Origin of the sequence: Moritella sp. JT01, from assembly GCF_001574435.1 — a bacterium.
GTDB lineage: Bacteria > Pseudomonadota > Gammaproteobacteria > Enterobacterales > Moritellaceae > Moritella.
In genome coordinates this window covers 1-57,282 of sequence record NZ_LOCN01000018.1, presented here as the reverse complement: position 1 = coordinate 57,282, position 57,282 = coordinate 1, and the positions used below count along the sequence as shown (strand labels likewise).

The window sequence follows — 57,282 nt, the reverse complement described above, 5'->3', positions numbered from 1 at the left end:
TAATAAATAATTCGTGCTATGCAGAGTACCTACACACTAGCTCGACTCAAGTATTTACCGTTAAAACGGACGGTTGCTGATTTTTTTGGTCCAATGATCTGTTATGCATTATGCAAGCAATCGGGATGGTTAAGAATCTCACCACCGATTGCTTCCGTCATCACGAAGTTAAAGCATTAGCTAAGATTGATTGATCATTGGATTAATCGGTTGCGTAATGATCTCTGATTTACCTGCTTGAATGGCTAAACTTGCCCATATAATACTAATGCCTGCAGTGATCATTAATGGCATTTCCCAGCTACCTGTCATTTCATGCAGTGAACCAAAAATAATTGGACCAGTTGCTGCAAATAGGTAACCAATGCATTGCGCCATCCCCGATAATGCAGCGGCTTGATGCGCATCATGGGTCCGTAGGCCTACAAATGACAAGCCTAGAATAAATCCACCTCCACAGCTAAAACCAAACATCATTACCCAGATAATAGCGTGTTGGGGCATCATGAGTAATCCAATAATCCCAATGAATGCTAAAACCGTCATTATTAAGCTAAGTAAACGTTTGTCTTTTAGTTTTGCCATTAACGGGATTAATACGATAGCGGGTGCAGCGGTTGAGAGCTGCAGGAGACCGTGGATATAACCTGCTTGATGCTCAGAGTAGCCACTATCAACCAAAATACTGGGTAGCCAAGCGATAAAGGCGTACATAATAAATGAGTTAAGTGCCAAGAATCCAGAGACTTGCCATGCGGCCGCAGATCGCCACAGGTAGCTATGACTGTCAATTTCTGGTGTATCAATAGCGGGTCTAGTATGGCTGCTCATTTGTGGTAACCAAATCAACATGGTTACCACCGGAAGTATAATTGTACCAGCTAATGCGAATGCCCAATTTGGAACGACGGTAACATTAAGTGTATCAGCCAGGTTAAGCATCGGGATTGTTGTACTAGAACTGATACTTGCGCCAACGCCCATCACCAATACGTAAATAGCGGTTAATGTGGGTACTTTATTGGGAAAGTCGCGTTTTAACAGGCTAGGTAAGAGTACATTGCCTATCGCGATGCCGATGCCGATAACACAAGTGCCTAAGTACAGGGTGAGCGTTGAGCCTGCAGAGCGAATGATAATACCGCTGGTGATGGCGAGTAGTGCTAGCATTAATGATGGTTCAAGTCCTATCTTGCGTGCTAACCCCGATGATATCGGTGAAAAAATAGCAAAGGCGAGCAATGGTAATGTGGTTAGCATACCTGCTTGTGTTGCGGATAAAGCAAGATCGGTAGAGATGAATTCTAAAATTGGTCCAATGCCCGTTATGGGTCCTCGTAGATTACTGGCAATAAGTAAAATACCGATAATAACCAGTGCGGGATGAACAATTTTTCGTGCATTATTATGTGACATATTTCTGTCCTCTTGAAGCTATGCCACTATATTATCTCTATTCAAGCATGCTGAATTTGTGTATATTGACATTTTATTGCTAAATTCGGACAAGGTATGACCTTATCTCCTAATTCTGTCAATTTTGATTCAGACAGGTACACTGAAACCGTCAATGCATTACGTACTTCGAGTTTTGGGCATATAGAAATGCCTTTTCATCAACACATGAAGTGCCAGCTGGTGATGCCACTAACCGGTTTTGTTCGTTGTAGGATCGCTGGTGCTATCTGGATGGTACCTGCCAATTGTGCGGTATGGATCCCAAGCCAAGTATTACACAGTAATCATATTTCGTTAAGTTCAGATGTTTGTATTTTATTTGTTGATCCTGATATTCCCGGCATACCCGATAAAAGTTGCACACTATCGATCTCTCCGTTATTACGCGAACTTATTATTAGCTTGGCAAGTAAGAAGCAGGACTATGCATCTGATGACGCGACCGTGAGACTCACGCAAGTATTGATTGATGAACTGATCTGTATGCCGAAAGAGCACTTTGATTTTCCTATCCCGGCAGAAACGAGACTCAATAAGATTGCTCATCTGTTATTGGCTAATCCTGGGGATCGTAAAACAGTCGGGGAGTGGGCGTCGTTATTTGCGATGAGTGAAAGAACATTTTCTCGATTGGTGAAGCAAGAGGTCGGGATGACATTTGGGCGTTGGCGTGGGCAACTTCACCTAGTAATGGCATTGCAAAAATTATCATCAAATGAATCGGTACAACGGATATCAGAAGATTTAGGCTATGAGTCGGTCAGTGCCTTTATTACCTTTTTTAAGAAGACGTTAGGCAGACCACCGAAACAATATATGAGACAGTCAGTTTAAATATAAAGGACTGGAAAGGGTAAACGACTACCGTAGTCACTGTTTAGCTTTAATGATTAAGGCTTATTTCAACAAGCCTTAATCTTGTTCAAGCATTTGTTATAGATAATTATTTTTTAAATACAAGATTAATATTTAATGGGATAATATCAGAAAGGGCAAGACCACCAACCGTAGCAGAAAGTCTGGTTAAGTTTTCTGTTGGGATACTAAAATCACTGGCTCTCACGATAACGGGGGCATACGAACTGACAGTGATGGCATTCTTAGTTTTAGTAATGATGACAGGAAAGTTAAATGTCTTTGTCTTACCGTAGAAAGACACAGCGGCAGGTACAATCGCTTTTCCGATATCTTGCTTAAAGGCGGCTAATTCAAATTGTCCGCTAATCGAAATGGTTGGATTTATTGCAGAGTTAAAAAATAGTGAATTAAGGCGATCATTACGGATTGAAACACCTGTATCTACATTTATTACTGGCACTTTAACTTCAAATTTACCGCGTTCATCCAAGCTGCCCGTTAGTCCACTGATGGTTGCTGGTTCAACCACAAATTGTTTTTTAATCGTGGCAAAACTTACCGATGATAAGTCACTCACTATATTAAATTTGTCTGCGGCAAATGACTGAAATGAAAGCAATATGAAGGTTAAGAAGATTTTAGTTTTCATGTTTATGTTCCTTAATTAACGTTATTAAAACCCTGAGCGTACAATGAAAGGTATAGTAAAGTCGTCGACCACACAATAATGGGTAGCTTGGTCTCTATTGTTGATGGTCTTTTAGCCATTTCATCCACGACCAAAACTGGAACAATATTTATTAGCTTCGACTTTTCGAGATTAGTATATCCTTAAAGTCTTACCATAGCGTCAGTCGATATTTTTGAGTAATATCACATGGTTATCTTTATATTGTGAACGCTGTCAATTATATTCATGAAAGCAATATAGTTTTGTTATGCTCTATTGATAATTTATTTTTATTCATTAAATGGGCATGGCTATCGAGCAAGTTTTTTAATTTTGGGGTAATGATATTCTTGCAATATGGCCGTTTTGGATCGCTGTAGTAATAGTTTTGAATGGATTCGTCAGACAGTTTGAATTGGTTAAATGTATAAGCGCGAGTGATCAAGGGCGTGTCAAATTCATCTTGGAGTAATGCGAGGTTGTGTTTTATTTCGGTCATTTGGTAGGGTTCCATTGCATATACCGCACTCCGGTATTTATCTCGCATCGAATGGATGTTGGTACTGCTGTGGGTATGTAAGTGAATGGAAATTAGATTTTTTAAGCTGATGACTTCGGGCATATAAGTAACAATAATCCCTTCTGAAAACCAGTCGTGTTCACCAACGGAAGACAGCCAACCTTGTTCTACTTTTGTCACTCCGTGCAAAGATAAAAAGATAGCCTCTGTACACCAATAACATGTGCCGCTGAGACCGATTGTTTTAATTGTATTATCCATCATCCTTCCTTGTTAAATCTTATCTATATGACAAACCCCACGGTTAACTGAATGCGAAGTAAGGTTTAAACCCATTTAATTATGGACCATTTGAATGTGACGGAATGAGGTTTTACTCAATTATTTTTTATAAATCTGATTGCTCTGCCTCGAAATGAGGTGACATGAAACGGATCATAGGCTTTGAGGACGTTGTCTGAAAAAGAAAATCTACGTTATGATAGTTAGTTGATGATCTTATATGGCGAGTGCTCTTTTGAATAACTACAAATTATTACCGGCGTTAATTGCGATATTACAAACGCGTAATTTAACCGAATCTGCACGACAGCTCAATGTCACTCAATCGGCAATGAGTAAAACCTTAATGCAAATTCGCGCGGCGTTTCATGACAAGATCGTGATCAGAGAGGGCAATCAGTTTGTATTGACGCGTAAGGGCGAAGCGTTAAAAGCGCAATTACCCGTATTGATGCAGACGTTAGATAATTTGTATTTACCGAGTAAGATGGATCCCAGCCAATGCCAACGTAAATTTACTTTAGCCTCGAGTGATTATGTCGCGCAAGCGATCTTACCGTCAATATGTTGTGAGCTTGCTGCCAATGCTGCTAGTGCCAGTGTTGAATATCAATTGTGGCATAAAGACAAGCTAACTGAGTTGGCTGACATGCCGCTGGATCTAGTGAGCACGATTACGGATCTTGTGCCTGAGAACTTACATGGAAAAAGTATCGGTGAAGATCAGCTGGTGGTTGTATGTCGCCGTCAGCACCCTTTGTGTTTGAGTGATGAATTATCGGTGACCGAGTATATTAATGCGAAGCATGTATTGATCAGTGGGGGTGGCGATAAAGACAGCTCCGTTGATTTAGCCTTATCGGCATTGGGTGAGCAGCGCCAGGTTTTTGCATCGGTACCCTTCTTTCAATCGGCGATTGAACTGTTATTAAAAACGGATACCTTATTGACGACGCCACTACACATTGCGGCTGATTTTGCACAAACATACGATCTTCGGGTCATGCGACTTCCTATTACGCTTAAACCGCAGCAATATTACTTGTTATGGCATGCGAAACACCATCAAGACCCAGAGCATACTTGGTTCAGAGAGTTATGTTTTCCCTTCCTAAACAAGCACCTTGAGCGTACTAAAATCCTAGGTATGAAATTAATACATGCCAATAAGTCGTAAATGCAATTTTAACTCATGCTTTGGCTGTATTAATATGAGGGTAGATAAGGGCAACTGATTAACCTTATATAACAATATAATAAACGAGGAGTTGGAATGGAATTAACTGCGTGGATGTCTTTAGCGCTGATTTGTGTGATGGGGGCGATGACGCCGGGTCCGAGTTTGGCGGTTGTGTTAAAGCATACTATCTCTGGTGGCCGTGTTAATGGTGTTGCAGCCAGTATTGCTCATGGTGTGGGTGTCGGTGTGTATGCCTCGTTAACAGTGGTCGGTTTGGCGATTGTGATCCAACAAACACCGTGGTTATTTAGTGTGATTAAATATGCGGGCGTTGCTATGTTACTGCGCTTGGCTTACAAGGCGTTAACCTCAAAACCTGCATTGGATGATGTGGACCAGCAAGAGGATACGGTAACCTTAAAAGAGAGTATCGTACAAGGTTTTATGATCGCGTTTCTGAATCCTAAATTAGCGATTTTCTTTTTAGCTTTGTTCGGTCAATTTGTCGAAGCGGATGCGAGTTGGTTACACAATCTGATCATGGTGGGGACTGTATTTAGTATTGATACCTTGTGGTATTGCATCATTGCGATTGTATTATCGCAGTCGTCATTGCTTGCTAAATTAAAAAATAATGTGCACAAGATTGATAAGGTCACTGGCGTGGTCTTACTGGCTGTCGCTGCACGAGTCGCAATCTAGGTTTTTATAGGCATATAGAAACAAAAAAGCACCACAACTTTTCCTGTCGATAACAGTTGCTGTGGTGCTTTTGCGCTATTGCGGGTATTAAAACAGTCAGTATAATTACGCTGTTAGGGTTACTTTACCAACCGATTTTCCTGATCCTAAGTGATCGTGTGCTTGTGCAACTTCCCAAATTGAATAGTTGCTGTCATCAATAATTGGCATGATCTTACCTGCATCTACCAGTGCTGAAATTTCAGTTAAGATGCGGCCATGTGACTCGTGGTTAATGCCGTGACATAATGGGATTAGCATTAACACACTGTGGAATGACAAGCTTTTTAGTGCCACTTGTAGTACGTTTTCAATGGGTAAAATTGTGGCTACGTGACCATTGAATTTCGCTGCTTCAAATGATTTCTGGATGTTTTCGCCTGCCACAGTATCAAAGATTTTATCAAAGCCAGTACCGCCGGTATGTGCTTGTACATAGTCAGCCACTGTTTCTGTCGTGAAATCCACTAAGTTGTCTGCACCCACTGTTTTTGCGAGCTCAGCGTTTGCAGGTGAGTGAGTCGATGTAACCGTTGCGCCAAGTACTTTAGCAAGTTGTACTGCGATGTGACCTACGCCACCCGTTGCACCATGAATCAGTACGTTATCGCCAGCTTGTACATTCATTTTGTTTACTAGCGCTTCATATGATGTGATAGCAACTAGTGGTAATGCAGCGGCTTGTTTCATCGTCAATGTTTTAGGTTTTTGCGCCATTAAACGCGCATCAACTAACATGAATTCTGCGAGTGCACCGTCAACACCATTAATGCCGCCAGCCATACCGTAAACTTCGTCACCAAGGTTGAAGTTTGATACGTCTTCACTGACTTCAACAACGATACCAGCAACATCACCGTGTAGTATTTCTGGTAAGTTTGCAGACCAAGGCAGTTCAATTGAACGTAACATAGTATCAAGCGGGTTTACGCTTGTTGCTTTTACTTCAACAACCATGTGGCCTGATTTTAATGTTGGTTTTGCTTTTTCTACTAATTGAAAAACGTCGCTTGAACCGATTTCTTTGATGATCATTGCTTTCATGGTTTGTGCCTCATTCGTTAAGATGGGGCTATTCTATGTTTTGTTTAATGAACCAACAATAACCCTTTAAGCAAACTACTTTTGCTTTTTAGGCAATAATAAAGAAATAGTTAGTCACGCCTGACAAGAGTCAATTTCGTTACTCGTGACATAGAGTGAACGGCGAGACACAAATTTAAGTGCAAAGACCAAGCTCACCATCAGGGTATAAATAATACTTGTCGCAGCAAGTACCGCCCACCATCCCCCGATTTGCCAGCAGTAAATAAGAATAAAGCCACCGACACTACCGCCTGAATAGTACATGACAAGGTATAGTGCGGTTGCGGTTGATTTACCTTGTGTCGCACTGCGGCCAATATGGCTGTAAGCGAGAGCATGAATAAAGAATGCGCCAGCGCTTAATACTAATAAACCGATAATGATTGTCAGCATCGTTTGTAGCGATAGGATGATGAGCCCGACCAGGCTAATGCCGATCCCGAGTAATAGCCCGCTGAATAAGGAGTGGTTATGCAACCAGCGGCCACTGAACTTTGCTGATAAGGTACCGCTGAGATAACACAAGAACATCAGTGATAATAAGCTAGCGGGTAAGGATATGGGCGCGGCAGATAATTTAAATCCCATCACTGAAAAAATATTAATGAATACCGAAAAATTGAGCCCTCCAATCAACATAGCAAAAATCAGATTCGGGTTTTTAATATGCCTGACTATTTGTACTACATGATGCTGTAACCTGCCTTGTCGGTCGATAAAGTGGTGTTGTTTTAATATTAGCGGAAATATAATAAGCAGTGCTATGCCACTGATTATCGACATCGCAAGCGTCGTCCACTGTAAGCCGATTGCATCGGTCATGACGCCGCCATATATACGACCAATAATACCGCCTAAAGTATTGGCACTGATGTAACCGCCCATTGCGATCAACATTGCTGGTGGCTCTAATTCTTCTGCCATATACGCCACTGCCACGGCAATAAATCCTGCCAGTGCAATGCCAAGCACAGCACGCAGTAATATTAAAGTGTGTAGATCTACGCTAATAAACATTAAAAAGTTAATACAGGGGATCAGTATTAAACTGCAACGCATGATCGGTCTGCGGCCAATTATTTCAGATAAGATTGCCCAAGGCAGCAGTGATAAGGCGATAGCTAAGGTGGTGCTGGAAAATAACCAGTTAACCTGTAATTCGGTGGCGTTGAATTTAACCATGAAATACGGCAGCAAAGGCTGAAAATAATATAAGTTACAAAACACCAGAAATGAGCCCAGTCCAAGCCCTAAGGTTACTTTTTTATAATCTTGAGAATGCAGTGCAATCATTGATCTGTCCTAGTAATAGCTAAGGTAATGGCATGTTCTGCTTTATTAGAGTCATGCAGTACTAACAATGCTTATAGACTAGCGATCTAATGCTAATATGAAAAATATATAAATATCATAGAAGGTATCTATTTTAGTTATGCTTAATTCTAAAATACTGCATTATTTTGCCACGATTGTTGCACAGGGCAGTTATACCAAGGCGGCCGAGCATCTTGGTATTGCCCAATCTGCGCTGAGTATTGCCATGCGTAAATTTGAAGATCAAATAGGTATGCCATTATTGATCCGCAGCAGCAAAGGCGTGGTCGTGACCAAAGAAGGGGAAGTACTGCTTGAACACAGTAAAGGTATTCTTGCCCGTATTAGCGATGCTGAAACTGCGTTAAGTGATTTGCGAGGTTTAGAGCAAGGAGAGGTGAGTATCGGTATTCCGGGGATGATGGGCTCGTATTTCTTTCCCGAGATATTAATGGCCTTTAAGTTTAAGTACCCCAATTTAAACTTGAGCATTATGGAGGGGGGCACGCAAACGATTAAAGAGAAATTACTTTCAGGTGAATTAGATTTAGGCGTGATCGTCGATGATCATGTGCCTGATAGTTTGCAAGTTCAGCGTTTTATTCGTCCACAAATGGTGGCTGCAGTCGGTAAAAATCATGCCTTGGCAGATGCTAAATCGGTGACCTATGCAGACTTTTTTACCCATGAGTTAGTGATGTTTAAGGCGGGCTATTTTCATCGTGAAGTGATTGATGGCCTGTGTAAAGACAATAATATGACCGCAAATTATTCTTTTGAAACAAACTTGATCACCATGATCCTTAATATTGTTAAAAATGAATTTGCCATTACTGCGTTATTGGAGTTAGTCACAGATCAAGAAGCGGACGTTAAAGGCATACCGTTTGATCCACCTATTTATTTGGATCTGGCACTTGCGTGGCGTAAAGATGGGTATTTGTCTTTGGCTAATCGACGCTTTGTTGAATTTACCCTTGCGCAGGTGAGTGAATAGAAAATTAACGATAGCTTTAAAAATATGAGCAATATTGTACTATAAAGTAATGCAATAATAGGATGAGTAATAAGATGTCTCAAGTCAGCAAGGAAAAAGCTGAATTTAAAATTGTAGATGCCTTTAACGGGTTGGAAATTGTCGATGCTGATTATCAAGAACAGACATTTTCTAAACACGTACATGAAGGTTATACGATAGGTGTTATAGATAAAGGTGCACAACGGTTTGACCGCACTGGCAGTACCCATATTGCGGATGAGAACTCGATTATTTTTGTGAATGCCGATGATGTCCATACGGGGGAGTCTGCGACACAAGACGGTTGGCGGTATCGGGCTATGTATCCTCATCCGTTACATTTTGAGAATATGACGAATGATCTTTATGATGGTCAGTTTCATGCGCCTTATTTTAGTCATGCTGTGGTTAAAGACCCACAGTTATCAGCGCAATTAAGATTACTCTTTACTCAGATCGATAGTAATGCCTCAAAGTTACTCATTGAAACAATTTTATACAGCATCATGATGAACATGACCCTTCGGCATTCATCGATGAGAAATACACCTAGTGATATATCGGGCAGTAAACAGAGATTATTGCTAGTGAGAGAATATCTTGATGCGTATCCTGAAGAGGATGTGTCACTTATAACGCTGGCTACTATGGCTGGGCTAAGTCAGTTTCATTTCATTAGCCAATTCAAAAAGTCGTTTCATATTGCCCCTCATGGTTATCAGATACAGATGCGATTAAAGAAGGCTAAAACATTGTTAATGCTTGGTGTTAAACCTGTGCAAGTGGCGGCTGATTGTGGTTTTCACGACCAGAGTCATTTCAATCGACATTTTAAAAAAGCGATAGGTACATCCCCGAGAAAATTTCAAAAACAAGCAGTTTTGTACAAGATGCCTTAGCACTTTAACTTTAAGCTACTTCTAAATATTGAAGGAGTTTACTTATGCTAAATGAAACTGGTCTTGCTTACCGCCCTATAACTGGTGATGTAAAAATAATTAATAGTGCGGTGATAGATATTATGCCGTTGGCTCTGGCGACAGTACCCTGGGGGATCTTATGCGGTTCGTTAGCAATTAACATAGGATTGACTGCTATCCAGGCTCAGTTAATGTCTTTATTGGTTTTTGCTGGCGCTGCACAACTGGCTAGTATTACTATTATGGGGGCTGGGGGAGCCATCTCATCTATTTTCTCATCTACTTTTGTGATCAGTTCTCGTCATCTTTTGTATTCAGCCGTGTTTAGAGAGCATGTTCGGCAGCGTTCTTTTTTATCACGAAGTTGTATTGCCTTTTTTCTCACGGATGAAATGTTTGCAGTGACTTGTGCTTATATCGAAAAACATAAGACCTTCTCTGCGATATATGCGATAAGCGCTGGTATTACGTTTTATATCGTTTGGAATGTCTCAACGTTTGCAGGCATTGTTGCGGGACAATACATTCCGAACCTAGAAAGTTTAGGGTTAGAGTTTGCGATAGCCGCGACCTTTATTGCCATCGTTATCCCGTCAATTAAAGATTTACCAATACTCATTGCTGCCATTGTGAGTGGTTTTAGTGCCTTAGTATTATCCATTTACATACCTGATTCAGCACTTTTTATTGCAACTATTTGTGGCATGTTAGCGGGCTATTTCACCTCAATTAAGGAGTAACATGATGGAGCATTTCTGGCTAGTATTAGGTGGGATGACATGTATTACATTTTCATGTCGGTATTTGTTTTTATCTCGCAGTGTTTCATTTGAATTAAGCCCAAGAATAAAGCGTGCACTAAGCTTTACAGCCCCCGCTGTATTAACCGCAATGTGGGTGCCGATTGTATTTCTAGGTCATCAAAGCAGTGAGATGGCATTTTTTAATAGTCCCTTTTTATATGCGGGTCTATTGACCGTGTTATTAAGTTTAAAGATAAAGAACACCTTAGCTGTGGTTTTTATTGGTATGTGTGTTTTTTTGGTACTCCGGTTTACTCTATAAACTAGGTACTTAGGTTTACTTTGTAAAAATGTCATTTGAAATATATGATATCGGCCTAGTTAGTCAGTTAAATCACATGATGTGGTAAGGAGTAATATGCAGATCACGACCTCACGTTTAACTATGCGGCAGATGACTACGCAAGATTGGCCGTTGTTTTTGCGTTTACATACAGAATCACGTGTGATTGAAAAATGTTTTGATCAACCAAGTGACGATGATATTCGCGTTAAGTTTGAATCGCGTTTACCTCGATGGTCTGTCACTTCTGGTGCTTGGCTGTGTTTGGTGATCACGGATGTTGACACAAATACAGCGGTTGGAATCACGGGATTTGATTATGATGGCCGATCTGCAGAAGTAGGTTACCTGTTATTACCAGAATACTTTGGTCTGGGCTATGCCACTGAGTCATTACTGGGTGTTATCGCTTGGGCAATGCGCGTGCACCTTATTTCTGTATTTCAAGGTATTGTCACAGAAGGTAATAGTGCTTCAGAAAAGGTATTGGCGAAGTGCGGTTTTAAGCTTAATGAAGTAATAGCACAAGCATATAGCATAGGTGGTGTTTTATATGCAGATCGGATTTATAAACTCAATACAAGTTCACAAGCTTAATGTTGTGAACTTGTATCTAGCTGTTGGTTATGTTCTTAGGCAGCTTGATCGTTTTTTATTATTGGATTCACCAGCCAAGGCGCTAAATTTGCCGTCATCTCTATTTCAGCGTCATCTAGCCATTGGTATCGCTTAGTGTACATTTTACGTTTGGTTTTTTTCAATGTCAGTGGATCTTTTCGTGGGGTAAACACTGACAATCCAAACATGTATGGGTCGATTTTTGTCGCTTCAAACTCGTCCCACAAACCATCGTAATCAAAGGTTACTGAGTTTCGTTTAGAGCCTATATAGCGTATTGCTTGATAGATATGACCTTTATTGGAAATCGCTTTTACTTCACTGACCCCTAAAATACGGGACAGCATTAACGCCATTTCAACCAATAATGATTTAGTGCGTAAACCATGTACTGATTTGGTTAGCTCTTTAATCAGCGCATGGCGATTTTCTACTGCATCACGAGGACCTTGCAACATACCAATATGCATTGTTTTAGTATGTGTGCCAGAGATATTACAGGCTAAAGCATAGACACTTTGGTCCTGTTCGTTAACTAAACGAATGCCAATACCACCTTCTCGTCTTGTGCCTCGGTGTAGCTGAATTCGATATGTTTGTTCGCTTAAGCTTTTGAACTCTAAGATGGTAATACCTTCATCAGAAACAACCGCACTCGCGTGTTTCCCAAAAGTCTCATCAATAAACTGGTAATGTTGTGTTAAGTACTTAACACGTTCCGTACTTGACCAGTTAACACAAAGATAAGGTTTTAGCGGCTTTTCTATGACCTCGGGGGTGTTCTTTAATATGAGTTTTAAATTTTCACGGGAAAAAAGAGTCACCATCGCATTGACAGCTTTGCTGTTTGTTACGGCCCAAAAATAGAATCGCCCTTTTTTTTGTATTTTTCTCATACCTTTAGCATTAGGGTAAATAAGATCGGCGAAGTCAAAGATGTTAGTTGTAGACATCAGTTTGTTATTCCTAGTTGGGCTATTATTTAGATTTTAAAGTGAGGTTTATTACATTGTTCAATATTTGTATCTTACGATATTAACACCTTTAATGTCGAATTTATATGGAATCTAGCGCCACATTAATTTCATTTAACCTTACCGTTATGCAGGGTTATTATACTAAAAATAGTGCTTTTAACTAATTATCTTTTGTATGTGTTTGTAAGGTTAGGGGGGAACTGCCGCTTAATGTATCCGAAAAACAGATGGAAACTGACTTTTAGTTATGTTTTTTCGCTATAGAATAGCCGTCATAATAAATATTTATAAAAGTATGATTACGATAATGATTGTGACATACAGATTGATGATGTGGAGGACTAAAGATGAGAACAAGATTAGACCGTATTAGACACGCGATTTTATTTGAGATAATTGGCCTAGTGGCGATTATGGGTATATTAAGCCAGTTAGGTTTTGAGCTTGGTCATGTCGGTGCTATGGGCGTATTGTTTTCGGTTGTGGCGACGGGTTGGAACTATGTATACAACATTGGTTTTGATAAATACATGTTGAAAAAAATGGGAACCGTGACGAAAACAACCCTGATCCGTATTGTGCATAGCATCGGTTTTGAAGGCGGCTTACTGTTTTTAACTATCCCGTTTATGGCGTGGTTTTTAGACTTAAGCTTATGGGATGCGTTTGTGCTTGATATCGGCATGGTTGTTTTCTATTTGTTTTACGCTTATATCTATAACTTGGCATACGATAAGCTATTTCCAGTGCCTGAGATGGCAGCCCAATAGATCTCTTCAAAAGACGGTGACTGAATAGAGTCACCGTGTTTTTCTTCACTTGCCTTTAGCTATTAATATTAGTCTAATTCGCTTTTCTCTTGATATAATAGTCAGCTCTTCTTTTTTATTGTTGAACTCCGCATGACACAACCAACCACAATGACCTTTTTCGAACGTTTTGAAACCGATATTCTTTCTGGAAAAAAGACCATTACTATTCGTGATGAAACAGAAAAATTTTATGTCCCAGGTTCGACGGTGACCGTTTCTACGTTAGAAGGTGGACGTGAATTTTGCCAACTATCCATCCTCTCCGTAGATCCCATTTTATTTACTGAGTTGGCTGATTACCATGCTGAGCAAGAAAACATGACATTAGCAGTGCTTAAAGGTGTGATCCAAGATATTTATCCCGGGATTGAGCAGCTATATGTCGTGTCTTATAAGCTCGTTGGTGCGGATTAATCGATAATTTGTAGCACGATCTTACCACGCGCGCGTTGTGACTCACTTAACGCATGTGCTTGCTTAACATCTTCTAATGGAAATATCTTATCTATGTGTACGCTCATTTGGCCATTATCAATGAGTGTCGCAATGCTTTGAAGATCGGCCGCGTTAGGTGTCACCCACCAACGCTGTGCATTGACGTTTTTTTCTGCCGCCTGGGCGATATTGACGTCATCCAATAAAGACACTAACTCACCATCGTTTTTAATGACTTGTAATGAACGTTGTAAAATATCATCACCACCGACGGCGGCAAGTACGCTATCTACTTCATCAATCACATCTTCAAAGCGTTGAGTACGGTAATCAATGAATTCGTCGACGCCTAAATTTTTTACAAAATCTGCTTTCGATGCAGACGCGGTGCCGATGACATAAGCACCAAGTGATTTGGCAATTTGAACTGCAAAGCTGCCGACACCTCCTGATGCGTTATGAATAAGAACCCTGTCGCCAGCCTTTAATTTACAGCCATATACAAGAGACTGCCAAGCTGTTGTTGCTGCCAGTGGTACTGCGGCAGCTGTTAGGGTATCTATCGATTTTGGTTTTGTTGCAACAAGGTTACTATCAACGGCAATATACTCTGCGTAAGCACCTTGTTTTGCAATTGGGGCATAAGTAAAAACGGCATCACCGATGCTGAAATTGTTAACATCTTTGCCCATTTCCGCTATTTCACCAGCCGCATCTCACCCCAATATTAAAGGTAATTGGTGCTCACCACTGCTTTGTAAAAATCCTTCTCGTACCATCCAATCGACAGGATTAACCGCCGCGCCATGTACTTTAATTAGCACTTGGTTATCTGCAATTTCAGGTTTGGTTAATTCACCTAAAGTAAGTTGGTCTGCATTTCCGTATTGTTCGATATAAATAGCTTTCATGATGCCTTCCTTGTCTTGTTTCGTTGATGTAGTTAATTTGCCAAAAATAATTAATATCGTCTAATTGATTGTTTGGATGATACATATTGATGTTGTCAATATGTTAAATTACACTGGTTGTATTCCTTACTTAATCAATACAGAGATATGGCCAACCTAGATTTAAATTTGATGGTTATTTTTGATGCCATCATGCAAGAGCAATCCATTACGCTTGCAGCACAACGGTTATCAATGACACAGCCATCTGTGTCGAATGCAGTTTCTCGAATGCGCCATGTTTGGCAGGACCCATTATTTGTTAAAAAAGGGCGAGGGATAAGACCGACACCTTTTGCGGAATCGATGTGGCGAGAGATTGAAGCGCCGTTACATTCAATTAGAAGTGCTTCTCAGCAGCAGGCATTTGATATTCGTGGTATTAAACGCACTTTTCGTATTGCGCTTACAGATTGGATGGTTGATATATTTTGGCTGCCATTACGGCAATTGATTGAGGAGCAAGCGCCTGACATTAATATTCACGCAGTACCCTATGCTGTAAACGGAGAACGGCTATTGCTGGATGCCGATGTTGATATGGTGCTCGATTATTACGAAGGCAGTAATGAGCGAGTGAAAACGCAATGGTTGTTTGATAATCATTTTGTCTGTGCGATGCGGGCAGAACATCCGTTGGTAAATCAAACATTAGACTTAACAACATTTGCGCAAGCGGAGCATTTATTGATGTCATTGTCAGGTGATGCGTCAGGAGGTGTTGATACGATATTGAGCAAGCAAGGTCTGGAGCGGCGTATCGCGATGACTGTGAATCACTGCTATAACTTGCCGAAGCTACTTGAAAATACCAATTTGATCACGACTATTCCGCTGCCTGTGATCTTAGACAGCGTTAAGTCTGGCCAGTTAGTTGTACGTAAGTTACCTTTTGATTTAGAACCCGGTCCGATATCCATGTCTTGGCACCTACGTAATGATCGTGATCCAGCGTTACAGTGGTTAAGGAAAAAGGTGTTAGAAGTGTTGCAGGTACACTTAAATCCAAGATTGGAGTCGCTATTATAAATGAGTGGGTGTTTATTGTTTAAAACCGTGTATTTAGCGTAGTAAGCTAGATGTAATTAATATAACTTGCCCTCTCTGCACATGCTAAAGGGCAAGCAGACTAATTATGTTTACTCAGTTACAAGCGCACGACTAAACTCTATTTCGGCTTTAAAACCAATTGCACCTTCACCACGATAAGTCATTTCACCAACTAATTGTTTTCCTTCATTGTCTGATGTGAATTTTAATTGAATTACGAGTTGATTATTTCTGCCTCCGATGATCATATCGCCACCACGATGCCAAGGGGCTGAAGTGCCACCCCATTGATTGTATACTTCAAATGTATTGCCAATTATGTGTGTAGCTTTAAAACCAATAGCACCTTCACCTTCGTACACCATCGTACCTTCGAATGTTTTTCCATTATCGGGAGAGGTGATATCCATAGAGACAACATTTTGATTATCACGACCGCTTAATACCCAAGTGCCACCTTCGTGCCAAGGCGCTGAAGTACCACCCCATTGGTTTTTAACCGTATACGCAGAGGTTAAATTGCCTTTAAAGCCAATAGGACCTTCCCCGTTATAAACCATAATACCAACAAGGTTTTCGGTATTGTTATTCGTTTCTACGTTAAGCTTGATGCATTTTTGGTTATCTCGGCCGCCAATGGTCCAGATGCCATCTTCATGCCAGTCACCCGAAGCGCCACCCCATCGTACTTGAGCGCGATAAGCATTACCGTATTCAGCAGTGGCTCTAAAATCAATAGGTCCTTCGTTCTTGTAATTGATAACACCGGTAAACGTTTCACCGTTATCATTCGATTCGATGTCTATGTTAACTACAAGCTGATTGTCACGACCACCTAGAACCCATGTTGAACCTTGCTGCCAAGGTGCTGAAGTACCACCCCATTGGTTTTGTACTTGATATGCCGACATATTAAATTCCTTTTAATGATTAGTTTTCACGTTGATTTAAATATAAATTGAGTATTTCATTAATCATTTAACAACCCCTTTAGAGGTATTTTAAGCGTATGTCTCAACGAATATTTTCACAATGAAGAACAGAATAATAAAGCTAGGATCATTCAATTATATCGAGTAGTACCAGAATCATTGTCGCGTAATGTTACCTCGTACGGATTGTGAGTTTTTACACTAATTTGATTATTACTGCTGAACAAGGATAATAGCGCTCTTTATCTGATAAAGAATTTAGTTTAATGCGCCTTGATAAATTTGTTTGTAAAAGTACTGAGTTAAGCCGAACCGAAGCAACCGCTATGATAAGTGGTGGTTGTGTCGCGGTTAATAACGCAGTCGTTTGTGATGTGGCAACGCAGGTGCATGAAAACAATCATATCTGTTTAAATGGCAAGACGCTGACAGCAAGAGCGTCTCGTTATATCCTCATGCATAAACCTGCTGATACTATTTGCTCTAATATCGATGAAGCTTACCCGTCATTATTTAATTATATCGATGTCGCTAATGCATCCGAATTACATGTTGCAGGGCGCTTAGATGCAGATACGACTGGGCTCGTATTGGTAACAGATGATGGGCGTTGGTCATTTAATATTATTACCCCAACCAAGCATTGCCAAAAGATCTATCGTGTTGGCTTATCTCGCTCAATTAGCGATGATGTTGCCGCTAAATTTGCCCATGGCGTACTATTACAAGGTGAGCAGCAATTAACACGTCCGGCAATCTTAGAGGTTGTATCACCGAAAGAAGTATTACTGACAATTACCGAAGGTAAATTTCATCAAGTGAAGCGTATGTTTGCAGCTGTAGGGAATCGGGTGGTGAGCTTACATCGCGAAAAAATTGGCGCGATACAGTTGGATGTTGAAGTCGGGCTGTGGCGTTATTTAACCGATGATGAAGTGAATTCATTTGCCAGTTGATGTCCTAACGTCTAGATAAATAAGCCTAAAGCGTTGCAGCAGGGATGATGACGAACGCCATTTTGGCTATGTCATTGATCACTCTGAATATAATGTAGAGTATTATGTTTAAAATCAAACAATTAATAGAGTGAAGTTGATATCGAGGGTACAATCACAGCGTAAATATCTTTTATGTGATGAAATTAAGGCTTTTCTCTGTGTACACCGAACAATTTATGATGTTGCTGGCGGTATTTGAGCGCGCAGCACTGATGCTCATGGCATTATTTTTCTTAACACGCACCAATTTATTCCAACATATTGTTATCAAAACCCGACGAAACCCCGTTGAAACAGCCCTCATCTCGGTACTTTTCATTCTATTTGCTGTTTTTAGTAACTACACGGGTGTCAATGTTGAAGGGTCTCTCATCAATGTTCGCATTATTGCCGTCTTATCTGGTGGGATCATTTTTGGTCCTTGGGTGGCTATTCCTGCGGGCATTATTTCAGGTTTACACCGCTATATTATCGACATGGACGGACCAACATCATTAGCTTGTTTAATTTCCAGTACGATTGCGGGATTATTAGCAACTTGGATCCATTTTCGATGCCACAAAAAATCTTACGCAAAATGGGGCATTATTGTCGGTATGCTCTGCGAGATTTTAACCATGATTTTAATTGTGATCCTATCTGAAGATAAGGAACTCGCGTACACGATTGTTGAACACATTAGCGTGCCGATGATTGGTGGTGCTGTATGCATTGGGCTTATTATCAAATTGGTTCAAGATTTAGATGACGAAAAAGATTTAATCGCCGCCAAACAAGCAAAACTTGCCCTCGATATCGCCAATAAAACCTTACCTTACTTTCGCAATAATCACCGCGACTCGCTGACCAAAGTATGCAGTATTATTCGTAAAGAAACGAATGCAGACGCCGTCGCTATTACCGATGTAAAAGACGTATTGGCTTATGTTGGTATTGGTCAAAAAAACTACTTGGATACTTACCACAAGATCAGTGAAATGACCCAGCAGGCGGTTAATACGGGCGAACAAATAATTAGTAATAATCTTAATGTACACGGCTTTCATTCGCTGTTAATTATCCCATTGTGGGAAAGCGGCGTAGTTAGCGGTACGTTTAAAATATTTTATCGCCAACCACACCGTATTCGACCGTCATTACGTGAAATGACCATCGGCTTATCGCAACTGATTTCCACTCAAATGGAAGTTTCACGTCTTGAGCAGTTGAAAACCATGGCGAGTAAAGCAGAGCTTTCTGCATTACAAAGTAAAATTAACCCACACTTTTTGTTCAATACTTTGAATGCCATTTCCACACTAGTACGTATTAATCCCGATAAAGCCCGTCAATTGATAGCCAATTTAGCCGACTTTTTACGTTATAACCTAGAACGTAATAATGACTTGATCGATATCCAAGAAGAATTACAACAAGTAAGAGATTATGTCGCTATTGAGCAAGCTCGATTTGGTGATAAGCTCGAAGTTATATTTGATGTTGATGATGTGCATCCAACTATTCCTTGTTTATTGATTCAACCCTTGGTAGAGAATGCAATTCAGCATGGTATTCAACCTTCTTGCCAGCCCGGTAAAGTCAATATTTCGGTAAAGCGCGATGCGCAACGCTTCAAAATCACTATTCAAAATACTGGGATAGGAATTAGCCAACACGTCATTGATAAGCTCTATAACGGCACGATGGAAAGCCATCATATTGGTTTAATGAATGTGCATCAGCGGATCTTATTATTATATGGTGAGGGTTTGTATATTAAACGTCTTGAGCAAGGCACTGAAATAGTATTTTACGTCAATGAATTGAATTGAATAGAATAGAAAGGAAAGGTAACAGCATGTTGAAAGCCCTGATCGTCGAAGATGAATATTTAGCAAGGGAAGAACTGACATATTTAATTGAACGCTATAGTAATATCGAGATTATCGCTACCTTTGATGATGGTTTAGAAGCCTTTAAGTATCTGCAAACTAATAAGGTCGATATCGCTTTTTTAGACATTAATGTACCGTCAATTGATGGTATGTTACTCGCACGTAATATCCATCAATTTTCTGAAAAACCACATATTGTGTTTACCACCGCTTATAAAGAATTTGCAGTGGATGCATTTGAACTAGAGGCCTTTGATTATTTATTAAAACCACTGAATGAAAAGCGTATTATTGGGCTATTAGCCAAGTTAGAAGCGACTCACCAATGCCAAGCCATCCAGCCTGAAGAAGTCAGAGCTAAAACCATTAATTTGATTAAGGATAACCGTATTTTCGTTACCGCCATCGATGATATTTATTATGCGGTAGCTAATGAGAAGGTGACTAATGTGTTTACTAAAGAAGATGCTTTTATTGTCCCTTTTACCATGAGTGAATTAATCAATCGCTTACCTGAACCGCGCTTTTTTCGCAGTCATCGTTCTTACTGTGTAAACATAGATAAAATTCAGGAGATCATCCCTTGGCTGAACTGTACCTATCAACTCAAAGTGCGTGACATCGGCAGTGAAATACCCGTCAGTCGCAGCAATATAAAAGCATTTCGTGAATTAATGAAATTGTAATTCATACCGTTATATTGCACTTCATACCGTACTCATTGCATCTCATTTTTTATTGTTTTCCGCCTATTGTTATCTCCTGCGGACCCCGTATTTTAGTGGCTTAACAAGGTGATCAATACCGTCGCCTTCATGCTTTTCAATTCGTTGGAGATTTACCTATGACGACTCAAATATCAAACCGAGATCGACTATTTACGTTGCTTGGCACTATCATCACCCAATTTGCATTAGGGTCGGTGTATACGTGGAGTCTATTTAATTCACAACTGGCAGATAAGTTATCTGTGCCGGTTAGCCGTGTGGCTTTTTCTTTTGGTATTTTAAGTTTATCGTTAGCCATTGCATCATCATTATCTGGCAAACTGCAAGAACGTTTCGGTGTGCGTAAAGTGACCATTTGCGCGGGTTTATTACTGGGTGCGAGCTTATCGCTAACCGCCTATGCTTCGAACCTGATCTTACTGTATGTATTCGCGGGTTTGTTAGTGGGCTTTGCCGATGGTACTGGTTACCTGATGACTCTATCTAATTGTGTGAAACTCTTTCCCGAGCGTAAAGGTTTGGTCTCTGCGTGTGCCATTGGTGCATACGGTTTAGGCAGTCTTGGTTTTAAATATATTAATATGTATTTCCTAACCAATAGTGGATTAGAAAGTACCTTTAATACTTGGGGGTTAATTGCCATGGTCATGGTTATTATTGGTGGTCTAATGATGAAAGACGCACCCAAGCAAGAACCACAAATGGCAGATGCAACGCCTGTTCGTGATTACACCCTCGCAGAGGCTGTGAAAAGCTCACAGTTTTGGATGCTGGCATTGGTGTTTTTAACAGTTTGCATGAGCGGTTTGTATGTTATTGGTGTCGCTAAAGATATCGGCGAGGGTTATGAGCATTTACCTATGGCGGTTGCTGCAAGTTCGGTTGCGATTATTGCCATTGCTAATCTAAGTGGTCGTTTAGTACTAGGGGTGCTTTCAGATAGTGTTAGTCGTATTAAAGTGATCGCAATTGCACTGTTTATCTGCTTAGCTGGCGTATCTGCATTACTTTTTGCTGAGCAAAGTATGTTCAGTTTCTACTTTGCCTTGGTATGTATCGCTTTTAGTTTTGGTGGCACTATCACCGTGTTCCCATCATTGATCAGTGATTTCTTCGGCTTAAACAACCTGACAAAAAACTATGGCTTAATTTACCTTGGTTTTGGTATTGGCAGTATCATTGGTTCTATCGTTGCATCAGTGTTCGGTGGGTTTGCGGCAACCTTCTATCTTATGTTAGGGCTATTAGTCATCTCGCTTATTATTACACTCACGATCAAGTTGCCGGGGTCACAGCCAACCAGTCTTCCTCGTTCATCACGAAATAATCTTCCAGCCTAGTCTGGTAAGGTTTAGTACGTCGCGAGCGCTTGCATGAACGTTGCTTATTTAAAGAGCGATATAATACGCGGTTTGTTATTGCAAATGAGATGTATTACTATTGGTGGTCGTTATTATTAGGGTGTTATATGTTTATTTTTTCTCAACTATGTTCTCCATCAGCAAATGTATTCAAAAATTATAAACGCAGTGTAATGAGTGTCATGCTTGTTTCCGTACTTGCGGGTTGTGCAACCTCTCCATCATTTAAAGAGGTTGTTAAAGATAACATTTCATCGGAAGTGACTACTTACTTTGAATATAACTTACAGTCTCCCTCTGGTCAGGATATTAACTTAAAACGCTTTGTTGCTGACATCCAAGATGCCGATGTTGTGCTGGTGGGTGAATGGCATACTCATACTGGTATTCATCGTTTTCAAACTGAATTATTACAAAGCATGATTGCAGATAATGACAATGTAACGTTGTCGATGGAGCAATTTACCCGTGATAAACAAGCGATTGTTAATGCTTACTTGGCGGGTGAAATAGGGGAGGGAACGTTAATAAAACAGGGTAATGCATGGCCAAATTATACCAGTGATTATCGCCCGTTAGTGGAGTTAGCCAAAGCCAATAAAATTGATATTATCGCGGCTAATGCACCTAAAAATATTATCCGCTGTATCGCCAAAGAAGGCATCAGCTATGTTGATAAATTACCAGCGGATGAACGCACTTGGTTAGCTGCGAATATTAATATCCAAGACTCGCCGTACAAAACCCACTTTATGGCGTCGATGCATCATGGAGATGAAAGTCAAAACGACAATAAATTTGCTTCACAAGTGACGTGGGATGAAACCATGGCGGAGAGTATTGTTAACTATTTAGCGCGTAATCCGAATAAACAAGTGATGCACATCGCGGGTAAATTTCATACCGAAAATGGTCTGGGAACGGCTGCGAGTATCCTTGCACGCGCACCTGAATTAAAAGTGGTTATTGTCACCCCTGTTGATGTAAATGCTGAGCTCACCATCGCAGAGAAAGCGACAAGTGACTATCGCCTGCAGGTTATTACGCCACCCAAACAATTCGTGAAAGAAGCGAATATGATGGCGTCATTTAAAGGCTTATCTAAGCGTAATGATAAGTTAACGTGTATTGAATAAATGCGTTAAGAAGTCTTTTTAACTGGTTTTAGTGATCGAGCAGGACGGTGATTCCTGCTCGATGAAACGCGCTAAAATCGCAATGACAATAAAACCAAACAGCAAGCGTCCCCATAAAATAGACATCAGATCGGCACCCAATAATAAGATCAAGATGGTATCTTCAATAATGCTGTGCGTTAAGCCTAAAAAGCAGACGGCCAGAAAAATATCACGCTTACTGATCTTGCCTGTACGCGCCTCATCAATTAATAATCCGGCACCAAAACTCAAGCCTAATACTAAGCCAATCACACAGACATTAGTGGTTCCTTTACCTATGGTTAGCGCTTTCAAAAACGGTGATAACAAGGTCTGAATCAGTTTTTCAATACCACACCATTTTAATAAGCGCAGTAATATCATCAGGGCAGCAATGATAAAGAAGATAGAAGCCAGCATGGTTAATTGGGCTATACCCCAATCAAATAGGCTTGAGGATGCGGGCGTAGGTTGCCAAACGATAACGGCAGGTTGTTGCTGCCAGTTTCCCAATAAATAGACTTGATTGGTGATCATACCCAGTATAAAACCACAGCCAATCCGCAGGGGTAAGGTCACGCGCCAAGATATCCCCGATAACTTAGCGACCGCACCTTCAATAGGTAATGCATGCGCCAGTAGCATCATGATGCCAAGGACTGACACTTGGGCGACGGTGAGTGGATTGTCGCCTGCTAAATCAAAAAACACCGCCATGCCCGTATAAATATTGGTGAGCATGGCGGTTGCCCATACCAGCCCCATTTCTTTTGGCAAGCCAACTAAACTCATCAACGGCGCGAGTAGTTTACCTAACCATTGAGTACCGCCAATCATATCTAGTATCTTGACGATAATAAGCGCAGGAACCATGACTTTAAGCAATGTGAGATAAACGCGCCAGACATCGAGGAATAAAGATTTTAAGGTTGTTAGCATGTGACCGTTTCCATGGTTGCGAAATGAATAAGTGTTTTTATGCAGTCTATTATATTCAAGTCGCTAGAAATCATTTCAATAATCGGGTACAAATATGGGTATATATTTCTTATTTACTGAGGTTTAGTTAATTATGTTTCTCGATAGCATTGATAAAACAATTTTACGCCAGTTACAGCAAGATGCTTCAGTGAGTAATTTACAATTAGCCTCTATGATTGGCCTATCGCCACCGGCTTGTTTTAAGCGCGTCAAGAAGTTAAAAAGTGAAGGCATTATAGCCAGCCAAGTTGTATTACTAGACCAAGATAAACTCGGTGCATGTTTACACATGATTGTGAATGTGGAGATGGAACGAGATAGGTTAGACTTGAATGATGGCTTTATCAAACATATTCGCACCGCTCCTGAAGTCAGAGAGTGTTATCAAGTTACTGGTGAAATTGATTTTGTATTATTGGTGACGGTTGAAAATATGCAGGATTATGACGGTTTTTGCCAACGCCACTTGTACAGTGACCCGAATGTGAAAAACTTTAAAACGCAAATATCAATGAACAGAGTTAAATATGATACTTGCGCTGTGATCCCTGATTAGCTGGCTAAAGTGATTAAGACGCTTATGCTAATACCTGCTTAATAAACGCCGCCATATTATCGATGGTTTTCTTCATGTGTGCTTGATGAGTAAAACCACTTTTTACTCTGGGTTTTAAATCATGATCACCGTCTTCTAACCATAGCCATTCAATGTTATCTGGTAATCCATAGCTATCGACTTCTTCTTTAGTACCTAACTTGTCGCGTTCACCCTGAGCAATGAAAACCGCTTGTCTAATTAACGGGAAATGTTCGGTACGTAGTGATTCAGGTTTATTCGCTGGATGGAAAGGAAAACCTAAACAGGCGATGCCTTTTATTTTAGAATTTACGGTCAACGTATCTGTCGTCGGATCGGATGCGACTAAACTTGCCATGCGCCCACCCATTGATTTCCCCCCAATAACCATAGGTTGGTCAATGCTGGCAATAAGCTGTTGGTACTGGGCGATTAATTTAGGTGCACGCTCTGGTGGTCGGCGAGTACCGTTATCAACACGTTGTTGCATATAAGGAAAGTTGAAACGAGCAACACGAATACCGTGTAAGGCTAATCCTTTGGCGATTGCTTCCATAAAGTCAGCAGTGGCAGGCGCGCCAGCACCGTGAGCGAATACAAATAGTGGGCCATCAACAGGGCCGTTATAAATGAGTTCCATGATCTTCCTATGCCGTGAGTAGTATCTATGCGTGATAACGCATTAAAAGTCCATTATACGCGATTGCTTATGGAATCGTTATTAGATCATCAGATTAGCCTAATAGACGGCTAAAATAATAAGTGCTAGTGTTATTAGCTTGGGCTTAACTTTAATTCTAATCATAAAAGGCGTTCGTAATGGAAATGTATGATTCAGTCAATGTATTTGGTGAGCAATTGGAATTGTGTGGTGAAGATCCTGTCGCCGGTTTTTATCGTGATGGAGCCTGCAATACTTGCAGTCAAGATGTCGGCTCGCATACGGTATGCATTGAAGCCTCGGCCGAATTTTTAGAATATTCTCGTTTTAAAGGCAATGATTTATCAACCCCTGTACCTGACTCGGATTTTAAAGGCTTACGGGCGGGTGACCGTTGGTGTTTGTGTGCAGCGCGTTGGTTACAGGCGTTAGAAGATAATATGGCGCCCAGAGTTTATTTGAAAAGAACCCATATTCACGCATTAGAGATCGTGCCTATGGCGTTACTTAAACGCTATGCAATGGATTTGAGTTAATCAATTCAGGATATTACCTTAGTATTTTCACTGTAAATACCTTTGAGACTGTAAGTGTATTGACATACGCTTACAGTATTTTTATTTCCGATTAGGTATTTTGGGTGTATATATGACAATTATTTATGAGTAGTGTCCATAATTAAGGTATCAAGAATGCACAGCAAAAGTATCCGAGAGTTAAGTTGGCTAGCCTACCCAGACTTGAGCGAAAATCAGTTTTCTAATGTGAAAAAGAAACCGAAAAGCTATCGTTCTAAGTTTGTATTGCGGGCAAGGATTTATTATCCGTATTTCCGTCAGTTTCAACAGGGTATTGATAGCCGTTATCTCGAGTTATTATTAAAGCAAGATGTACGTTTTTTGGGTAAAATATTTCGCCCTTATCTTCACCTTGGTAATGGTATTGCGCGCCGAACTAAATTAGTTATTGGACATTATCGATTTATTAGCCAATGCTTACCGGCACACACTGGATTCGCTATCTATGAACAAAGTCAGGGTATTGAAGTAACCAAATTTACGGTTGGAGAAGATGAATATCGTGTGACGCTTAGCTATTATGCACCAAATCATAAAGAAGGTGATTTGTGCATGAAGCTGTGGGAGCCGAATGGTAATCTTTTTTATTCTATCACTTTCAGCGTTTTTGATGATCCTATTGTTGGCCGAACTATTACGGTTGGTGGTATTCAAGGTCCGAAAAGTACCCCTGAAATTAACGATAAAATCAAATATTTTACTAAGCAGCATTTTGGTCAGAGACCTAAAGATCTTATGGTTAAAATACTGACTATTATAGCTAATGTTTGGGATGTAAAGTTGCTTCAACTTGTGACTAACGAAGCGCATATGTACAGTTCAAAACGTTATAATAGTAATAATGATAAAATTAAAACAAATTATAACAAGCACTGGGAGTCGCTAGGTGCGACTAAATACAATAAAAATCTGTATCAACTTGATCTGCTTGAAGTGAGAAAATCACCGGAAGATATTAAACGTAGTAAACGTGCAATGTATCGTAAACGCTATGAGTGGCTTGATGAATTAAAGCAAGAGATCAGTGTAAAGCTGGCTCTTAAAGTAACCGACAATACAAGTACCACTAATCGCCCTGATTAACTTGTCTGTTGTTATACGTTATCTATTGGCGCTGTGAATATGTTTCTGCTAATATCGAAATATATGTTATTAGAGGGTTAGGTGGAGATATAAACATGGATATTGATATTATTGCGAAAGCACTGAAAGAACTTGGGCATCCCACACGATTAACTATTTTTAAATGTGTTATCCGTGCGGGTTATCAGGGGGTTGCGGTTGGTGGTTTACAAGAACGGTTATCAATTCCAGGTTCGACATTATCGCATCATATTTCTAGTCTAGCATCTGCTGGATTAATCTCTCAGCGCCGTGAAGGACGTACTTTGTACTGCGTGGCAGAGTATGAAAAATTACAATCTGTGATTGGTTTTTTACAAGATGAGTGCTGTATTGATGAAGTGAAGAGCAATGCTGCAGAATCTGAACAGTAATTATTTATTACTGATATTCGTTCCGTAACTTAATATGAATACGGAACGATATTAAATAGTACAGTTTATTTGCTTCCGTCATCAACTACATTCACCACGTAGTTCATCGACTTGAGTTTGTCTACGACTACGGGTAAAACGCTATTTCGCGTAGGACCATCCTCCATGACTTAAATCATTCTTTTCAAAATACGTCTGCCCATCATTTCATGCTTTATTAACGCGGCTAAGTGACACACGACTAATGCAGCTAATAATCGGCAGGTATACAAATGTACCGTTTCAAAAAACTGAATACTACTTTGCTGTTGAAGCAGTTGTGGGATGGTAAATAATTGAAACACAGTCACATCATGATCCATCATCAATACGCCACTGACTAGAACCAATGAAACCAGTACATAGAGTAAGGTATGTCCGACGTGGGCGAGTTTGACTTCTAATGTAGACATCGCGGGATGTGCTTGGGGTGTACCTTGTTTTATTCGGTGGTAAATACGCCAACAAAATAGTGGAATAAATACCGTTGTTATCGATACGTTGAAACTTAATATTTCGGATTTAATATGCATTTCTAGCTCGAAAAAGGCAATGTATAACCCTGATATACTTGCCCACAAGATAACGAAAGCTGAAATCCAATGAAGATATTTCGCGGTTATATCAAATTTTTGGGTGAGTTTACTCATCTGCTTTCCTTCTTTTGACACGAAAAAAAACAGCGAAAATATGATTTACGCTGTTTTTCAAGTTGACCTCTTTTTAAAAGGATAATGTTTTAATGACTTGTGTATAAGGACTTATTCACAAGGGTTAACCTAGTGCTATGCACACGGCCCGACTAATACCCAACCTGAATACTGTGTATCAGGTGTTCTGCCGACATCTGTCCAACGTTCTGCACGGTAAACATTACCTTGGTAAGAAACTTCATTACCTGGTTTGTATTGCTTGCTGATATCAATTGCTTGAATATCTTGGCAGTCACCAGGGATGTCAGCATCAAGGATTTTGAAGCTATTTGATTCTTGTAATGATAGGTTGCTGTTATCGTTCGAGTTGGCAATTGAGACCAGTTTAAACGTGCCTGCGGTTGCATTGTTGAGTGATATTGTAAAGTGCTCAACAGTGTCATTAACATTTTTAGATTTTGATGCGATGGCTTTATTATTTGCATCAAAGATAGTATTGGTGACATTTAAGTTACCGACAGCTTCAATGCTAAACGAGACATTAACAGTATTGTTGTCAATTATATATTCATCTTCTAGACCTAAAACGGTAATGCTGTCATCAACAGGAACGTCACCTTTAATGATATCAACTTCGACAGAGCTAAGCTTAGAGTCCGCTTTTAAGTAGATAGGGTTATTACCATAAAGAGGGGTAAACATATCGTTGTCACTTTTTGCACCCGCTTGCGCATCGGTTTGATTCGCATTAATTGCAGTGGCTAGGTTGTAAGACCACGTATTTTTTTTACCATTGGCAGCTGAGTTAATTTCAATGATGGTTTCAGTGGTGAATGAACCTACCGATGAATCAAAGAAGCGGGCTTTTACTTTATCACCGACGGCTAAGTCTTCTTGTGGTGCAATCGTGGTGCTTTGCTCCCAAACATCGGGTGGTGGTGGGGTTACACCGTCTTCAAATTCTACATCGATAACATTATAGAACGCATTCGCGGTATCGTCGATCGTCCAAACGGAAAGAATAACCTGATAACCACTGCGCGCTGGTACGTTACAGCTGTGTGCCTTGCCTAAATTTTTCAGTGGTTGTTGGCCGCCCATATCAATGACACAGAAAGGATTGGCTAAATCAAAAGATGCGCGGGTTAGTGGTGCGTTTTGGTCCCAATCAGGCTTGGTGATGTAATAAACATAATCGGTGGTTTTATGGTTAGCTGTGCTAAACCAGTGAAAATCATTAAAACCCGCTTGGATTTTAGTTTTATACCATTTGTTTGATGATTGCAGATCAAGCACATCAAATGACCCGCCTTTTTGTGCAGATGCGATCTTACCGTCTACAGGACCTGTAGCTGGAAAGCCTTTTGGCGCTTCTAAGCTTTGTCTATCGTATGAAGCATTTGCACAATCATTTTTAGCTCCATTGTCTGCATGACATAAATTAACGCGAGAAGGAAATGCACCTGCTACATACCCGTGTGCAATAGCGAATGTTGGTGCTAAAGCTGCGGATATAGCTAAGGCACTGAGTGACGTTAATATTATTTTTCTCATATTGAAACTCCATGTTCATCAATTAAAAATGTGCAGGTATAGAGCATATTTGATGCCCGATTGTTGCGTGATGTAGCATAACGAGCCGTTATATCTACCACCAGAGTAATATTTTATACATATGTATAAACATATGCCTAGTTGAGATGTCAATATTTATGCATGCTTCGCATGTAGGCATTTATTAAAATAAAATTAAAATTATTACTGTGGAATTAGTGCCTGCATGAGCATATATTTATAAATCTATTGTTTGGTGGCATTTTTATTTTTAACTTGGTGACGTTGAATAATGAAAGTAATTAGGTTTGTTATAACGGCATTCGATATAATTGGAAGTGAAGATGGTATATAAAATATACTCTTATCAAAAAGCTGTAATAATGAGGGTATTCTCAAGTTTTTTAAGGAAAGTACGCACAGAACATGACCTTTCCCAAGAGGGCTTACGTGCTTTATTAAATGAGAGAAGCCATTCCTTTGATAGCTTAGATACTATCTCAATCAGTCGTTGGGAACGTGGTATCAACACACCTTCTTTAACGAAACAGTCAGAAATAGCAGAGATATTTGATGATGATTTGTTTAATATCTACAGTTCAAATGCAGATTTTGTAAAAGAAAGTTCATCTTTTATTCAACTTTCGTCTTGCGTCAAGAATGATAAAGTTACTCACCCTTATTATAAGAATGAGCAATACTATACTCAATCAATGCTACCTGAGCATGCAGACTTTGAGTCGATGTTAGAGCTTTGTTTGATGTATGAGGGTAATCCCCGCTTATTTCCAACACGTCAAAAAATTACGACTACAGAGTCGCTAAAACCACTCACTTTAGTATCTGCTTTTTGTAGTTTGAACCAATTAGTGGGACATTGCTTATTTTGCAAGGTAACCACGAAAGCATTATTTGAATTTATGAATAGCAGCATAGGTATTCTGGAATTACTGAATATTTCGAAAAAAGACCGAGCGAATGTATTGGTCGTACTCTCTTCTTTTGGTGTCTCCCCACAAATTGATAATCATATGATGTCTGTCTACCTTAATCAGCTAGCGACAGATAAAGCGATTGAATATTTAAGTTTTAGTATTTGTGATAGCAAATTGAAACAAAAATTGATGCAGATGAAAATCCCCATGTTTAAAGTCAAACCAATCGAACACCAATCTAAAATCATTCAGAATTATTCGTTTATTATGAGTCGTTCTGAAGTCATGGCAAACCGAAATATGCTGATGCTTTCAGTTATACCAACACGAGAAATACAGCCTACGAATGTCGGTATATAGCGGAGTAATTATGAATATTTTGATTGTCGATGACCAAAAATTTGTCCGAGAAGCGATTAAAGCCGATCTTGTCGAGAGTACCTTTGAATATGATTTTCAGATGTTTGAAGCTGAAGATGCAAATCAAGGTATTGAAACCATTGTTGCTACCGAAGGTAATATTGATTTACTGATATTGGATTTGAAAATGAATAACAGCGATGGAATGGAGGTGATTAACTTTTTATCTGTACACGCATGTTATTCCAATATCCCACTTGCCGTTATTAGCTCTTCGGATAAACGGACTCTTGGGTTAGTCGGTAGTATTGTTAGTAGCTTGAAACTGAATTTAGTTGGGGTCTTTGAAAAACCGATTAATGTGGGCTTTATTTTAGCGCAAGTGACACGCTTACAAAATCAGTATGGCAATGAAATACGAGTGAAACCACCCGAAAGTGTACCTGGTTATGATATAGATAAGCTGCTTGAAGATGAACAAATATTACTTTGTTTTCAACCTCAAGTGGATATAAAAAGTAAATGTATCATAGGCTTTGAAGTGTTAGCCAGAATGTACGATGAAAATGGTTATATTTATCCCGATACGTTTTTACCTTTGATTGATAAAGCAGGATTGAATGTTGATTTTACTAAGATCATTATCACTAAAGCATTTAAATTCTGGGCACATGAAAAGATGTTGTCGGCTTATACACTGTCGATTAATGTCACGGCGGAAGACTTGATCAGTGATAATTTAATTGATTATATCATCCGGCATAAACAAGCGCATGCGGACATCAAGTTAATTTTAGAACTGACCGAGTCACAAGAGATTATTAATCAAGCCAGCGTATTAAACGCTATTGCACGACTGATTATTAATGATATCAGTATTTCACTGGATGATTTTGGTAAAAGTTATTCGACCTATGAACGCTTAGATACCATCCCTTTTAATGAAATCAAAATTGATCGCTCTTTTGTGTGTGATATTGATACCAATGAACAACACCACCTCATTGTTGAGTCTACGATCGCCTTAGCTAAAAAAATGTCTGTGAGTGTCGTTGCTGAAGGTATTGAGACTGAAAGTGTGCTTAATATTTTAGCCGAACTTGGCTGTGATATAGCGCAAGGATACTTATATAGTCCGCCAATTGAAGGCCGCTATTTAAAAGCTTGGGTTCATCGTTACGTGCATAAGGATACTGCTATTAATGAACATTGATATTCGTGACAGTCTACGCCACTTTTTTTGGGGGTATAGCGAAGAAAGACGCTTGCCTTTATACCGAGCATTGGTCGAAGAGTTAGTTAATATTCACCAGCAAACGGCCTTAGTTGACAATGATGATAAGCTCAATGCGCTAAAGCATCAGCTTAAAGGAATATGCCGCTATCTATCTCTTTCTCTTGATGAACAGATAAATATGATGGCTACGCTTCGGCAGTTACATTGTCTTGCTGATAACATTCACGGGCAAGTTGCAGCGATTGAAGATGAATTATAAATTTAATATTCACAGTTATATTTGTGTTTGTGTTTTATTTACTACGGTGCTTGTTACTTTATTTGTCAGTCATAGTTTAGAAGAATTTAAACGTAATCATGATAAAAAAGTGGTTACTCTAATGGCGTTTAGTCAAGAAAAGCATTTACAACATAAACTTATTATTAATGCGGTTAAATCTTTTTTTAAATCATCAGTAAGGGTAAAAAAAAACGAGTTTTCTATTTTTACCCGAGAATTGTTGGGCGCAAGAGAAGCGCTAATTTTTACCTTAACACCTGAGATGACGCTAGGTTATATTTCGGATGAAAAGTTTGCACCTAAATTGGAACAATTAAAAACTATTTTAGATGAACATGGCAAGCTTAGAGGGACACTTGATAACTATGAATTGATCGGTGTGAATATCAGTGCTCCCCATATGCCGTATTTATTTTATGGTACACCAATAAAGCGCCTGTTATTTAACATCAATAAATTGAACGATACTTGTTTGCAATATTCTTCATCACAACTCTCTGTTAAGAATCAAAACTGTATGATGCAATCAACAAGTATGATATCTGGGTTGTTTAGTTATAATACCAAACTTAAAATTAGCCTCCCAGAGTATAACTTTGATTATACGCTAAGTATCGGCTCGCGGGCGTCACCGTCAATGATCATTGAGTTTTTTTGCGTCATATTATCCTTGATATTTATCTGTTCGCTTATTTTTGTGTTGCTGTATTTTAAATTAGAGAATAAGCGTTTATTTCAACGTATTACGAGGGAAAACAAACTAAATGTCGCGATGGTTTCAAGTATTAATCATGAAATTCGAACGCCGATTAATGCGTTATTAGGTTATAGTCAAATGTTAAGGGATATGCCTCAAATCAGTGATGAACATAGTGTACTTATTGATAAGATGCAGTGGTCGGCTAATTTACTGTATTCAGTAGCAGAAAACACCTTGAATTACAGCAAGTCAACTGCAGGGGCTTTAGTATTAGACAGCACTCCGGTCAATACCTTGCAATGCATAGGTAACATCCAAGATTATTATAACAAGTTGAGCATACCTGCTGGTAAAACATTAGATTTTCATGTCAGTGAGACGTTACCAGCAGTAATCAGTGTAGATAGCGCTAAATTATTTCAAGTTATCACCAACATGATTAATAACGCATTGAAATACAGTACGGGTAAAGCTGTACGTTGCCATATTGATATTTGTCAGCGCGCAGGTTTTAACGAGGAGTCAATAATTCGTGGTTATTATATACGTATTTTGATCCAAGACTCTGGACTTGGCATGTCAACATTAACCAAAGAATTACTTATTAATCCTTTCACTGTGGATGCTAAATCGAAGCTCAAACATGTCTCGAGTATTGGGTTAGGACTTTATACCTGTAACCAATTATTAGCTCAGATCGGTGGCAAGCTAAGGCTGCACAGTGTTAAAAATGAAGGTACTAAAATCATGCTTCACTTTCCATGTCAGTTTGATCCATCAAGATTATCACAACGATTAAATCCGATACATTACCGTGAGATGCATATTTTAATTGTCGACGATAATAGCTTTAATCTGGAAGTATGTAATGCGATGCTGGCAGAAAAACAGTTTAATACTGTCTGCGTGAATAACTCTAAAATGGCGTTAACCCAATTTGTGAATGCAGAACCCGATGTTGTGATTGTTGATTATCAGTTAGATGAGATGAATGGCTTGGAATTAATTGCCAAAATGAAATGTATTCAAGCGAATGCGCAAACCCAATATTTTATTTTATCGGCTAATAATAAAAATGAGATAGTTGATAGTGCATGTCATCCCGATATTTACTTTATGCAAAAGCCGTTTAATACCGCGATATTTTTAAGTTGCTTGGGAAAAAAATAATTAATTCGTCATTGTGGGGTGGTATTTACATCTTCCCACAAGCGTTCGTCATCGGTATTATACGGTGTTATTGATCGCATTAATTTCTGATTATCCCTAGGTGAAGCAATGGCTAAATACAAACCCGTCACTAAAATGCAAACATATGGCATTCATTCTCAATGGCAGAGTAAATCAAAAGACTTACCGAGTATTCAGCAGTTCACGACAAATATTCCTGCCGAAATTGATATTGAGTTTGGCTTTATAGTTAATATTAAAAAAGCCCGTGGTGCCAAGATCCGTTTTTGTATTGCACACCCAGGTATTTTAGATGCTGAAGGCAATGTGCGTATGCCATTTACTGGGGAAGTCCATGTGACGAATAACGATTGGCAATTTTACTTAGGTGATACGGTGTGGCAGCCGATTACAGATAAATGTGGTGACTGGCGGATGACTATTGAACTCGATAATAAAATCTTAGCCGATAAAACTTTTAATATATCCCTCGAACACTGCTAAAATCCAACCATCATTATTATGTATAACCAACAAAGGCAGCAATTGTGGACGTTTTTATTTCCAAAAAAATTGATAACTCAGCGTTAAGATCGCATCCGTGGACGAATATGGTATCGGATGAGTCGAGTGTATACATGGACTTTAAACGACAGCCTAAGTTGATCCGTAGTGCATTAGAAGATCTGCTGCCATTTAATACATGGGACTTTGTTGAACAGTTTTATAGCTTAATTGAGTGGGTAAATGGTTCAAGCTCGCTATTGGAAAGTAACGATTGTGTATTTAATGCGGTAGAAGATAACCGAGATCAACAATATCCATATGCGAAAAAATGCAGCGCACGGTTAATGATCTTGTTTCGAGATATTCCCGAAAATTGTCAGGCCAAAAGCATTAATTGGTTAATGAATAATATTCAATCAATGGCATCGTCGATGAAACCTAGCTTCAACGCTGGCGCGATTGGTTTATCGCAATCACCAACATGTTATTTAGCACTCGGAGATAAACCAGATACTGGTGGCATGGGTCATCAAGTGACGCTAAACTTTTTTGCTTACGGCAATAATGAACAGGATTGTTATGAGAGCATGAAAGACGTACTAAAGATTGCCCAACATGCTCTATTACGTGTGAATATGCGTATTAAAAATGGCGACGTGGATGCGCTGTACCGTTAAATATCATGTTTAAAAATCACGGTGTATTATGTTGGTAACTGAGTTAAATCAACACGTAATAAGCAGTTAAACTCTTTGCCAAAATCAACCGATACACGGGCATGTACGGCCCCTTGTTTATCGGAGAATTCTTGTTCTCCTTCAATGGCAAATACGCCTTCGTGCCAAATATCGGCATGTATATAGGCGCCGCGTTCACCACTGAAATAAAAGCACACAAAATCTTGTGGTTTCACGTCATCGCCAGGCAGTGCCAGTGGCACTAAGAATGGCTGGTTAGATTTAGGATAAAACATCTGACCACCATCGGGATGATAGTTGGCGTGCCATAAGATCAGCTGGCTTGGTTTGTCATTATGGGTATCTACAGCGATTTCTGGGCGTTGGTTATAACCGATAATATAATGACCATCGACGGCTTTATTTCGACCAAATAAGTAATCACCTTTCCAAGTACTAATAAAGGTCCCTTCAGTCACCCCACCTTCATCACCTGTATCTTCATCGACTTTTCGCCAGCCTTGGGCTGGCCAGCGTGTAATTTCGATGTCAAAAGACTCAGGGTTATCGACAAAAAAACCATAACCTTTTAGGCTTTCTGCAGTGGCTTCAATAATAGGAATATCCAATAAAGTCAGGTCTGACGCGATATCAGGGGTGAGATAATTTGGAACAGTATTTGTAACCGTTTTTGAAACAATAGGTGTCATGTTAGTGCTCTATTTTAGTTGAATACACCATTAAACTAGCATCGAATTATTTAATTTTAATGACAATGACAAGGTTTCATATTATCGAAATAATAACCGCATAAAACTGTCACATACCCAGTCTAGAATATGCGTCATAAATACTTATCTATTGTGTAGATAGGTATCGATTAATTTATCAATAAATCAGTGCAGTAAGGGATTATGATGATCTTATTGCATTGGTGTTTTTTGGATAACAGGACTTGTCTATGTTTACACTACACGCTTCTCACCTTATTTATAATAATCAGCCTTTTCATTATTTTTGGTTAAAAGATAATTGTCGTTGCAACGACTGTTTACATTCGTCTGGGCAACGCTTGCAAGAGATCCTTGATTTAGATTTAGCGATAAAACCCGAAGTGGTGACTATTGAAGATGATAGTTTAGTGATCACTTGGCAAGATGGACATTGCAGTCATTACAGTCAAGACTTCCTAGACAGTATGCAGCGTTGTGAGGACAAGGCGGATCGAGTATTGTGGGATGGGCAGTTAGCCGCATCAGGCATCACCTTTAGCTATCCAGATGTGCTGAATAGTAATACGATTAAACGTGACTGGTTACGTGCTGTGAATCAATTTGGTGTCGCATTTCTACAAGATGTACCTAATGTAGATAAACAGTTATTAGATGTTGTGGCGCAGTTTGGTTTTGTTCGCGACACCAATTATGGCTGTCATTTCGACGTTATCTCTGAAGAAAATCCGGTTAATTTAGCCTATACCCCAAAACCGTTAAGCCTGCATACCGATAATGCTTATCGCCATCCAGTACCGACATTACAGTTATTACATTGCTTAGTGAGTGCTGAACAGGGCGGAATAACCGCGTTAACGGATGGATTTTATGCCGCGCAATTATTACAACAACGTTTTCCAAAGCAGTATGAGTTATTAACCTCGACGCCAGTGACTTATCGCTTTAAGAATGATGAGACGCATCTTGAACATGCCGGTTATATCATTGAGTTAAACAATAGCGGTGAGCTAGAGCGAATCCGCTTAAATAACCGCGCTATCCAAGCGATTAAATTACCGTTTACAGAGATGGCTGCATTTTATGAAGCGTATCAAAATTTCAGCCGACTTTTGCACAGTGAAGAATGTAAATTCTTGTGTACCTTGCAACCGGGCGAACTGATGATCTTTAATAATGAGCGTATTTTACATGGCCGAGAAGTAGCAGCAGAAGGGGCGCGTCACCTACAAGGTTGTTATGCCGATATTGATTCTTTAAAAAGTACCTTAGCGGTAATTGAGACTAAGTTAGAGACGAAATTACAGGGTAACGTGGAGATTAAATAATGGATATTATGGCGTTTATTAAACAGCAGTTCGAAGAAAATGGTCATGTGGCTTATGGCGAACACATTTCAATGGGTGAACATATGCTGCAATCGGCCTATTATGCCGAGCAAAAAAATAGCTGTGACGCGATCATTACCGCCGCCTTATTGCATGATTTTGGCCATTTGATCTTAGAATTACCTGAAGACATTACCGAGAACGGCATTGATGGTTATCATGAAGATGTAGGGGCTAAATTTTTAGCGCCGTATTTTCCGAAACAAATCATTGATGGTATAGCGCTGCATGTGCAAGCAAAGCGTTATATGTGCGCTGTAAAACCAAAATATCATGGTCAACTGAGTCAAGCATCGCAAGATACACTTACCGTACAAGGCGGGCCTATGAATACGAAAGAAATTACAGCTTTCGAACAAGAACCGTTTTATAAAGATGCATTACAAGTCCGTTTGTTTGATGATCTTGGTAAACATGTCGAATTAGAACATCCTGATTTAACGCATTACTTACGTATTGCGCAGCAGTTTGTAGTGTAGCGTATTCATTCACTTTGATTAGTATTACCTTGTAGTTATATATACTCAACGTGTAATCATTTTATTACACGTCTTTTAACTCAGTATTATATTTATTGTTTCGTGTTGGGTAAAACGATTAATTAATCGATATCGACTAGCGTTCTTTTCAATCCTGACAAACTTTACACTCGTTGACCCCAATCTCCTCATTTCCTCCATATTTCCCTGCCTATTTTACGGTATTATACGATATCAAAATTTTAGACGCGCTATTCATGGATGAAAGCTGCCACGCTCATTTTTATAGAAGAGATATAATGTATAAACGTACTTCCCTCACGATAATTAGCGCTCTTATTTTTAGCTTCGCTAGCTATACGGTTCCCGTTCATGCCAAAGGCGGCAATACTGGAAAAGGTGCTGAACGTGTGGTTTCTGTATATACGGATACCGTGCAATACCACGAAGTTTCACAATCTATTTCATTGATTGGTAAATTACAGTCAGATCAATTTGTTAGCGTGGCACCAGAAGTGGCAGGTAAAGTCGACAGTATTAAGATTCGAGCCAACCAAACCGTGAAAGCAGGGCAGCTATTAGTGCAACTTGATGACAGTAAAGCACAAGCTGCATTGATGGAGGCAAACGCTTATTTTACTGATGAACAACGTAAGCTCAATGAATATGCAACATTGGTAAAAAGTAATGCGATCACGCAAACCGAAGTGTATGCACAAACGGCATTAGTGGCGATTGCAAAGGCACGTTTAGCGGCAGCACAAGCGAATGTGGATGATCATTATTTAACTGCACCTTTCGCCGGTACGGTTGGTTTGTTAGATTTTAGCCGAGGAAAAATGGTGTCGGTGGGCACCGAACTATTAACTCTGGATGACTTATCGATGATGCAATTGGATCTTGCAGTGCCTGAGCGTTATTTGTCGCAATTATCAACAGGTATGGTTGTTACTGCGACGAGCCGAGCATGGCCTGATAACCGCTTTAAAGGTGAAGTGGTTGCTATTGATTCTCGCATTAATGCAGAAACATTAAATCTACGTGTTCGTGTGCACTTTGATAACAAAGATAATCGCCTTAAACCGGGGATGATGATGTCATCAAGTGTGGTTTTTCCTGCGATTAACGAACCTATCATTCCAGTACAAGCGCTGGAGTATTCGGGTACCAAACGTTTTGTGTATGTGGTTGGTGAAGATGCGCGTGTGACGCGTACTCAAGTATCGTTAGGTGCGCGTATTGTTGATCAAGTACTGATTGAAAGCGGTTTAGAGATTGGTGACCGTATCGTTGTTCAAGGCTTAGTTAATATGCGTAATGGGCTTAAAGTAAATGATTTGACTGGTCAACAGGAGACTAACTAATGTGGTTGTCTGATACGTCAGTTAAACGACCGGTCGTCGCCATTGTATTAAGTTTATTGCTTTGTGTTTTTGGTGCCGTGTCGTTTAGTAAACTTGCTGTACGTGAAATGCCGGATGTTGAAAGCCCTGTTGTGAGCGTAATGACGCGTTATGAAGGTGCGGCTGCATCCATTATGGAAAGTCAGATCACGTCGGTCATCGAAGACCAAATTACCGGTATTAGTGGTATCGATGAAGTGAGGTCTGTAACCCGTAATGGTATGTCGCGTATTACTGTTACCTTTGATTTGGGCTGGAACTTAACAGAAGGCGTTAGTGATATTCGTGATGCGGTTGCAAAAGCGCAGCGCAGCCTGCCAGATGAAGCTGACGACCCCATCGTATCAAAAGATAATGGCAATGGTGAACCCTCGGTTTATATCAATTTAAACTCAACGGAAATGGATAGAACTCAGCTGACTGATTACGCTCAGCGGGTATTAGAAGATCGCTTTAGCTTGATCTCGGGTGTGAGTTCGGTCGGTTTATCGGGTGGTTTATATCAGGTTATGTACGTTAAATTGTTCCCTGATTTAATGGCCGGCCGAGCAGTAACAACCAGTGATATCATCAATGCATTGAAAACTGAAAATGTTGAAAACCCAGGTGGTGAAGTACGTAATGATACCACGGTAATGTCAGTGCGTACGGCGCGATTATATGCCCAACCACAAGACTTTGAATACCTTGTAGTACGTACTGCAAGTGACGGTTCACCTGTTTATTTACGCGATGTGGCACAAGTCTATGTCGGGGCTAAGAATGAAAGCTCGTCATTTAAAAGCAATGGTATCGTTAATCTTAGTTTAGGCATTGTCGCGCAATCGGATGCGAATCCACTCGATGTTGCGAATGCAGTGCATGCGGAAGTTGATAAGATGCAAAGCTTCTTACCGGAAGGCATGAGCTTAGCGGTTGATTACGATTCAACGGTGTTTATTGACCAATCTATTTCGGAAGTGTACAGCACGCTATTCATCACGGGTGGTTTAGTTGTACTCGTCTTATATATCTTTATTGGTCAGGCGCGTGCAACCTTGATTCCCGCGGTTACCGTACCGGTATCGTTAATCTCGTCATTTATTGCCGCGTACTATTTTGGTTTTTCAATTAACTTAATTACCTTAATGGCACTTATTCTATCGATTGGTCTGGTTGTGGATGATGCCATTGTCGTGATCGAGAATATTTTTCATCACATTGAGCAAGGTGAGAAGCCACTGCTTGCTGCTTATAAAGGTACGCGAGAAGTTGGTTTTGCGGTAGTCGCGACCACTATGGTATTGGTGATGGTGTTCCTGCCTATCTCCTTTATGGATGGTATGGTGGGTCTGTTATTTACTGAGTTTTCGGTATTGTTAGCAATGTCAGTGATTTTCTCCTCATTGATTGCACTGACACTAACGCCGGTACTTGCCAGCAAAATGTTAAAAACAGAACAAAAAACCAGTCGTTTTAGCTTGTGGATGGAAGGATTATTTCAACGGTTAGAAAACGGTTATCGTGGCATTGTTGTTAAGGCCATTAAATATCGTTTGGCAGCGCCTGTGGTTATTATTGCTTGTGTTGCTGGCAGCTTTTTCTTGATGAAGCAAGTACCGTCACAGCTATCACCGCAAGAAGATCGCGGGGTATTATTTGCGTTTGTCAAAGGCGCGGAAGGCACGAGCTTTAACCGTATGACTGCAAACATGGATATTGTTGAAGCGCGTTTATTACCTTTAGTTGGGCAAGGTGTTATCAAATCCTTTAGCACGGAGGCGCCTGCATTTGGTGGTCGTGCCGGGGACCAAACCGGTTTTGTGATCATTATTCTTGAAGATTGGGCTGATCGTAGTGTCAGTGCTGGTGAAGCATTAGGCATGGTGGCAAAAGCGTTAAAAGATATTCCCGATGTGATGGTTCGTCCAATAATGCCTGGTTTCCGTGGCGGTTCGAGTGACCCAGTGCAATACGTACTCGGTGGTTCTGATTATTCGGAATTAGAAAAGTGGGCGGAATTACTAAAACAAAAAGCCGAAGATGCAGGTGTATTGGTTGGTGGTGATCTCGATTATTCCGAAAAAACCCCTGAGCTGGTGGTGAGTATTGATAAAGAGCGGGCTGGAGAGCTTGGTATCAGCGTTGATGAAGTATCAACAACGTTAGAGATCATGCTTGGTGGTCGCAGTGAAACCAGCTATATCGAACGTGGTGAAGAGTATGATGTTTACCTGCGTGGTGATGAAAACAGCTTTAACAACGTCAACGATCTAAGCCAAATTTATATTCGTAGTGCCAATGGTGATCTGATTACGTTGGATACCATTACCACAATCGAAGAAGTGGCTTCAGCAAGTCGTTTATCACATAGCAATAAGCAAAAATCGATTACCTTAAGCGGCAGTTTGGGTGACGGTTATACCTTAGGTGAAGTATTGGATTTCTTAGATGCACAAGCGATAGAATCATTACCGAGTGATATTTCCATTGCTTACTCTGGTGAATCAAAAGATTTTAAAGAAAACCAAAGCAGTATCTTAATTGTATTTGGTTTAGCTCTGCTGGTGGCTTATTTAGTATTAGCGGCGCAGTTTGAAAGCTTTATTAATCCGATGGTGGTGATGTTCACTGTGCCAATGGGGGTACTGGGTGGTTTCTTAGGCCTGTATTTCATGGGCGTTGGCCTGAATATTTACAGTCAGATTGGTATGATCATGTTGATTGGTATGGTCACGAAGAACGGTATTCTAATCGTTGAATTTGCCAACCAGCTACGTGATCGCGGTGTCGCTCTAGAGCAAGCCATTATTGATGCGTCTGCACGTCGTTTACGTCCAATTCTAATGACTGCATTCACAACGTTAGCGGGCTCAATGCCATTGATATTATCCACTGGTGCGGGTGCAGAAAGTCGTGTTGCTGTGGGTACTGTCGTGTTCTTTGGTATGGCGTTTGCGACGTTAGTTACTTTATTGGTTATTCCAGCGATGTACCGTTTGATTTCGGGTGCAACGCATTCACCGGGTCATGTTGAAGCGATGTTAGAGGCGGAATTAGCTGAGCAATCAGCAACATTACTATCAGAACAATCAGCTAGACAAGTAAAGGATGTGCATATAGTGAAAGATGTTGCTTAACTATTCGTTGTAGATCTAATTGACGTTAATACTGACGATAAGGGCAAGCATAATCGATATTATGTTTGCCCTTTTTTGTCTTTAATCGGCATGACCAAATAAAAACGCTTCTTTGTTTTCTAACCACTGTGGGTATTTTGCCATTGCTTTGGCAAACCGTTGATCTTGTAAATGTTGATTAAGCCAATTTCGTAAATGTGGTAAGGGCGCTTGCAGGTACCACTGGCGGTCTACACGAGCAAATTGACGGATCAGCGGTAAAATAGCGTAATCGGCTAAACTGGCGTTCTCTCCCATTAAATAAGCATGCTGACTGAGGCGTAATTCGAGCATTGTTACATAGTCAGCACATTGGTTTCGTAATTCAGCTTCATTATCTTCATGATAACGTACTGCATATTTGTACTTACTTAAGGCTGAAGTAAATACGGTATCGTGAATGTTAATCAGCGCTAACATTGCTGAATAAGCTTCTGGATCTTCACTGTGTAGTAAGTTTAATGGATCACTTTGATGCAGCGCCCAAATCATAATATCTAAGCTTTCGTCAATCACAGTACCGTCATCGAGTACTAATACCGGTACTGTTGCCTTCGGTGAAACCGCTAACATTTCTGTGGGTTTATTTTTCATGACCACGGCGCGTAACATGACCGGCTGCTGGGCGAGTAATAAGCCCAGTCGTGCGCGCATCGCATAAGGACAGTTTTGTAGTGAGTATAAAATTGGCAGTGACATTGACATTCCCTTCGTTCTCGTTACCGTATATTGATATCTAATGACGAAATTATTATTAGAAATCGATAGTAACGTATTCTCGATGGATGTCTAAATATACAGTATCACTTTAACTCAGTTAATTTTTAGCAGTAAAAAAGCGAACCCTTCGATCCGCTTCATCGTTTTAAGATGCTGATAGCACTTCGTCATGATGTTGCTTTAATTGCTGATACAACACATCTTTTAACTTGGCTCGTCGTAATTTTAACTGTGTCATATGCGCATCATCAGTAGGGCTGCCATCCATTTCCAACTGGCGAATATCATAATCTAATATGTGGTATTGCTTTGATTTCTCTCTGAACATTTCATTTTTATAATTCAAATAAACGATATCTTGTTTTAATTCTGGAAAGTCAAAGATAAGTGCATGATTCTCATTTAGCATAAGGTTTCCTCAAGAATGAAAGTAAACGTCGATCATTACTATAGCATTCCAATGTGTTGTAAAAGTTGATGTAATCGTGATTACAGGTGAACGTCCACTACAGAACCCTCAATAATATAACTTGCTGATCTACTCGTTTCATTATTGATTTTTGTGTTTATGGATAGCTAAAGTATGGTACTTGCGCTTATGTTCTGCCGTAGATACCTGAACACGGTGTAGGTTATGTTCGTCGTATTCGCTATCACAGATAATCATTATGTGATTTTTTACTAATAGAAAGTTGACTGATTTGCCATTTACTAGGAATTTATGGCGATAATAGTTTGATGTAATTAACAAAAATAAATTAAATAGCAGTCATATTTTTACAATCGTATATATTAATCATAGGAATGCCTATACATTAATAGGTATTTAAATGGCGGTGTTTTGTGTGCCCAAAGTAAAGTGTTTTGGCTTTGGAAGAGGACCAGCAATTACCTTGATTCATGCCTGATAGGATTGATGTATGCTTAATTATAGTAAAATAAGTCAGATTTTTAACCACGATGAGGATACCGAGATCCACCTTGATATGCTCTACAACATTGCGATTAATAGTTATCAAGGGCTATCTCGATTTTCTGTTATTTTGATTAAAGATAATCAAGCGTCTAATTATTTTGTCCGTGATAGGCTTGTCGTCGATAACAATGATGAGCTTTTTACAAAAAAAGTAAATAAGAAGGGCGGTATCCCCAAAATGGTAAAGTCAAAATCAGAACGTGTGGTGAATGATTTATCAAATTTAACATTAAATTCAAGAACCCTTTTCTTATTGAATAATGGCCACCGTAGTAGCTTTTCTTATCCTTTGATGTTTAAAGGGAATGCGATTGCGATGGTGTTTTTTAATGCCTCTGAGCTAAATTTTTTTGCTGAGTACTCGATACAGCAAGATATGTTATTTCTAGCCGCGATTATCCGTTCACTCATGGTTCGTCAATTTGAAAAAAAGCAGTATATTAGTACTTCACTCGCGATCGCATTAGATATGGGTCATGCCAAAGATCCTGAAACAAAAGGGCATCTACATAGAATGAAATGTTATAGCTCAAAACTTGCTTATCTCTTAAGTAAAGAGAAAGGTATTTCCCACGAGTTTATTCGTTGTATCGAATCGTATGCGGCTTTTCATGATATTGGTAAATATAAGATCCCTGATGAGATTTTATTTAGTTGTACGATCTTTAGCCCTGAAGAACGTGAAATTATGAATCAGCATTGTAGGCATGGGGTTGATATTATTAATGGTGTACTTGGATACTTTCCTGAGAATCTACGGCATGTTGAAGAATATCGTTTTTTAAAAAATATTATTCTTCACCATCATGAACATTTTAATGGTAATGGTTATCCGATGGGATTAAAAGGGGATGCTATTCCGTTAGAAGCTCGGATAGTAATGGTCGCAGATGTGTTTGATGCGTTGTTAAGTAAACGTTTATATAAACAGGCTTGGAATATTGATGATGTTGTTACCTATATGAAAGATAACTCAGGCATTATGTTTGACCCTGATTGCATCAATTCTTTAATCTCTAATCTACCTGAATTTATTGAAATTTATGAAGCTTATGCTGATTAAATTGAGGGCTAATATCTGCTATTGCAGGCCCTTGTAAACTATTCTGGTAGCCATCGTTCGTTAAATGTAATGGAAAGCGTAATTCCTGTTGATCACGTCTCGCTATAATAGAAATTGAATCGGCTTGTAGTAACGCTTTAAGCATCTCAGGTGGAATGTCTGCCAGTATTAAGTCATGAATATCATAATGTGTTTTATTCATGCCGAATTCTTCTCGTAACGCACTTAGTTCAATTTCGGTTAAGACTTGATTGTCGGTATCTAACCTAGGTTTATCAATTGGCTTTTTCATCACACAACCTCACAAGAGATAATTATTGTTACGGGATAAACGCGGTCACGATCGTCGTTTAACTGGGATTACCTTAATGTAATACACGATTACTCTATAATAAGTCAGTCATTATCGTTAAAAGTTCGGTTTTTTTACATGTAAACTTAAAAGTGTGATCAAGTTAACTGTGATTTCATTTACTTGTTAAATGTTAAATATTAAATGTTCAGTTTTTATGAACAATAGGTTAATTTCATTCTAATGTTTTTAACTTATAGGGCAGGCTATACTATTGGCTCTTAGAAAGAGAGAGTCCACCATGTTTAAATTATTCACCAATTATTCATTGAAAAAAACCGACCTATTGTTTATTACTATCGGCTTGCTGTGTCTAACGCCGCTTATCTCATCACCAGTGGCTTTAGTATTAGGCTTTACACTGGCCACATTAGGTCTTGTCCCTCAAAGTATCGATTTAAGTGCAATCACCAAAAAAACATTGGCGTATTCGATTGTCGGTTTAGGCTTTGGTATTAACTTAGAAGACGCGATAATAGCGACTAAAGATGGGATTGGTATTATCGTTACGTCTATCTTCTTTACGTTAATATTAGGTTGGATCCTGACTAAAGTGCTTAAAATTGAAAAAAAAACCGGGTATTTAATTTCTGCAGGTACAGCAATCTGTGGGGGAAGTGCGATTGCTGCTGTTGCACCAGCCATCAATGCTAAAAATGATCAGACCTCGTTGGCATTAGCGGTAGTATTTATTCTTAACTCTGTGGCATTATTTCTATTTCCTGTTATAGGTCATTTACTGGAGATGAGTCAGCATGCATTTGGGGTATGGAGTGCGATTGCTATTCACGACACGTCATCTGTTGTAGGTGCTGCTTCTGCTTATGGTGATGAAGCATTATTAACGGCGACCACTTTAAAATTGGCCCGCGCCTTGTGGATCGTACCTGTGGCGTTTATTAGTGCCTTATTATTTAAAGGTGACAGTAAAAAATTAACGATACCGTTTTTCATCTTATTTTATTGTTTCGCTATCTTCATTGCGTATGTACTGCCGGACTATCAGGTGTTTTATCAAGGTATTTTCAGTGTATCTAAGCAAGTATTAGTCATGTGTTTGTTCTTGATCGGTGCGGGTATCACGGTACAAAAAATCAGAGATGCAGGTATAAAACCATTACTGCTAGGTGTGTTACTTTGGATTGCGATTAGTGTCAGTTCACTGGTTTATATTTTGTTTTTTATGTAGTCGTATTGTTATAGATAGATAGATAGATAGATAAAGCGTTTAAAAGAGAGGTTCTATCACCTCTCTTTTTTTATGAGTTTACTTTTTTTTCTGCTTTCTTTTTCCTTAATAGATAAGTGATTAATAATGAAAATGCGGCGAGATCTAATGCTGATGATATTAATCCACTTGTGAAGACGGACAATAGTATAAATAAACATACCAGTAGCATAATGAGTTTGTTAATAAGCATATTGGCTCCTTGCGATGACTTGTGTTTGTATTATTGGAATAATAAGAGCAAAATGGGAAATACCATAAATTTATAACTCATAACTAATTATAATTCTTCGTGTATTCAACACGTTGTTTTCATACTTCTTGCACTATTTCTATTATGCTCAATCTATATTTGTGAGGTCGTAATGAAGGAAATACCACATGGTCTAATTAAGGGCGAAGTTACTGGGCGTATCAATTGGACTGATAGCGAATTCAGTTTACAGGTCACCGCCGAAATATCTCATTATACCGCAGGTCAGTTCACTAAGTTAGCACTGTACGATGACGCTGATGAATGGACTCGTCGGGCTTACTCATTTGTTAACTCACCTAATCAGGCGCAGGGTCAACAGGTGATGGAATTTTTGATTATCACTGTGCCTGATGGGAAATTATCACCACGCTTAGATAAATTACAGGTCGGCGATGACCTATATGTGGGGAAAAGTCCTGCCGGATTTATGACGCTGGATGAGATCCCGCGTTATACAAAAGATCTATGGTTGTTGTCTACAGGCACTGCGATTGGCCCTTTTCTATCGTTACTTGATGAAATGGATACTCAGCAGCGTTTTGATAATGTGGTATTAGTACATGCAGTGAGAACGTCTGCCGAGTTAGTTTATCAGGATAAAATTAAGCAACTTGAAGCGCGATATCAGGGTAAGTTTCATTATGTACCAGTGGTGTCCCGAGAACAGAGAAAAGAAACATTACGCGGTCGGATCCCTGCCTTACTCGAGGCCGGTGAATTGGCCAAAGTAGCGGGTGTACCATTAACACCAGAACGTAGTTTTTTCTATTTATGTGGTAATCCGAGTATGGTTAAAGACACCAGTGAGGTGCTAAAGCAGCTCGACTATCAAAAACACTCACGTCGCAGTACGGGCCATTTTAGCTCCGAGAATTATTGGTAGTTATTCTCTCGTCCTTTTTGGTATTTTGTAAAGCGGCTTGTTGTTTTAACCAGACTTTAAAACATTCAATCGCGGGCGAGTGATGATGTTGGATCAAGTAATATCCAGCTTGTGCATCGATAGGACTGAAAGGCGAGGCTAAACCAGCTTTGGCTAGACCCGTTGTGGTTAAATCATTATCAAGCAGTGCGCAGCGGGCTAATGCAACTCCTAATCCTGCGGCTGCGGCTGCAATTGCCATATCCGTACGATTAAAATAATGCCCGTGTTTACTGAGCGCATTCTTTCCTGTGTTTGCTTGTGTTGTTTTTGGCGTTTCGAGAGACATTTGCTGTAACCAAAATTGCCATTCAGCGTCTTTATCGGCATGCAGCCAAGGCATCGCATCATGTAAAAGCGTAATTGTCTGCCAGACATTACAGCTGTCACTATTGTTAATTGGGTTATTATTATTCGTCATATCCCAGTCAAACTTAGCCATATATTGCGGGCTCATCACAGGTAACAACTGCTCTGCTAATAACAATTCAGCGTTAATCTTTTTATCACTCGACTGATAGGGGCTTTGGCCATAATCGATTGCTAGATCGAAATTAGTATCTGTATGATCCACCAACGCACCTTCGGCAAAGGTATGGATCTTGATATCGGGGAATTGCAGATAGAAATCTTGTAAGCGGGGGACTAACCATTTATATGCAAAAGAGGGGGTGAGTTTAAGATGCACCTCACCAGCATGGCGGTTAACTTGTTGTAACTGGCTAATGACATCGCCAATATCCGTTAAACTTTGTTCGACGACTTGATGTAATTGATATCCCGCTGAAGTTAAACGAATACCACGAGAATGGCGTTCAAATAGGGTCAATTTAAGGTTTTGTTCCAACTGTTTTATTTGTTGGCTAATAGCACCTGTAGTTATATGTAATTTTTCGGCTGCTTGCGTAAAGCTAGTGCAACTGGCCGTCGCCGTAAATGTCGCTAAACCGGATAATAGATTATCGTTAATTTTTATCATCAATGGCTCCAATCTCGATCTTGCGTTTAGTTTATCTAAAGGCTGATGTTAATACTTATGGATTGTTAAGTAAATGTAACATCCTTATGCTTGCCGTATTATTTATTGGTGATAGTCGGTATAAAATGAAAGTAATGGTATTAGGTTGTGGAGTTATTGGATTAACGTCGGCATGGTATCTGGCACAAGCTGGCCATGAGGTGACTGTCATTGATCGTCAGGCAAGGGGGGCAGAGGAAACAAGTTTTGCCAATGCAGGGCAGATTTCTTACGGTTATTCTTCGCCTTGGGCTGCACCTGGTATTCCGGTGAAAGCCATCAAATGGTTGGCGCAAAAACATGCGCCATTAAAAATAAAACCAGGACTATCACCTGATTTATATTTATGGGCTGCAAAAATGTTAGCTAACTGTAATCAACAGAGCTATGAAATAAATAAAGCGCGGATGTTACGGATTGCTAATTACAGTCGGGACTGTTTGATTGAGTTACGTCAGCAGCAAGATATTCACTATGAAGGTCGGCAAAAGGGTACCTTGCAGGTATTTCGTCATGAATCCCAGTTATCTGGAATAGCGAAAGACATTAAAATATTGGCGGATAGTGGCACGTCATATGAAGCGTTAGATGTTGCGGGCTGTATCGCGGTCGAACCTGGATTAGCTGGCGTTAAAGATAAAATTGTGGGGGGATTACGTTTACCCGATGATGAAACTGGTGACTGTTATCAGTTCTGCCAGCAGCTTACGGCATTAGCACAAGCGGCGGGTGTTAAATTTAAATTTGGGGTAACCGTCAATAAGCTCAATCACAATGACGGCAAAATCAGTTCGGTGGATACCAGCGTTGGGGAATTAACTGCAGATGCTTATGTCGTGGCAATGGGTTGTTATTCATCGGCATTATTATCATCAATTTTGTCACCTTTCGGGTTAGCCCTGCCTATTTATCCGGTAAAAGGTTATTCGTTGACTGTGCCTGTTGTTGATAGTGCGCAAGCGCCAGTATCAACCGTCATGGATGAAACCTATAAAGTGGCGATGACGCGCTTTGACCAACGAATTCGTGTTGCCGGTACCGCAGAGCTAGCGGGTTATAATTTAGATTTGACGGCTTCTCGAAAAGACACCATCGCGATGGTGATAAACGATTTATTTCCCAATGCTGGCGACATGAGCAAAGCTGAGTTCTGGACGGGATTACGGCCAATGACACCCGATGGCACGCCTATTATTGGCAAGACGCCAGTGGCTAATTTATTTACTAATTGTGGCCATGGCACATTGGGCTGGACGATGGCATGTGGTTCGGCTCGCTATCTTGCCGATGTGGTTAGTGGTGTTATTCCTGATATTGATAGCCGTGATTTGGATGTTTACCGTTATGGTCATTAATGTTACTTAAACAAGGCGACATGGTGACTTGCTAAAAATTGAGTGCCCATTTCATAGCCCATTTGATAATCGGCTGCTAATGCTTCGTCACTGCTCCCTAAAATCCGACTCTCCAAAGCTTCGGGTGGGGCAATTTCGATGATTTTGGCATCATCTGGTGGGCTATGTATAAAATCGATTGCGTCACTATATGAATTCTCATGGCCAGTAATAATATCCAGTACTTTCGGGCAGCGTTGCGAACTGCATACCCAAGATTTCAGCTTGTGGGCCCACGGTGAACGGGTATTATGGTGTGCTGGTACGGTGCGGATCACAATGATTTTTTTAGCGCCGCGGTGATACGCTTCTTGAATAGGAATTGGCAGTGATACCCCGCCATCGACATAATGTTCATCGCCAATTGCGACACCTTTTTTATATAAATAAGGTAATGCACTCGATGCTTTTAACATGGTAAGCCAATTATCAGCGGTGGGCTCAAAAAAAGTAGGGCTTAACCCACTGATGTTGGTTGCAGAAAAGAGCAGTTGACGGTTTTTTAGTTGTGCTTGTGCGCAATCCATATTGAGTTGGTGCTCCGCATCATTAACTTTGTCAAAATACCAATCTAGGTTAACCGTATTACGTCCCATCAGTGTTCGCTTCATATTAAAGAATTCAGGATGCTTGGATAGCTGCATGATAGAGCGTTTTGCATGGCCAGATTGTCTGGTCATGTAGCTTGATAAATTTTGCGCGCCTGCAGACGTACCAATCAATAATGCAAACGGGTTAAAATCTTGTGCTAACCAACTGTCTAATACACCAGCTGTGAAAATACCGCGCTGACCACCGCCTTCAACCACCAGTGCCGCATCCTTAATCGGCATACTCGCGTTGCAACTGGCAATATTAGTTAAGGTATTTTGGGTTATGCGGTTCATATTCAACTCCTAAAGAAGGTAAGGGTTAAATTTAACGCATGTATTAAGGTTTATGAAATCGATTGAATTGTACACATTGATAGGAATTGGTTATCAATTGGTTTTTATGTTTTGCTACACCAATCTTAAGCTGCTGGCCATGGTAGTGATACCAAAGGTTTATCAGCTCAAGCAGGGGGCGTTTATCGGCAGAGTTTTCAACCCAGTCTTTTTGATTCTGAGTCGACAACAGCCAGCGTTCGTACTTTTGTGCTTCGCCTTTCGTCGTAAACTTTTTTCTGTAGCGCTTACCGTTTCGACCCTGTGGGCGACAATCGACTTCATAGCCGTTGGTAATGGATTTAATAGACATGAATCAGCCCTTCTTAAGGGTTACTGGTTTTATATACAGTTTAATGATGTATCATAGGGTAAATGTAGTTGAGTTCAATGTTTGTTATTCCATTGAATATACTTTGAAATAGTATTTAGTTGAAAAGACTAATCACCATATCTCAATAGAGATAGTATGTATAAAAATACAGTATTGGTTTTGTCTGTGATAAATGACACTATAAGCAATTTAATCATATGGTTATATGGTTATATGGTTATATGGTTATATTTTTTTATATTCAGATTAATAAAGTATTTCTATTATAAAAGGTGGGTCGAACAGCTTTGGTTAAACTTCATGACGTAGCTCCAAGAGAGCAAAATGGTAGAGATACTTTATCAAGATATAAAGTACAAACCAGGGCTGCTGGGTTAGCAAGTTTAGAAATTCTTAATAATAAAGAGGTAGATCGTGTCTTTTGTGATTGGCATGATGATTTTGTTATTAGAAAAGTAATTAATGGAAAAACATACTACCATTTCATACAAGTCAAAACGAAAGATAAGCGGAATGCACAGTGGTCTCTAATTGAGTTGTTTGGAGTAAATAATAGAAATAAAAAAGAAGAAATAGATGTTGTTGTCAATAAAATCACAGATAGTTTTTCTGGGAAACTTTTAATACATACTGTTAATTTTAAAGATTCATGTGAAAAAGTAGTTTTTTTAACTAATATCCATTTGAAAGATGAAGTATATACTCTATTGGAAGCTTTAGATGAAAGTGATTTTTCAAATAAAACATTAGATAAGTTACTTGAGCATTTTCCCCAGTGTTTCTGTGATGATGAACAGGTTTATTCTACAGATGAAATTAAATCCTTAATTTCGAAATTAGTTATCGAATCTGGTGTAGATTATTTAAATGTAGAAGGGCGAGGTTTTGATTCGTTAGCTAGAGAGACAATACATCAATATAGTGAAATTGACCTGAAAAATGTTGAAGCGAAAGAAATAATAAACAGTCTATTATTGCTAATAGAAAGTAAATCTATGGGCATACTTTCTAATGCTATCAATGAAGAACAATTAGATCGGTTAGCTGGCGTTGGGATTGAAGACTTATTAGGAATATTGAGCTTATCTAAAACTGCCTTCCAAAGTCTTAAAGATGGCGGTGATATAAATGCATTGAAAAATGTTTCAATAATACAGAGGTTATTAGAACGTTCTGAAGTACCGATTGGAGCAATTGAATATGCTGCGAAATGTAAAGCTGAGTGGGACTGTTGGTATCGTGATAATAGGCATATTCTCCCTGATTTTGATTTGATGACATTAAATTCAGCGTTAGTAAAATCAATTAAAAATCACCATATAATTACTTTCGATGAGCTGCAAGAGTCTGTTAATGACGTTGCTCTTAAATTTAAAGGAGTCGATATTTTTATTGGTTTGAGTCGAAATATAATATTAGGCGGTTTATTTTCTGTAATAGTAAGGTCACAGTAAAATGAAAATTTCGAATATAGATGAGTTTTTTGAGTTAGGGAAGAAGCTCAGACTCTCAATTACGTTGGACGAAGACACGACTTTAAAACCTTATCAATTGAATAATGACGCGTTATTTCAACTGCCGTTTATCTCTATGATTATTCTATTAATGTCAAAAGATATCAGAAAACCAAATGTATCAGAACTAGGACAGATAGTTGGAGAATGTATAGAGCGTTCCATAAAGGCATTCAAAGGTTCATCACAGCATCTAGGTTGGTCTGCTCATTTGCGAATTAGAACAGTAACGGCACTTAATTTTTTGGAAGCATCGAGCTTAGTTGAAGTTGATAATCGAAAAGGGAAAGTTAAAGCAACAAGTTTAGGTAAAGATGTTATATCAAAAGCACTAGATCCAAAAGTAGAATCTGATTTATCTTTTAATTTATTGCTTATTCAAAGAAGTTATAAAAACAGATGTAAGGAAAAACAAATGGAGCTTGATGGCTTATGAAACTAGAAAGCTTACGGATATTTGCAAGAGGACCTTCTGGATGGGGTTCTGGTGAACTGAAATTTGCAGATTCTATAACACAGATATATGGTCCTAATGGTTCAGGAAAAACACCGATTGTTCAATCTATAGCATTCTGCTTAGGTAACCCATGTAAGTTTAGGAAAGATATATATGGACACTGCTTAAAAGCTGTTCTGACTGTTTCTATTCAAGGGGATACTTTTAAGTTAGAGCGACCATATATAGAAGAGGACAACTTCGAAATTATCGTTACAGAACCTCTAGGCACAACGCAGCGGTTTTATAGTGAAGGTGATTTTAGTCAATATTTATTTGAGTTATTAGGCTACGATTATCCACAACTCGTTACAGTGAGAGATCAGCCAACTGCCCCATTCATATCTTGTGTGCTACCTCTTTTTTATTTAGATCAGAGTAACGGATACAGTGACTTCTATAAATCATTAGGCAATCATTTTATTAAAGATCAATTTGAAGAAATTGTTCGTTTGAGTGCTAACTTTCCAGTAAAGAATTCATTTGATAAAAAGAGGTCTCGTTTAAATGCAAAAAATGATGTTCAGAGTGCTCATGAAAAAGTGTATCGAATTAAATCCGTTTATGAAAGAGCGCTGAAATCGTCACAAGTAAGTTACTCTTCAATTGAAGAAATAGACGAACAAATTGAAATATATAAAACTCAAATAGAAAACTCTAAATCGAGTAAAAATCTAAAAGTAGATGCAACGGATAATATTGATAAGATAATTTCATTAAAAATGAAAGAAGCAAGAGAAATTAAGAATGAATTATCTCTTTTGGAAAGAAAAAGTTTAAGTATTACTTCAATAAAAACAGAGATCGAAGCAGAAATAAATACGCTCTCATTGAATGAAGAATCTAAAAGAATTTTTTCATCGTTTTCTGAAATTTGTTCTACTCCTGGTTGTGGGTTATTTTTAGGCAGTTCAGAATCTTATGGGAAAAATTTATTATATTTAAGAGATCAAATTAAAGATTTAGAGATTAGTGTTCATCATTCCAGAGTCAGTATAGATATTCTAAATGAAAAATTAACTGATAGATTAAAGGATATTGAAATGTTGAATGCAGATAGAGACAATGTGTTTAAAAATGATAGTTTAACAACACTTGTCGATTCAATGCATGCAATTTTATCTGAAATAGTCGAGCTGGAAGTTCAGAAAAAAGAGCTCGAAAATTTAGTTGACCTTGAAGAGCGATACATCAGTGCTGAAAATAATAGAGAAGATGCATTAAATAAACAAGATGCTCTTTCATCAGCTCCAAGCACTACATCTATAGAGATGACTAGATTTAAGAGTAATTTTAAAACGACTATAGAAAAATGGATCGAATTAATTAAGACAAAAAATATCTCTAAAATTATCAGTTTTGAGCAAGGTTTTAAAGCTATCTTTGGAGATGAAAAACTGTCAGTTTTTACAGGTAGTACTAAGGTTCGAATCGTATTATCTTACCATGCGGCACTCTTTGAGGAGATTATTAAGTTAAACCCTAGAGGAATTAGATTTTTAATATTAGATACACCGAAACAACATGATATTGGTAATGAAGATTTGAATTATTATATTAAAGCTCTTAAAGTGTTAGCAGCAGAGAAAAAAATACAAATCATTTTCTCAACAACTACTTACAAATATGAAATTGGTGAGAATGATAAAAATTGGTTAGCTACTTTCGAGGGGTTTGAGCAACCAATGTTTTTAGGCCAATTGTAATATATAAGGGAAATATTGAGACAAGGTTTCCAATAAGATAATTCAGATGCTTTATGTTAGGTGCTGATTTAGAGGTAAACAGATTTCCATTTGGTTTGACTTACTATATTACATTAAACAAACTTGGAGTTTAATTTGGAAGATAAAGCGCATGCTTATTTAATAAAAGCCCCAGCTTTTTTAAATGATGCTAGAACTCATATTTCTACCTCATTTAATAACAATCGAAATTCTATGTATTCGATAACAGCTTCTATATCAGCAATGGAAGCTTTCTTAAATGAATTAGTACAAATAGGGGATGGTTTGAGAGCTCATGGGCAATTTAACTCAATCGTTAATATGTCTATTTGTATAGCGCTAGCCGAAGAAAAAAGATTATCAATACCTAAAAAATTCATTTGTGCTTATGAAGGGCTAGTCGGTAGTCAGTTTGATAAAGGTAGCTGTAGGCCATATCAAAAATTTCTTTTGGCCATTGATATTCGTAATCAATTAGCACACCCTAAAGCATCAGTACTAGACATTAGCTCGTCGGGTATACATGCACCTAAGAGTGAACAAAAATTAATTGCAAAGCTTAATTCTAATGGTTTTAAAGTTGATAAAAAGCTTACTTATGATTGGGAAAGTGTCGTAAACACGAAGGCTTTTGCTTTATGGGTTTATCAGTCTGTATTAGATTGCATGAATCTAATCTTTGATTCATGGCCTTATAAGAATGCTATTGAACCATATAAAAAATTATATTCTACAGCGTATTATAAGCCTGAACAATGGGAAGTATTGGATTGCTTATAGCTGTTACTATTTTGATAAAACGCTGAAGATCAATAACAACTAATACGGTTAATGAGAGGCGTTAGTTCTATAGGAGTAAATTTTGGCTAAACCTATTTCATTTGGAAAATTTAACTTTCGGACTCGTAAAGCTTGTGAAGACGAAGTGCGAAGTCGCATCAAGCTATATCCTGCTGGAGCTCTACTGTCTCTTGAAGATAAAAAGTTCTTTGAAGCATTGTTTACGTTGCATAGTGAATACGATGAAAAAGTTGGCTGTGGTATCCGTGATATTGAAGTCTGTCTAGATGTTCATAGAAATAAATGCTTATCGATAATCCAAAATAATGATTTTAAAGAAATAATTAGCTGGCGACACTGCATTAAGCCTTATACCAAGAAGATGGTCGTGTCTGGTTCATTTCGAAGGGCAGTAAAAAATAGTGTTATACAGTTTAAAACTAAAGTTGTTTCCAGAGGAGCTTTATGTCCTATTTTAAATACGTCACTAAGCTATGATAACAGTCACGCTTCGTATAGTAATGTTTCCTTCGATGAAGTACTGAGTAACTTTCTTGAACATAATAATTTGTGTTATGAAACTGTAGAACTGCAAGATCCTGATGTTAATGATTCAGATCAGCGTGGAATATTACGAGATTCTGTTCTTACTGATAATTGGCTGAATTACCATGGGTCTAATACTGAGCTGATTTTACTTAGTGCTGAAGCTAACCGGAGAAAATAAAGCTTAGGCTCGGACGTGTTTGTGCCTAAAACAGGATAGAATAGACTAATCAAAGCAACTTAATTAGTCTGTTTACACCTAGCCAAAAAATCAGAATCTAAGCCCAAACCGTACGCTCAGTAAGCGCTAGTTCTAAACCCCAAAATAAACCTCTCTCAACAAAATCGGCATAGTGATGAGATAAAATATCCCTACTATCATCGTAAGCGGTTGGTTAAGCGGTCAAGCCTGATATCATCAGGCTTCTAGGCCTGCATTCC

60 protein-coding genes (1 of these 60 only partly in view) are annotated in these 57,282 nt (G+C 39.2%); 40 read left to right on the top strand and 20 right to left on the bottom strand.

All coding sequences use genetic code 11. The features are described from left to right. Positions 1-80: the final stretch of a prepilin-type N-terminal cleavage/methylation domain-containing protein gene (locus tag AKG98_RS14045; RefSeq protein WP_067046896.1), read on the top strand. 445 nt of this gene lie to the left of the window's left edge; the window shows 80 of its 525 coding nt (coding positions 446-525); its start codon lies off the left edge, out of view; it ends in the stop codon at positions 78-80. A 100-nt stretch (positions 81-180) separates the two neighbouring features. Here the strand turns inward: AKG98_RS14045 and AKG98_RS14040 are convergent, their stop codons facing one another. Then, positions 181-1,416 (bottom strand): CynX/NimT family MFS transporter, encoded by a 1,236-nt coding sequence (locus tag AKG98_RS14040; protein ID WP_067046893.1) that lies wholly within the window; start codon positions 1,414-1,416, stop codon positions 181-183. A gap of 189 nt (positions 1,417-1,605) precedes the next feature. Between AKG98_RS14040 and AKG98_RS14035 the strand changes: the two genes are divergently transcribed. After that, on the top strand, positions 1,606-2,292 hold the full coding sequence (locus AKG98_RS14035) for a helix-turn-helix domain-containing protein (protein WP_067047088.1): 687 nt from the start codon (positions 1,606-1,608) through the stop codon (positions 2,290-2,292). 109 nt (positions 2,293-2,401) lie between these two features. Here the strand turns inward: AKG98_RS14035 and AKG98_RS14030 are convergent, their stop codons facing one another. Both AKG98_RS14030 and AKG98_RS14025 read right to left on the bottom strand, forming a co-directional pair. Next, a complete protein-coding gene (locus AKG98_RS14030; RefSeq protein WP_067046890.1) occupies positions 2,402-2,965 on the bottom strand; it encodes a YceI family protein in 564 nt (187 codons plus the stop codon). Between the two features lie 265 nt (positions 2,966-3,230). Then, complete coding sequence (locus tag AKG98_RS14025) at positions 3,231-3,770, bottom strand: peptide-methionine (S)-S-oxide reductase (protein WP_228140303.1); 540 nt, start codon at positions 3,768-3,770, stop codon at positions 3,231-3,233. Between the two features lie 238 nt (positions 3,771-4,008). On the opposite strand from AKG98_RS14025, the gene AKG98_RS14020 reads away from it, so the two are divergent. Next, the gene (locus tag AKG98_RS14020; protein ID WP_157534134.1) at positions 4,009-4,965 is read left to right on the top strand and encodes a LysR family transcriptional regulator; all 957 of its coding nucleotides are present in this window, start codon (positions 4,009-4,011) and stop codon (positions 4,963-4,965) included. Between the two features lie 96 nt (positions 4,966-5,061). Further along, positions 5,062-5,670, top strand: a complete 609-nt coding sequence (locus tag AKG98_RS14015) for a LysE family translocator (RefSeq protein ID WP_067046884.1) — start codon at positions 5,062-5,064, stop codon at positions 5,668-5,670. A 105-nt stretch (positions 5,671-5,775) separates the two neighbouring features. Here the strand turns inward: AKG98_RS14015 and AKG98_RS14010 are convergent, their stop codons facing one another. Together AKG98_RS14010 and AKG98_RS14005 are read right to left on the bottom strand one after the other, a co-directional pair. Further along, complete coding sequence (locus tag AKG98_RS14010; protein WP_067046881.1) at positions 5,776-6,753, bottom strand: zinc-dependent alcohol dehydrogenase family protein; 978 nt, start codon at positions 6,751-6,753, stop codon at positions 5,776-5,778. A gap of 114 nt (positions 6,754-6,867) precedes the next feature. Further along, positions 6,868-8,088 carry an MFS transporter gene (locus AKG98_RS14005; RefSeq protein ID WP_067046878.1) on the bottom strand — a complete coding sequence of 407 codons (1,221 nt, stop codon included), beginning with the start codon at positions 8,086-8,088 and terminating at the stop codon, positions 6,868-6,870. 139 nt (positions 8,089-8,227) lie between these two features. Here AKG98_RS14005 and AKG98_RS14000 point away from each other — a divergent pair, with 139 nt between their 5' ends. The 5 genes from AKG98_RS14000 (at position 8,228) to AKG98_RS13980 (ending at position 11,730) form a co-directional block, all read left to right on the top strand. Further along, positions 8,228-9,106, top strand: a complete 879-nt coding sequence (locus AKG98_RS14000; RefSeq protein ID WP_067046875.1) for a LysR family transcriptional regulator — start codon at positions 8,228-8,230, stop codon at positions 9,104-9,106. A 74-nt stretch (positions 9,107-9,180) separates the two neighbouring features. Then, complete coding sequence (locus AKG98_RS13995; RefSeq protein WP_067046872.1) at positions 9,181-10,026, top strand: AraC family transcriptional regulator; 846 nt, start codon at positions 9,181-9,183, stop codon at positions 10,024-10,026. 44 nt (positions 10,027-10,070) lie between these two features. Then, positions 10,071-10,787, top strand: a complete 717-nt coding sequence (locus AKG98_RS13990; protein ID WP_067046869.1) for an AzlC family ABC transporter permease — start codon at positions 10,071-10,073, stop codon at positions 10,785-10,787. A gap of 1 nt (position 10,788) precedes the next feature. Continuing rightward, positions 10,789-11,112, top strand: coding sequence for an AzlD domain-containing protein (locus AKG98_RS13985; RefSeq protein WP_228140302.1), 324 nt, complete (start codon positions 10,789-10,791; stop codon positions 11,110-11,112). Between the two features lie 96 nt (positions 11,113-11,208). Further along, positions 11,209-11,730: a GNAT family N-acetyltransferase gene (locus tag AKG98_RS13980; RefSeq protein WP_067046866.1), complete on the top strand. Its 522-nt coding sequence runs from the start codon at positions 11,209-11,211 to the stop codon at positions 11,728-11,730. 35 nt (positions 11,731-11,765) lie between these two features. On the opposite strand, the gene AKG98_RS13975 is transcribed toward AKG98_RS13980, so the two are convergent. Beyond that, positions 11,766-12,704 (bottom strand): DUF535 family protein, encoded by a 939-nt coding sequence (locus tag AKG98_RS13975; RefSeq protein WP_067046863.1) that lies wholly within the window; start codon positions 12,702-12,704, stop codon positions 11,766-11,768. Between the two features lie 371 nt (positions 12,705-13,075). Here AKG98_RS13975 and AKG98_RS13970 point away from each other — a divergent pair, with 371 nt between their 5' ends. Both AKG98_RS13970 and yqfB read left to right on the top strand, forming a co-directional pair. Continuing rightward, on the top strand, positions 13,076-13,498 hold the full coding sequence (locus tag AKG98_RS13970) for a PACE efflux transporter (RefSeq protein WP_067046860.1): 423 nt from the start codon (positions 13,076-13,078) through the stop codon (positions 13,496-13,498). 132 nt (positions 13,499-13,630) lie between these two features. Next, complete coding sequence (yqfB, locus tag AKG98_RS13965; RefSeq protein WP_067046857.1) at positions 13,631-13,954, top strand: N(4)-acetylcytidine aminohydrolase; 324 nt, start codon at positions 13,631-13,633, stop codon at positions 13,952-13,954. On the opposite strand, the gene AKG98_RS13960 is transcribed toward yqfB, so the two are convergent. Both AKG98_RS13960 and AKG98_RS22490 read right to left on the bottom strand, forming a co-directional pair. Beyond that, positions 13,951-14,667, bottom strand: a complete 717-nt coding sequence (locus AKG98_RS13960; RefSeq protein ID WP_198155530.1) for an NADP-dependent oxidoreductase — start codon at positions 14,665-14,667, stop codon at positions 13,951-13,953. The genes yqfB and AKG98_RS13960 overlap by 4 nt on opposite strands. Positions 14,668-14,691: 24 nt before the next feature. Continuing rightward, positions 14,692-14,886: a hypothetical protein gene (locus AKG98_RS22490; protein WP_198155528.1), complete on the bottom strand. Its 195-nt coding sequence runs from the start codon at positions 14,884-14,886 to the stop codon at positions 14,692-14,694. Positions 14,887-15,033: 147 nt separating this feature from the next. On the opposite strand from AKG98_RS22490, the gene AKG98_RS13955 reads away from it, so the two are divergent. Further along, positions 15,034-15,954: a LysR family transcriptional regulator gene (locus AKG98_RS13955; RefSeq protein ID WP_067046854.1), complete on the top strand. Its 921-nt coding sequence runs from the start codon at positions 15,034-15,036 to the stop codon at positions 15,952-15,954. Positions 15,955-16,064: 110 nt separating this feature from the next. On the opposite strand, the gene AKG98_RS13950 is transcribed toward AKG98_RS13955, so the two are convergent. Continuing rightward, complete coding sequence (locus AKG98_RS13950; RefSeq protein WP_067046851.1) at positions 16,065-16,886, bottom strand: lectin ESA-2; 822 nt, start codon at positions 16,884-16,886, stop codon at positions 16,065-16,067. 287 nt (positions 16,887-17,173) lie between these two features. Between AKG98_RS13950 and AKG98_RS13945 the strand changes: the two genes are divergently transcribed. The 5 genes from AKG98_RS13945 (at position 17,174) to AKG98_RS13925 (ending at position 23,004) form a co-directional block, all read left to right on the top strand. Next, positions 17,174-17,863 carry a pseudouridine synthase gene (locus tag AKG98_RS13945; protein WP_067046848.1) on the top strand — a complete coding sequence of 230 codons (690 nt, stop codon included), beginning with the start codon at positions 17,174-17,176 and terminating at the stop codon, positions 17,861-17,863. A 221-nt stretch (positions 17,864-18,084) separates the two neighbouring features. Next, the gene (locus AKG98_RS13940; protein WP_369814929.1) at positions 18,085-19,716 is read left to right on the top strand and encodes a LytS/YhcK type 5TM receptor domain-containing protein; all 1,632 of its coding nucleotides are present in this window, start codon (positions 18,085-18,087) and stop codon (positions 19,714-19,716) included. 26 nt (positions 19,717-19,742) lie between these two features. Then, positions 19,743-20,465: a LytTR family DNA-binding domain-containing protein gene (locus AKG98_RS13935; protein ID WP_067046845.1), complete on the top strand. Its 723-nt coding sequence runs from the start codon at positions 19,743-19,745 to the stop codon at positions 20,463-20,465. Positions 20,466-20,623: 158 nt separating this feature from the next. Continuing rightward, positions 20,624-21,847, top strand: coding sequence for an OFA family MFS transporter (locus AKG98_RS13930; protein WP_067046842.1), 1,224 nt, complete (start codon positions 20,624-20,626; stop codon positions 21,845-21,847). A gap of 128 nt (positions 21,848-21,975) precedes the next feature. Further along, positions 21,976-23,004, top strand: a complete 1,029-nt coding sequence (locus AKG98_RS13925) for a ChaN family lipoprotein (RefSeq protein ID WP_067046839.1) — start codon at positions 21,976-21,978, stop codon at positions 23,002-23,004. A gap of 18 nt (positions 23,005-23,022) precedes the next feature. Here the strand turns inward: AKG98_RS13925 and AKG98_RS13920 are convergent, their stop codons facing one another. Continuing rightward, positions 23,023-23,964: a nucleoside recognition domain-containing protein gene (locus AKG98_RS13920; protein WP_067046837.1), complete on the bottom strand. Its 942-nt coding sequence runs from the start codon at positions 23,962-23,964 to the stop codon at positions 23,023-23,025. Between the two features lie 133 nt (positions 23,965-24,097). On the opposite strand from AKG98_RS13920, the gene AKG98_RS13915 reads away from it, so the two are divergent. Then, a complete protein-coding gene (locus AKG98_RS13915; protein WP_067046834.1) occupies positions 24,098-24,562 on the top strand; it encodes an Lrp/AsnC family transcriptional regulator in 465 nt (154 codons plus the stop codon). Between the two features lie 22 nt (positions 24,563-24,584). Here AKG98_RS13915 and AKG98_RS13910 read toward each other — a convergent pair whose 3' ends face one another. Further along, positions 24,585-25,223, bottom strand: a complete 639-nt coding sequence (locus AKG98_RS13910) for an alpha/beta family hydrolase (protein ID WP_067046831.1) — start codon at positions 25,221-25,223, stop codon at positions 24,585-24,587. A gap of 179 nt (positions 25,224-25,402) precedes the next feature. Here AKG98_RS13910 and AKG98_RS13905 point away from each other — a divergent pair, with 179 nt between their 5' ends. The 3 genes from AKG98_RS13905 (at position 25,403) to AKG98_RS13895 (ending at position 27,318) form a co-directional block, all read left to right on the top strand. Then, positions 25,403-25,780 (top strand): DUF2237 family protein, encoded by a 378-nt coding sequence (locus tag AKG98_RS13905; RefSeq protein ID WP_067046828.1) that lies wholly within the window; start codon positions 25,403-25,405, stop codon positions 25,778-25,780. 156 nt (positions 25,781-25,936) lie between these two features. Then, on the top strand, positions 25,937-26,905 hold the full coding sequence (locus AKG98_RS13900) for a DUF535 family protein (RefSeq protein ID WP_067046825.1): 969 nt from the start codon (positions 25,937-25,939) through the stop codon (positions 26,903-26,905). Between the two features lie 95 nt (positions 26,906-27,000). Next, positions 27,001-27,318: a helix-turn-helix transcriptional regulator gene (locus AKG98_RS13895; RefSeq protein WP_067046821.1), complete on the top strand. Its 318-nt coding sequence runs from the start codon at positions 27,001-27,003 to the stop codon at positions 27,316-27,318. A gap of 170 nt (positions 27,319-27,488) precedes the next feature. Here AKG98_RS13895 and AKG98_RS13890 read toward each other — a convergent pair whose 3' ends face one another. Next, positions 27,489-28,007: a cytochrome b gene (locus AKG98_RS13890; RefSeq protein ID WP_067046819.1), complete on the bottom strand. Its 519-nt coding sequence runs from the start codon at positions 28,005-28,007 to the stop codon at positions 27,489-27,491. Between the two features lie 135 nt (positions 28,008-28,142). Further along, positions 28,143-29,564: a lytic polysaccharide monooxygenase gene (locus tag AKG98_RS13885; protein WP_067046816.1), complete on the bottom strand. Its 1,422-nt coding sequence runs from the start codon at positions 29,562-29,564 to the stop codon at positions 28,143-28,145. Between the two features lie 383 nt (positions 29,565-29,947). Here AKG98_RS13885 and AKG98_RS13880 point away from each other — a divergent pair, with 383 nt between their 5' ends. The 6 genes from AKG98_RS13880 to AKG98_RS13855 all read left to right on the top strand — a co-directional run bounded on the left by AKG98_RS13880 (position 29,948) and on the right by AKG98_RS13855 (position 35,430). Then, on the top strand, positions 29,948-30,859 hold the full coding sequence (locus tag AKG98_RS13880) for a helix-turn-helix domain-containing protein (RefSeq protein ID WP_228140301.1): 912 nt from the start codon (positions 29,948-29,950) through the stop codon (positions 30,857-30,859). A 10-nt stretch (positions 30,860-30,869) separates the two neighbouring features. Further along, the gene (locus AKG98_RS13875; protein WP_067046810.1) at positions 30,870-32,072 is read left to right on the top strand and encodes an EAL domain-containing protein; all 1,203 of its coding nucleotides are present in this window, start codon (positions 30,870-30,872) and stop codon (positions 32,070-32,072) included. After that, complete coding sequence (locus tag AKG98_RS13870) at positions 32,062-32,355, top strand: hypothetical protein (RefSeq protein ID WP_067046807.1); 294 nt, start codon at positions 32,062-32,064, stop codon at positions 32,353-32,355. The genes AKG98_RS13875 and AKG98_RS13870 overlap by 11 nt, the downstream gene beginning before the upstream one ends. Then, positions 32,345-34,246 (top strand): ATP-binding protein, encoded by a 1,902-nt coding sequence (locus AKG98_RS13865; protein WP_067046804.1) that lies wholly within the window; start codon positions 32,345-32,347, stop codon positions 34,244-34,246. The genes AKG98_RS13870 and AKG98_RS13865 overlap by 11 nt, the downstream gene beginning before the upstream one ends. 108 nt (positions 34,247-34,354) lie before the next feature. Then, the gene (locus tag AKG98_RS13860) at positions 34,355-34,750 is read left to right on the top strand and encodes a DUF3859 domain-containing protein (RefSeq protein ID WP_067046801.1); all 396 of its coding nucleotides are present in this window, start codon (positions 34,355-34,357) and stop codon (positions 34,748-34,750) included. A gap of 44 nt (positions 34,751-34,794) precedes the next feature. After that, a complete protein-coding gene (locus AKG98_RS13855) occupies positions 34,795-35,430 on the top strand; it encodes a hypothetical protein (RefSeq protein WP_067046798.1) in 636 nt (211 codons plus the stop codon). Between the two features lie 26 nt (positions 35,431-35,456). Here the strand turns inward: AKG98_RS13855 and AKG98_RS13850 are convergent, their stop codons facing one another. Further along, the gene (locus tag AKG98_RS13850; RefSeq protein ID WP_067046795.1) at positions 35,457-36,140 is read right to left on the bottom strand and encodes an ureidoglycolate lyase; all 684 of its coding nucleotides are present in this window, start codon (positions 36,138-36,140) and stop codon (positions 35,457-35,459) included. Positions 36,141-36,391: 251 nt separating this feature from the next. Here AKG98_RS13850 and AKG98_RS13845 point away from each other — a divergent pair, with 251 nt between their 5' ends. From AKG98_RS13845 to AKG98_RS13830, 4 genes are all read left to right on the top strand, one after another. Further along, complete coding sequence (locus tag AKG98_RS13845; RefSeq protein ID WP_067046792.1) at positions 36,392-37,489, top strand: TauD/TfdA family dioxygenase; 1,098 nt, start codon at positions 36,392-36,394, stop codon at positions 37,487-37,489. 8 nt (positions 37,490-37,497) lie between these two features. After that, positions 37,498-38,028, top strand: a complete 531-nt coding sequence (locus tag AKG98_RS13840) for an HD domain-containing protein (RefSeq protein WP_228140300.1) — start codon at positions 37,498-37,500, stop codon at positions 38,026-38,028. A gap of 299 nt (positions 38,029-38,327) precedes the next feature. Further along, positions 38,328-39,392, top strand: coding sequence for an efflux RND transporter periplasmic adaptor subunit (locus tag AKG98_RS13835; RefSeq protein WP_067046786.1), 1,065 nt, complete (start codon positions 38,328-38,330; stop codon positions 39,390-39,392). Further along, entirely contained in the window at positions 39,392-42,550 is a 3,159-nt protein-coding gene (locus tag AKG98_RS13830; RefSeq protein WP_067046783.1) for a multidrug efflux RND transporter permease subunit, read from the top strand. The genes AKG98_RS13835 and AKG98_RS13830 overlap by 1 nt, the downstream gene beginning before the upstream one ends. Before the next feature lie 81 nt (positions 42,551-42,631). Here the strand turns inward: AKG98_RS13830 and AKG98_RS13825 are convergent, their stop codons facing one another. Further along, complete coding sequence (locus AKG98_RS13825; RefSeq protein WP_067046781.1) at positions 42,632-43,288, bottom strand: glutathione S-transferase; 657 nt, start codon at positions 43,286-43,288, stop codon at positions 42,632-42,634. A gap of 166 nt (positions 43,289-43,454) precedes the next feature. Beyond that, on the bottom strand, positions 43,455-43,718 hold the full coding sequence (locus tag AKG98_RS13820; protein ID WP_067046779.1) for a YdcH family protein: 264 nt from the start codon (positions 43,716-43,718) through the stop codon (positions 43,455-43,457). Positions 43,719-44,229: 511 nt separating this feature from the next. Here AKG98_RS13820 and AKG98_RS13815 point away from each other — a divergent pair. Continuing rightward, on the top strand, positions 44,230-45,348 hold the full coding sequence (locus AKG98_RS13815; RefSeq protein ID WP_067046776.1) for an HD-GYP domain-containing protein: 1,119 nt from the start codon (positions 44,230-44,232) through the stop codon (positions 45,346-45,348). Here AKG98_RS13815 and AKG98_RS13810 read toward each other — a convergent pair. Beyond that, positions 45,317-45,640 carry a hypothetical protein gene (locus AKG98_RS13810; protein ID WP_067046773.1) on the bottom strand — a complete coding sequence of 108 codons (324 nt, stop codon included), beginning with the start codon at positions 45,638-45,640 and terminating at the stop codon, positions 45,317-45,319. The genes AKG98_RS13815 and AKG98_RS13810 overlap by 32 nt on opposite strands. A 301-nt stretch (positions 45,641-45,941) precedes the next feature. Between AKG98_RS13810 and AKG98_RS13805 the strand changes: the two genes are divergently transcribed. Together AKG98_RS13805 and AKG98_RS13800 are read left to right on the top strand one after the other, a co-directional pair. Beyond that, on the top strand, positions 45,942-46,889 hold the full coding sequence (locus AKG98_RS13805; protein ID WP_067046770.1) for a YeiH family protein: 948 nt from the start codon (positions 45,942-45,944) through the stop codon (positions 46,887-46,889). Between the two features lie 404 nt (positions 46,890-47,293). Then, positions 47,294-48,067 carry a ferredoxin--NADP reductase gene (locus AKG98_RS13800; RefSeq protein ID WP_067046767.1) on the top strand — a complete coding sequence of 258 codons (774 nt, stop codon included), beginning with the start codon at positions 47,294-47,296 and terminating at the stop codon, positions 48,065-48,067. Here the strand turns inward: AKG98_RS13800 and AKG98_RS13795 are convergent. Then, positions 48,045-49,085, bottom strand: a complete 1,041-nt coding sequence (locus tag AKG98_RS13795; protein WP_067046764.1) for a LysR family transcriptional regulator — start codon at positions 49,083-49,085, stop codon at positions 48,045-48,047. The genes AKG98_RS13800 and AKG98_RS13795 overlap by 23 nt on opposite strands. A gap of 86 nt (positions 49,086-49,171) precedes the next feature. On the opposite strand from AKG98_RS13795, the gene AKG98_RS13790 reads away from it, so the two are divergent. After that, positions 49,172-50,479 carry a D-amino acid dehydrogenase gene (locus AKG98_RS13790; RefSeq protein WP_304438686.1) on the top strand — a complete coding sequence of 436 codons (1,308 nt, stop codon included), beginning with the start codon at positions 49,172-49,174 and terminating at the stop codon, positions 50,477-50,479. Positions 50,480-50,481: 2 nt separating this feature from the next. On the opposite strand, the gene AKG98_RS13785 is transcribed toward AKG98_RS13790, so the two are convergent. Both AKG98_RS13785 and AKG98_RS21925 read right to left on the bottom strand, forming a co-directional pair. Further along, a complete protein-coding gene (locus AKG98_RS13785; protein WP_067046762.1) occupies positions 50,482-51,405 on the bottom strand; it encodes a patatin family protein in 924 nt (307 codons plus the stop codon). A 43-nt stretch (positions 51,406-51,448) separates the two neighbouring features. Next, positions 51,449-51,757: a hypothetical protein gene (locus tag AKG98_RS21925; protein WP_228140299.1), complete on the bottom strand. Its 309-nt coding sequence runs from the start codon at positions 51,755-51,757 to the stop codon at positions 51,449-51,451. A gap of 308 nt (positions 51,758-52,065) precedes the next feature. Between AKG98_RS21925 and AKG98_RS13775 the strand changes: the two genes are divergently transcribed. The 5 genes from AKG98_RS13775 (at position 52,066) to AKG98_RS13755 (ending at position 57,022) form a co-directional block, all read left to right on the top strand. Beyond that, complete coding sequence (locus AKG98_RS13775) at positions 52,066-53,232, top strand: dsDNA nuclease domain-containing protein (RefSeq protein WP_067046756.1); 1,167 nt, start codon at positions 52,066-52,068, stop codon at positions 53,230-53,232. A gap of 1 nt (position 53,233) precedes the next feature. Then, positions 53,234-53,728: a hypothetical protein gene (locus AKG98_RS13770; protein WP_067046753.1), complete on the top strand. Its 495-nt coding sequence runs from the start codon at positions 53,234-53,236 to the stop codon at positions 53,726-53,728. Next, on the top strand, positions 53,725-55,494 hold the full coding sequence (locus AKG98_RS13765; RefSeq protein ID WP_067046750.1) for an AAA family ATPase: 1,770 nt from the start codon (positions 53,725-53,727) through the stop codon (positions 55,492-55,494). Before AKG98_RS13770 ends, AKG98_RS13765 begins: the two co-directional genes overlap by 4 nt. Before the next feature lie 135 nt (positions 55,495-55,629). Then, positions 55,630-56,295 carry a hypothetical protein gene (locus AKG98_RS13760; protein ID WP_067046748.1) on the top strand — a complete coding sequence of 222 codons (666 nt, stop codon included), beginning with the start codon at positions 55,630-55,632 and terminating at the stop codon, positions 56,293-56,295. 82 nt (positions 56,296-56,377) lie between these two features. After that, positions 56,378-57,022, top strand: a complete 645-nt coding sequence (locus tag AKG98_RS13755; RefSeq protein WP_067046745.1) for a DUF3223 domain-containing protein — start codon at positions 56,378-56,380, stop codon at positions 57,020-57,022. Positions 57,023-57,282 lie beyond the last annotated feature (260 nt).

Excerpts from the sequence above, each read along its gene's own strand:
- AKG98_RS13840 (WP_228140300.1), top strand. The coding sequence starts at position 37,498 with ATGGCGTTTATTAAACAGCAGTTCGAAGAAAATGGTCATGTGGCTTAT.
- AKG98_RS13830 (WP_067046783.1), top strand. The coding sequence starts at position 39,392 with ATGTGGTTGTCTGATACGTCAGTTAAACGACCGGTCGTCGCCATTGTA.
- AKG98_RS14040 (WP_067046893.1), bottom strand. The coding sequence starts at position 1,416 with ATGTCACATAATAATGCACGAAAAATTGTTCATCCCGCACTGGTTATT.
- AKG98_RS13940 (WP_369814929.1), top strand. The coding sequence starts at position 18,085 with ATGTTGCTGGCGGTATTTGAGCGCGCAGCACTGATGCTCATGGCATTA.
- AKG98_RS13785 (WP_067046762.1), bottom strand. The coding sequence starts at position 51,405 with ATGAACCGCATAACCCAAAATACCTTAACTAATATTGCCAGTTGCAAC.
- AKG98_RS13870 (WP_067046807.1), top strand. The coding sequence starts at position 32,062 with ATGAACATTGATATTCGTGACAGTCTACGCCACTTTTTTTGGGGGTAT.
- AKG98_RS13970 (WP_067046860.1), top strand. The coding sequence starts at position 13,076 with ATGAGAACAAGATTAGACCGTATTAGACACGCGATTTTATTTGAGATA.
- AKG98_RS13810 (WP_067046773.1), bottom strand. The coding sequence starts at position 45,640 with ATGAAAAAGCCAATTGATAAACCTAGGTTAGATACCGACAATCAAGTC.
- AKG98_RS13860 (WP_067046801.1), top strand. The coding sequence starts at position 34,355 with ATGGCTAAATACAAACCCGTCACTAAAATGCAAACATATGGCATTCAT.
- AKG98_RS13885 (WP_067046816.1), bottom strand. The coding sequence starts at position 29,564 with ATGAGAAAAATAATATTAACGTCACTCAGTGCCTTAGCTATATCCGCA.
- AKG98_RS13980 (WP_067046866.1), top strand. The coding sequence starts at position 11,209 with ATGCAGATCACGACCTCACGTTTAACTATGCGGCAGATGACTACGCAA.
- AKG98_RS14020 (WP_157534134.1), top strand. The coding sequence starts at position 4,009 with ATGGCGAGTGCTCTTTTGAATAACTACAAATTATTACCGGCGTTAATT.
- AKG98_RS14000 (WP_067046875.1), top strand. The coding sequence starts at position 8,228 with ATGCTTAATTCTAAAATACTGCATTATTTTGCCACGATTGTTGCACAG.
- AKG98_RS13910 (WP_067046831.1), bottom strand. The coding sequence starts at position 25,223 with ATGGAACTCATTTATAACGGCCCTGTTGATGGCCCACTATTTGTATTC.
- AKG98_RS13875 (WP_067046810.1), top strand. The coding sequence starts at position 30,870 with ATGAATATTTTGATTGTCGATGACCAAAAATTTGTCCGAGAAGCGATT.
- AKG98_RS13800 (WP_067046767.1), top strand. The coding sequence starts at position 47,294 with ATGAAGGAAATACCACATGGTCTAATTAAGGGCGAAGTTACTGGGCGT.
- AKG98_RS13915 (WP_067046834.1), top strand. The coding sequence starts at position 24,098 with ATGTTTCTCGATAGCATTGATAAAACAATTTTACGCCAGTTACAGCAA.
- AKG98_RS14035 (WP_067047088.1), top strand. The coding sequence starts at position 1,606 with ATGCCTTTTCATCAACACATGAAGTGCCAGCTGGTGATGCCACTAACC.
- AKG98_RS13880 (WP_228140301.1), top strand. The coding sequence starts at position 29,948 with ATGAGGGTATTCTCAAGTTTTTTAAGGAAAGTACGCACAGAACATGAC.
- AKG98_RS13930 (WP_067046842.1), top strand. The coding sequence starts at position 20,624 with ATGACGACTCAAATATCAAACCGAGATCGACTATTTACGTTGCTTGGC.
- AKG98_RS13815 (WP_067046776.1), top strand. The coding sequence starts at position 44,230 with ATGCTTAATTATAGTAAAATAAGTCAGATTTTTAACCACGATGAGGAT.
- AKG98_RS22490 (WP_198155528.1), bottom strand. The coding sequence starts at position 14,886 with ATGAAAGCTATTTATATCGAACAATACGGAAATGCAGACCAACTTACT.
- AKG98_RS13895 (WP_067046821.1), top strand. The coding sequence starts at position 27,001 with ATGGATATTGATATTATTGCGAAAGCACTGAAAGAACTTGGGCATCCC.
- AKG98_RS13960 (WP_198155530.1), bottom strand. The coding sequence starts at position 14,667 with ATGGGCAAAGATGTTAACAATTTCAGCATCGGTGATGCCGTTTTTACT.
- AKG98_RS13925 (WP_067046839.1), top strand. The coding sequence starts at position 21,976 with ATGTTTATTTTTTCTCAACTATGTTCTCCATCAGCAAATGTATTCAAA.
- AKG98_RS13835 (WP_067046786.1), top strand. The coding sequence starts at position 38,328 with ATGTATAAACGTACTTCCCTCACGATAATTAGCGCTCTTATTTTTAGC.
- AKG98_RS13955 (WP_067046854.1), top strand. The coding sequence starts at position 15,034 with ATGGCCAACCTAGATTTAAATTTGATGGTTATTTTTGATGCCATCATG.
- AKG98_RS13805 (WP_067046770.1), top strand. The coding sequence starts at position 45,942 with ATGTTTAAATTATTCACCAATTATTCATTGAAAAAAACCGACCTATTG.
- yqfB (WP_067046857.1), top strand. The coding sequence starts at position 13,631 with ATGACACAACCAACCACAATGACCTTTTTCGAACGTTTTGAAACCGAT.
- AKG98_RS13900 (WP_067046825.1), top strand. The coding sequence starts at position 25,937 with ATGCACAGCAAAAGTATCCGAGAGTTAAGTTGGCTAGCCTACCCAGAC.
- AKG98_RS13975 (WP_067046863.1), bottom strand. The coding sequence starts at position 12,704 with ATGTCTACAACTAACATCTTTGACTTCGCCGATCTTATTTACCCTAAT.
- AKG98_RS14025 (WP_228140303.1), bottom strand. The coding sequence starts at position 3,770 with ATGATGGATAATACAATTAAAACAATCGGTCTCAGCGGCACATGTTAT.
- AKG98_RS21925 (WP_228140299.1), bottom strand. The coding sequence starts at position 51,757 with ATGTCTATTAAATCCATTACCAACGGCTATGAAGTCGATTGTCGCCCA.
- AKG98_RS13790 (WP_304438686.1), top strand. The coding sequence starts at position 49,172 with ATGCTTGCCGTATTATTTATTGGTGATAGTCGGTATAAAATGAAAGTA.
- AKG98_RS13765 (WP_067046750.1), top strand. The coding sequence starts at position 53,725 with ATGAAACTAGAAAGCTTACGGATATTTGCAAGAGGACCTTCTGGATGG.
- AKG98_RS13795 (WP_067046764.1), bottom strand. The coding sequence starts at position 49,085 with ATGATAAAAATTAACGATAATCTATTATCCGGTTTAGCGACATTTACG.
- AKG98_RS14030 (WP_067046890.1), bottom strand. The coding sequence starts at position 2,965 with ATGAAAACTAAAATCTTCTTAACCTTCATATTGCTTTCATTTCAGTCA.
- AKG98_RS13995 (WP_067046872.1), top strand. The coding sequence starts at position 9,181 with ATGTCTCAAGTCAGCAAGGAAAAAGCTGAATTTAAAATTGTAGATGCC.
- AKG98_RS13890 (WP_067046819.1), bottom strand. The coding sequence starts at position 28,007 with ATGAGTAAACTCACCCAAAAATTTGATATAACCGCGAAATATCTTCAT.
- AKG98_RS14010 (WP_067046881.1), bottom strand. The coding sequence starts at position 6,753 with ATGAAAGCAATGATCATCAAAGAAATCGGTTCAAGCGACGTTTTTCAA.
- AKG98_RS13850 (WP_067046795.1), bottom strand. The coding sequence starts at position 36,140 with ATGACACCTATTGTTTCAAAAACGGTTACAAATACTGTTCCAAATTAT.
- AKG98_RS13865 (WP_067046804.1), top strand. The coding sequence starts at position 32,345 with ATGAATTATAAATTTAATATTCACAGTTATATTTGTGTTTGTGTTTTA.
- AKG98_RS13920 (WP_067046837.1), bottom strand. The coding sequence starts at position 23,964 with ATGCTAACAACCTTAAAATCTTTATTCCTCGATGTCTGGCGCGTTTAT.
- AKG98_RS13990 (WP_067046869.1), top strand. The coding sequence starts at position 10,071 with ATGCTAAATGAAACTGGTCTTGCTTACCGCCCTATAACTGGTGATGTA.
- AKG98_RS13905 (WP_067046828.1), top strand. The coding sequence starts at position 25,403 with ATGGAAATGTATGATTCAGTCAATGTATTTGGTGAGCAATTGGAATTG.
- AKG98_RS13820 (WP_067046779.1), bottom strand. The coding sequence starts at position 43,718 with ATGCTAAATGAGAATCATGCACTTATCTTTGACTTTCCAGAATTAAAA.
- AKG98_RS13985 (WP_228140302.1), top strand. The coding sequence starts at position 10,789 with ATGATGGAGCATTTCTGGCTAGTATTAGGTGGGATGACATGTATTACA.
- AKG98_RS14015 (WP_067046884.1), top strand. The coding sequence starts at position 5,062 with ATGGAATTAACTGCGTGGATGTCTTTAGCGCTGATTTGTGTGATGGGG.
- AKG98_RS14005 (WP_067046878.1), bottom strand. The coding sequence starts at position 8,088 with ATGATTGCACTGCATTCTCAAGATTATAAAAAAGTAACCTTAGGGCTT.
- AKG98_RS13935 (WP_067046845.1), top strand. The coding sequence starts at position 19,743 with ATGTTGAAAGCCCTGATCGTCGAAGATGAATATTTAGCAAGGGAAGAA.
- AKG98_RS13825 (WP_067046781.1), bottom strand. The coding sequence starts at position 43,288 with ATGTCACTGCCAATTTTATACTCACTACAAAACTGTCCTTATGCGATG.
- AKG98_RS13950 (WP_067046851.1), bottom strand. The coding sequence starts at position 16,886 with ATGTCGGCATATCAAGTACAAAACCAATGGGGTGGTACTTCAGCACCT.
- AKG98_RS13945 (WP_067046848.1), top strand. The coding sequence starts at position 17,174 with ATGCGCCTTGATAAATTTGTTTGTAAAAGTACTGAGTTAAGCCGAACC.
- AKG98_RS13770 (WP_067046753.1), top strand. The coding sequence starts at position 53,234 with ATGAAAATTTCGAATATAGATGAGTTTTTTGAGTTAGGGAAGAAGCTC.
- AKG98_RS13845 (WP_067046792.1), top strand. The coding sequence starts at position 36,392 with ATGTTTACACTACACGCTTCTCACCTTATTTATAATAATCAGCCTTTT.